The sequence below is a fragment of the Nocardiopsis halophila DSM 44494 genome, assembly GCF_000341245.1.
Taxonomy (GTDB): domain Bacteria; phylum Actinomycetota; class Actinomycetes; order Streptosporangiales; family Streptosporangiaceae; genus Nocardiopsis_A; species Nocardiopsis_A halophila.
The window spans coordinates 1-56,030 of record NZ_ANAD01000061.1; the positions used below are offsets into that span (position 1 = coordinate 1).

Consider the following 56,030-nt stretch of genomic DNA (forward strand, 5'->3'; position numbering starts at 1 on the left):
GCGCCCCTCCAGGGGGGCGCCGGTCTCGGCCAGCCCCCGCACGAGCGGCTCCAGCGCGTCGTCGGGGACGGTCAGCAGCACCAGCCCGCTGGCGGCGACCACCTCGGCCGGCTCCATCACCCGGGCATCGGGCAGCCGCTCGGCCACCCGCCACCGGGACGCCTCGGAGACGGCGGGGGCGGNCGGAGACGGCGGTGGCGGCCGCCACCCGGTGCCCCGCGCGCTCCAGCGCGGCGCCCACCGCCGACCCGACCCGCCCGGGGCCGATGACACCGACGGCGAGCCGGGCCGGGCGGTCCCGCGTGTCCTCGCTTGCGCCCATGGTCGGTCCTCACAACACCTGGCCTGCTCGGTTCCGGTCCCTGGCGGGTACCGGACGCTGTCGGCCAAGCTTACTTCTCCTCCCGGGGCGCCCGGTCGGCGCGCCCCAGCACACGGCGCCGGCGCCGGTCCGAAGCGGACCGGCGCCGGTTCCGCCCCGCGGGGCGCCACTGCGGGGAGGGGGGTCGTCGACCCGCGCACGGCGGGCCCGGGGTCACCCGTTGATGACCATCACCCCGGAGTTCCAGCAGTTGCCGTTGGCCTGTCCCAGGATGGCCGTGGCGTTGCCGCAGCCGTTGGCGCCCACGTTGGCGTCGATGTGGGCGACGTTGCCGCTGACGACCGAGCCGTTGCCGGACGAGCCGCTGTTCACGTCGGCGAAGGCGGGCGCGCCGGCGGCCAGGACGGCGGCGGAGGCGGCGGCGACGGCACCGGCGGCGAGGGTCTTCTTCAGCACTGGCTGTCTCCTTTGCGTGCCGGACGGGGGGATCTCCGGCCGGCGAGAGTGTGGGTACTTCGCTCGAGTCCTGCGCAGGCTCGAGCACCATCTACCCACGAGAACGCCGCGGTTCATAGGCGTCCACCTGCATTCATCACCGTGCGCACCCGTCTCCGGACGCAATGTGAGGCGACTTTTCCGGACTTTCCCCGGCAGTGGCGGTCGGCGATGTGATCCAGGACACATCGGTTCGGGGCGGTTTCACGCCCTCCTACCGGGGCGTTTCGGCTCGAAGAGTTCCGACCCGGTTCCGGTCCGGCGATTCCGCCGGTTTCCGTCGGCGGCCCCGACCGGGCACGGGCCTCAGCCGGACCTCAGGACGGGTCGCTGCGGGTGGCCCAGCGCTCGGGGCCGCCGGCGCGGGTCCGGGCCTCCTGGCCGAGCCGGGACAGCGCGTCCACCGCGCGGCGCGCCTCGGCGGCGTCGCGGCCGGCCGCCCACGCGCGCACCGGCCCCGGCGGGGTGTCCACCGCCACCGTGGCCCGGCCCAGGCGCCGGCCCAGCGGGCCGGCCTCCATCCGCACGCTCTGCAGCCGGGCGTGCGGCACGTACTCGGTGACCGTGCACAGCACCCCGCGCCGGGTGGCGAACAGCCGGTCGTCGAAGCCCATCGCCGGGCCTGCGGGGCGGCGCCCCCGGGCCGGGCGCAGCGGCACCTCGGCCGCGCGCGTGCCCGGGAACACCTCGTCGAGCAGGGCGTAGGCCAGGCCCCGCGGCGCCACCGGGAGCAGCGTCGAGGAGTCCATCTGGCGCTCGCCCACGTACCCGGCAACGTTGGCCTCGACCCGCACCACGCCCAGCGACCGCCACAGCACCGGCTCGACCACGCGCACCGCCTGCACCCGCCCCGGCGGCACCGTCTGCATCCGCGCCTGGAACGCCCCGTAGCGCAGCCGCAGCCCGTCCGGGGAGAGGGAGGCGTAGAAGTCGGTGTAGCGGATGAGCGGCCCGAGGAAGCCCCGCACCAGCCCGAGCAGCAGCGGGACCGCGCCGCCCAGCACCCCCGGCTCCGCGAACGCGAACCCGGCGACCATGAGCAGCATGAACGCCAGGAACGCGGCGAGCACGGGGAGCCGGAAGGCCAGCGCCCCCAGCAGCAGCCCGAACGGCAGCCGGTACAGCGGGCGCTCGGGCGCCTCGGGCGCGTTCCGGGCCAGGCCGGCGGCGTGCGCGAGCAGGGCCGCGCGCAGCCGTTCGGCGCGGGGGCGGGCGAGGTAGCGCAGCCGCACCTCCCCGGTGTCGCCCCCGGCGAGCTCGATCCGCAGCTCGGCCAGGCCGAACACCTGGGCCAGCACCGGCCGGACCACGTCCACCGCCTGCAGCCGGCTCAGCGGCACCTCGCGGGAGAGCCGGCGCACCAGGCCCTCGTGCACCACCAGGTGGTCGCCCCGCAGCTCGAAGCCGCTGTTCCACCAGGACAGCATCGCGTGGGCGGCCGAACCGCAGGCGACCGCCAGCACCGCCAGCGCTGACCAGGCCACCCCGAAGGGCAGCAGCACCGGCCCCAGCACCGCCAGGAAGACCACGGTGGACACGGCGGTGCGGAAGGCCGCCGAGCCCCAGTGCGGGCGCTGCGGCCCGTGCACCACGTCCTCACCGGGGCGCGGCGGCGGCCCGGGCGGGTGCGGGGGCGGTCCAGGGGGGCCGCCCGGGCCGCCGGGGGCGCCGGGCGGCAGGAAGCGGACGTTGCCGCCGCCCCCGAACGGGGACGCCCCGTGGCCGGGCGGCGGAGGCGGAGGCGGGCCGGGCGGCCCGGCGGCCGCGGCCTGCGGCGGGTGCCGCACGTGGTGGGGCGGCCCCGGCGGGGGCGGGGCGGCGTGCGGGGCCGAGGCGTGCGGCGCCCACAGCGGCGCGGGGCGCCCCTGCGGGCCCGCTCCCCCGCCGCGCAGCCGTCCGGGGTCGACCCGCGGGGGCGCCACCTGCTCGACCGCGTTGGTCTCGGTGGGACCGGTGACCTCCCGCAGGGGCCGCGGCTCCGGTCCCGCCGGGCCCTGCGTCGCCCCCGGTCCGCGCGGGGGCCGGGCGTGCTCTTCGGCTTCGGGGTCGCTCACGCGTCACAGTCCCGTCGAGAAGGTCTCGCTGCGCGCGGCCAGCCGGTCGCGCAGCAGCACCGCGTCGTCCAGGCCCAGGCCGGGGATGCGGGTGTCGGCGGTGGTGGCCGCCGTGCGGACGCGCACCGTGGCGATGCCCAGCGCCTGCTCCAGCAGGTCGGCGGTCACGTCCACCACCTGCATGCGCCCGTAGGGGACCACGACGAGCTGGCGGACCGCCGTGCCGTGGGTCAGGTACAGGTCGGTGGGGCCCTCGGCGTAGCCCCAGGACCGGCGGGCCGCCCCGGCGGTGAACCAGGCGGCGGCCAGCGCCAGCAGGGCCGCGGCGGCGGGGACGGCGGCGGCGCCGGGGCCCAGCCACAGCCCGGCGGCCACGGCGCCGACGACCCCGCAGGGCACCGCCACCGCGGCGGCGACCACCCGGCGGTAGGCGTCGAGCGCCGGCAGGACCCGGGTCCACGCCGTGCCCTCGGGCGGGGCGAAGGCCTCCCGCGACCGCTCCCCGGGGGCGTCCGGCGCCCCGCCCGTGCCCTCCGGTTCCGTCGCGCGACCGTCCTCCGCGGCCCCGGGCCGCGGTTCGCGGTGCTCTGAGTCAGACGCGGCGAATTCCACGATTCCAGTCAATCATCCCGGGGCCGCCGCGCGCCGCTGCGCCGTGCGGCGCGGGGCGGACCGGGCGCCGGGCCTCAGCGGCCGACCGCGAAATTGCGCTGCGTGCGCTCGTGCAGGGTGATGCCGACCGACACCGAGACGTTGAGCGATTCGGTGGAACTGAACATCGGAATGGTGACCGTGGCGGCCGCGACGTCCCGGAAGGGGTCGGACGGCCCGCCCTTCTCACTGCCGAAGAGCAGCGCCAGCCGGCCGCGCAGGTCGCCCAGGCCGCGCACCGGGAGGTCGCCGTGGGCGTCCATGACCGCCAGCGACATGTCCTCGGCGCCGCGCACGAAGTCCACCGCCTGCTCCCGGTCGGCCAGCACCACCGGGAGGGAGAAGACGTAGCCCCGGCTGGAGCGCAGCAGCCGCCGGTCGGCGATGGTGGACAGGTCGCTGTCGACCAGGACGATCCCGGCCGCGCCCAGCGCCAGCGAGGTGCGCACGATCGCGCCGATGTTGCCGACGATCTTGACCCCGTCGAGGATCACCACGTCGCCGGAGCGCCGGGCGATGTCGGCGAACTTCGCCGGGCGCGGGACCCGCGCGATCCCGAAGGTCTTGGCCTTGCGCTCGCCCTTGAACAGCTGGTTGACGATCCCGCTCTCCATGAGCCGGGCCGGAACGCCCTCGCGCTCGCACAGTTCCAGGAGCTCGGGCGGGAAGGGGGCGGCGTCGCTGCTGTAGATCTCGATGAACTCGACCCCGGCGGCGATGCTCTGCATGAGGGGTTCCACGTCTTCGATGAGCGTGGTCTTGATATTCGACCGCGAGCCTTTGGTGACATCGGCGATCCGCTGCACGGCGGGGTCGGATTTACTCGCGATCGTTTCCAGGTCGGCCATGCGGCGATCCTACCGTCTCCGGATCACACACGCCCCCTACCAGGGAAGACACCCCGGACTCGACCGCCCCGCGGCCGCCCCGCGAACACTGGGGGCCACATTCCGCGGCGGGAAGAATGCATCGGAAAACAGTTCATGGAATTGTCGGAGAATCCTCTGCACTACCACCCCGACCCGGGAATCGCGCGGAAAGCCCCGGGGCCGCGGGGCCCTGGTCGAGAGCGGCGACGGAACAGCGGGCGCCCCGCTCACGGGCCCCGGCCGGGTCGCGGGTCGACGGAGTGCCAGGGGGAGGGCGGCGACGAGGAGGCGCGGCGGTTCCCCGGTGCCGGCGGTCGGCCGCCGGGCCTCTCGTGGTCCGGGAGCAGCAGCGGCGACGACGGCGCAGCCGGTGCCCCGCTCACTCGCCGCGGCCGGGTACCGGCGCCCCGGCGGTACCGGCGATGAGCAGCAACGACGGCACAGCCGGTTCCCCGCTCACGCCTGCTTGCCGGGCGGCGGGGCCCTTCGGCGCCAGGGGGGACGGCGGCGACGACAAGGCGCGCCGGTTTCCCAGGGTCGCCGGTCGGGCGCAGGGTGGTCGGTGCTCCGGGCGGGGGCGGCGACAGCGGGACGGCCGGTGCCCTGCTCGGGCTGCTGGCCGGGGTCGGCCGGGTGGCCTGCCGCCCTGGAGGGGCCCTACATTTTCGCGTTCCGGGCATACCGGGCACGTGAGGCGGTGGTCGGGTATCGAGAGTGGTGATATCGCCACGCAATGTGCAATTGCGTGGCGATATCACCACTCTCGTTGGAGACCGGGCCCTTCCAGGGCGGTCTCCGGCGGATCAGGCCCGCCGGACATCCCGTTCGCCCGGATCGGAGGGGGTGCGGGACTCGCGCGCGCCCGGAGCGGCCCCGCGGGCCGGGCGGGCGCGCGGTGGCGGCCAGACCAGAACCGGATTCGGTACCCGGCGCCCCTCCTACCGGCCCACCGGCCCCGATTGCGGCACTCTTCGTCACCCCGGGTGACCGGGGGCGGGCCGATGCCGGCGCGGGGCCCGGCGCGGGCGAGCTCCCCGCCCCCTCCTGCTCCGCCCCGGCCTCCCCGATGCGCGGACGAACAAGGGCGATACGGACACCGGGGAACCGAACCCCGTTCTGGTCCGGCCGACATCGCACCCAGGGGCCGCCGTGGGGCGTCGATCAGCGCGCTTCCGCTCGCCCCGCCCCCGTGACGGCGCGTATTCGCCCAATTCAGAAGGGATCTTTGGTCGGAGGGGTGCCCGGCGCGGGCCGGGCGGGTGCGCCGCGGGCGCGGGCGGGCGGCGACCGGGCCCCATCTGGGCACCCGGCCCGGACCACGTGAGGCCCGGCGGCCGACCGGCGGCACCGGGAAACCGCCCCGCCGCCTCGTCGCCGTCGCCTCCCCCTGGCACTCCGCCGACCCGCCGCCCGGCGAGCAGCCGCGAGCAGGGCGCCAGCTGCGCCGTCGCCGCCACCGGTCGTGTCCGCTGGAGTGGTGGAACTTTCGGCCGCGTCCTTGTGAGCGGTGCGACCGCTGCGGCGCGATCGGCGACCCCGCCCCGGGTGCGCGCCCCCTCCTCCCCGTTGATCTCGGGGAAGCCGGGGTAATACCGGCGAGTATTACCCCGACTTCCCCGAGATCAACATGGGTGTCGGTGCGGGCGGCGGGCAGTGCTCCCCCGGGGGCGGCCTGGGGCCCGCAGAGTTCCACCACGCCAGCGGACACGACCCCGCCACCTCCCCCGGACCACCGACCACCCGGCGGCCGACCGGCGGCACCAGGAAACCGCTTCCCCCTGTCGTCGCTGCTCATCTCCCTGCGCCGGAGGTCCCTGGCGCACGGCAGGCAGGCGTGAGCGGGGTACCGGCCGTCCCGTCGTCGCTGCTGTTCCCGGAACCGCGAGAGGCCGGGCACTCGACTGCCAAGGCCGGGGAACCGGCCTGCCTTCCTCGTCGCCGCCCTCCCCCCTGGCACTCCGGCGGCCCGCCGCCCGGCCAGCAGCCGTGAGCGGGGCACCAGCCGTCCCGTCGCCGCCCCCTCCGGGGGCCACCCGCGCACCGTGCACACGAAAGCGTAGATGGAAGGGTCGCCTCGGCCGCCGTCGCCGCTCTGGCTCCAGACACTCCAGCGGCCCGCCGCCCGGCCGGGGCCCGAGAGCGGGGTACCCGCCGGGCCGTGGGCAGCGTCTTCTCCTGGACCGCGATAAGCCCGGCGGGCGACCCGCGGCGCAGGGGAACCGCCCCGCGTCCTCGTCGTCGCCGCTCACCCGGGCTTTCGGTGTCCTGCCCACGTCAGGCGAACCCGGGGGACCGACCTCCGTCGCCGGAGCGTCGTCCCAGGTCCGCCGTGTTCGGAGCCGGCGAGGGGAATCGAACCCCTAACCTATCGCTTACAAGGCGATTGCTCTGCCGATTGAGCTACGCCGGCCGGCGTCGTCGGCGGGGCCGCCGACACCCAGTCGAATGGTACCGGTTCGCGCCTACTGCACGGGCGACCGGCGCCGGGCGACCTCGTAGAGGGCGACCCCCGCGGCGACGGACGCGTTGAGCGACTCCGCCCCGGTGATCGGGATGCCCGCCACCGTGTCGCAAGCCTCCCGCACCAGGCGGGACAGCCCCTTGCCCTCGGAGCCGACCACGACCACCAGCGGGTCCTCCGCCAGCGTGATCGCGTCCAGGCGGACGTCCCCCTCGGCGTCCAGGCCGACCGCGAACAGGCCGTCGCGCTTGTAGCCCTCCAGCGCCCGGGTCAGGTTGACCGCCTGGGCCACCGGAAGCTTCGCCAGCGTCCCCGCCGAGGTCTTCCAGGCCGCCATGGTCACGCCCGCCGCCCGGCGCTCGGGCACGAGCAGGCCGTGCGCCCCGAAGGCCGCCGCCGAGCGCGCGATCGCGCCCAGGTTGTGCGGGTCGGTCACCCCGTCCAGGGCGACGATCAGCGGCGCCTGCCCCGCCGCCCGGGCCCGCTCCACCAGGTCCTCGGGGTCGGCGTAGCGGTAGGGGCGCACCTGCATGGCCAGGCCCTGGTGGGCCGCGCCGGGCAGGCCGTTGCTGTCGCAGCGCCGGTCCAGCTCGGCCCGGGTGACCTCGTGGATCTCCAGCCCCGCGTCCCCGGCCAGCCGGGTCGCCTCGTTCACCCGGGCGTCCGGGTCGAGGCTGTTGGCCACGAACAGGCGCACCGCCGGCATCCCCGCGCGCAGCGCCTCGACCACCGGGTTGCGGCCGATGAGCAGCTCGCCGCCCGGGGCCTGGCGCGGAGCGTCGCCGCCGTCCGGGCGCCCCTGCGGCCCCGGCGCCCCGGACCGCCCGGCGGAGGAGGACTTGGCGGCCCGGGACTTCTGCTTGCCCGAGTACCAGTGCCGCTCCTCCTTGGGCAGGGTGGTCTTCTTGCCTTCGAGCGAGCGCCGGTTCTTGCCCCCGCTGCCCTTGGTGGGGCCCTTCTTGTTCTTCTTCGCCGGCATGGTGGACCGTCTTCTCTGCTCGGTGTCGGGTGTGCTCGTGCGCGGACGCGCCGAGGCTCGGGCCGGTCCCCGGCCGCTCGGGCCGGCGCGCACCGGGCGCCGCGAAGCCCCTGCCGACCTGTGATGATAGGCGCTCCACGCGGGTGCCCCCGCCGCGCCGGCGGGGGCGCCCGAGCATGCCGGGACGCTCAGCCCCGGCGCAGCTCCCAGCGCGGCCCCTGCGGGGTGTCCTCCACCGCCACGCCGGCCTCGGCGAGCCGGTCCCGGATGGCGTCGGCCGCCGCGTAGTCCTTGCGGGCCCGCGCCGCCTGCCGCTGTTCCAGGGCCACCGAGACCAGGGCGTCGACCACCTCGCGCAGCCCCTGCCCCTCGCCGGCGGACCACTGCTGCGACTCCGGGTCCAGGCCCAGCACCCCGAGCATGGCGCGCAGCTCCGCGGCCAGCTCGGCGGCGCGCTCCTTGCGCCCCTCGCCCAGCGCGGTGTTGCCCTCGCGCACGTGCCCGTGGACGACGGCGAGCGCCTGGGCGGTGCCCAGGTCGTCGTCGAGCGCGGAGGCGAAGGGGTCCGGGACGCGCGCGGCCGGCCGCACCGGCCCGGCCAGCTCGGCGGTGCGGGTGAGGAACCCCTCGATGCGCTGGTAGGCGGCGGCCGCCTCGCCCAGCGCCTCCTCGGAGTAGTCCAGAAGCGAGCGGTAGTGCGCCTGGCCCAGGTAGTAGCGCAGCTCCACCGGGCGCACGCGCTGCACCATGTCCTTGATCAGCAGCGAGTTGCCCTGCGACTTGCTCATCTTCTCGCCGCCCACGGTGAGCAGTCCGTTGTGCATCCAGTAGCGGGCGAAGCCGTCGCCCGCCGCCCGGGACTGGGCCAGCTCGTTCTCGTGGTGCGGGAAGACCAGGTCCACCCCGCCGCCGTGGATGTCGAAGGCGGAGCCGAGGTACTTGGTGGCCATCGCCGAGCACTCCAGGTGCCACCCGGGGCGGCCCTCGCCCCACGGCGTCTCCCAGCTGGGCTCGCCCGGCTTGGCGCCCTTCCACAGGGCGAAGTCGCGCGGGTCGCGCTTGGCCGAGTCCGAGTCGGTGTCGCCGGCGCCGAGCATGTGCTCCACGCGCTGGCCCGACAGCGCCCCGTACTCGGGGTGGGAGCGCACGTCGAAGTAGACGTCGCCGGAGCCGTCCTCGGCCGGGTAGGCGTGGCCGCGGTCGATCAGCCGGCGCATCAGCGCGACCATCTCCGGCACGTGGCCGGTCGCCCGCGGCTCCACCGTGGGCGGCAGGCAGCCCAGTGCGTCGTAGGCGGCGGTGAAGGCCCGCTGGTTGCGCTCGCTCACCGCCCACCAGGGCACGCCCTGCTCCTCGGCGACGCGCAGGATCTTGTCGTCGATGTCGGTGACGTTGCGGCACAGCGTGACGCTGTACCCGCGGTAGGTCATCCAGCGCCGCAGGATGTCGAAGGTGACCCCGGAGCGGATGTGCCCGATGTGCGGAGCCGCCTGAACCGTAGCCCCGCACAGGTACAGCGAGGCACACCCCTCGTGCAGGGGGGTGAAATCGCGGACCTGGCGGGCTCGGGTGTCATGGAAGCGCAGACTCACGGTCCCAAGGGTAGCCGCTCCCCGCCCTCCGCCGCGGCCCCTCGGCGCAGTCGGCCCGCCCCGGCCGGACCGCGCGGCGCCCCCCGCGGACGGCGCCGATTTCCCGACGTGCCGGGCCTTTCGGCCACTTTCGGGCGGATCCTCGTGTTCCCCGCCGCCGCTGGGCTAGTCTCTGCCCACGATGGCCGTGAAATCCTCCTCTTCCGCTCCTTCTCCGGCACGGCGGCGCCCCGCGGCCGGCCCCCCTCCCGCGGGCGGGCCGCCCGGCCGGCGCGCTCCGCGCGGTCCGCGCACCGCCGCCATCGGGCTCACCGCCCTGGGCGTGCTGCTGATCGCCGCCTGCGCCGTCGTCCTCTCCTACAACGGCATCTACCAGCTGGCCCTGCAGGGCAACGTGCCCCCGGACCGGGCGCACCTGTACCCCGGCGTCTTCACCCTGCTGCTCCTGCTGGCATTCTGGGCCAGCTTCCTGCTGCGCGCGGCCGCGCGCCCGCAGCGCCTCCAGGTCGACGGGCTGATCCTGCTCCTCATCGTGGCGGCGGCCGGAGCCGCGGCGCTGTCGGCGAGCGAGCAGCGGCTGGTCGGCGCGGTCGCGGTGGTCGTGGCCGCCGTGGCGCCCTGGGTGGCGCTGCTGGTGGCGTTCGTCCTGTTCATCCGGGTGTGGCGGCACCTGAACGGGGAGATGCCCGACCGCCGTGCCCGCCGCGCCGCGCGCCCGGCCTCCGAGGGCGCGGCGCCGGAGGAGTCCGGTCAGGGCCCCGGCGAGGACGGGGAGGACGAGAGGGACGGCGAAGACGGCGGGGAGCGGACGGAGAAGGCGACCGCCCCCGGCCAGGGGGCTTCGGCGGACGCGGACGAGCCGGTCGAGGAGCCGAACGAGAAGCCGGGCGGCGACGGGCCCGCCGGGCCCGAGGCGCCCACTCTGCTCTGGCCGCGCGCGGGCGCGCGCACCGGCACCGGGGCCCCCTCCGCCGAGTCCGCCGCCCTGTCCGGCAACGACGAGGACACCGACCCGGTGGCGGCGGTCCGCGTGCTCCGCGGATCCGAGCCGCGCGGCCGGACCGATGACGACGGAGAGGACGGGGACGACGGGGAGGACCGCGCCGGGGCCGGCGGCCTCGCCGAGGCGGAGCCGCCCGGGGAGGAGCAGGACTCGGAGGAGCCCGACGACGCGTCCGGGCCCGGCGCCTCGGCCCCCGCCGCCTCGCCGACCGCCTCCCTGCGCCCCGAACTGCCCAGGCGCGACCCCGACGCCGGCAACCCGATCAAGCGCGCCGCCGAAGAGCCCCCGGTCCCCGAGGGCGGCGCCCCCGTTCCCGAGCCGCTCCCCGACGACGAGGACAGGGGCGTCCGGGACCGAGCCGTCCCGGACGCGGAGCCCGACCTGGAAGACGTGGCCGGAGCAGACGGTGTCGCCGGTGCGGACGGCCCGGAGGGCGGCCTGGACGGTGCGGGCGGTACGGACGGTGCGGGCAGTGCGCGCGGTGCGGACGAGGGCTTCGTCGACACCCCGCTCCCCGACGACCCCGCCAGTGACGAGGCCGCCGCAGGGCCCACGGACGTCCCGCCGCCGGACGCCGACGGCCGGGTGTTCGGGACGCCGCCGGGCGCCGAGCCGATGCCCAAGCGCCCGATGGTGCTCAAGCCGCGCCGCGCACCGATGAAGGAGTCCCCCGGGGCCGCCGCGGAGCCCCCGGCCGGCCGGGTCCGCAGCGGGCCGACGCCGCCGGACGCCCCCGAGGACGACTGACCCCGCCAGACGGACCGAAAATCGGACGTCGTCGCCGCCCGAATCGTGCCCTCTCGGACACGCAGGGAGATCTCCCCTGACCGGGGACGGCCCACGGCCCCGTTCGGGGCTTCTCCAGGGCCCTGTGCCCCCTGTGCCGGGGGCCGTGCACCGGATGCGCGCACGACGACGAGGGGCGCCCGGGGTCTCCCCCAGGCGCCCCTCGTGTACCCGTCGCGGCGCCGCCGCCGGCCGTCCCGGCCTGCGAGGGCCCTCAGCCCTCCGGCGGCAGGCACAGGGCGGTGGCCACCGCCGCGATGCCCTCACCGCGCCCGGTCAGCCCCAGGCCGTCGGTGGTGGTGGCCGAGACGGTCACCGGTGCGCCCACGGCCTCGGAGAGCACCTTCTGCGCCTCATCGCGGCGCGGCGCGAACTTCGGCCGGTTCCCGACCACCTGCACCGCCACGTTCCCGATTTCGAACCCGGCGGCCCGCACCCGCGCCGCCGCCTCGGTGAGCAGCGCGGGGCCCGAGGCGCCTTTCCAGCGCTCGTCGCCGGTGCCGAACTGCGACCCCAGGTCCCCCAGGCCGCAGGCGGAGAACAGCGCGTCGCAGGCGGCGTGCGCGGCGACGTCGCCGTCGGAGTGGCCGCTGACCCCCGTCTCGCCCGGCCATTCCAGGCCGGCCAGGAACAGAATTCTTCCGGACATGAAAGGGTGGACGTCGGTTCCGACGCCCACCCTCGGCATTCTCATCATGGACGTTTGTCGTTCTCTGTGACCGGAATCAGCTCGTGAGGACTTCGTCGAGAAGGGCCTCGGCCTTATCCTCGTTGGTCTTTTCCGCGAGGGCGAGTTCACTCACCAGAATCTGCCGCGCCTTGGCGAGCATCCGCTTCTCGCCCGCCGAGAGTCCGCGCTCCTTGTCGCGCCGCCACAGGTCCCGGACGACCTCCGCGACCTTGTTCACGTCGCCGGAGGCGAGCTTCTCCACGTTCGCCTTGTACCGGCGGGACCAGTTGGTGGGCTCCTCGGTGTGCGGGGCGCGCAGCACCTCGAAGACCCGGTCCAGACCGTCCTGGCCCACCACGTCGCGAACGCCGACCTCTTCGGCGTTCTCGGCGGGCACGCGTACCGTTAGATCACCCTTGTCGACCCGGAGAACGAGGTAAGTCCTTTCCTCGCCCTTAATGGTTCGCGTCTCGATCGCCTCAATACGAGCAGCCCCATGATGGGGGTAGACAACGGTGTCGCCGACCTTGAAAGCCATGTGACAAGTACCCCTTCCGCTACCACAAGGGTACCACGAATCCGTGACTTAACGTACCTATTCCGTTTACGTCAACGCAGGTCAGCGACGGATTTTAGGTCTTGACAAAGCCATCGGGCGGTGCTCGCGGCGACCCCGTGCGCCCCTGCCCGCACGGGTTCCGGCCGGTCGGGGACGGGGTGGCGGGCCTGTTCGGTCACACCCTGCGACGGGTTGTGGACCGCCTCGTCGACCCCCTTGCGGTCCGCCCGCGCCCTGCACCGCTCGCCCGCCCCAGAAGGGAGGGAACGCCCTGCGTACACGTTCAACGCGCGGCACCCTCCGATCGAAGCCGGATTCCGACGTGATATACGCCACTTTTCTGCGGGGCCGCTCCCGGCCCCGCGTCCGCTCCCCCTCCCGGAGCCCCGTCCGGGGGCGTCAGGCCTCCGGCTCGAAGTCCTTGGGCTTCTCCCCGGTCACCATGTAGACCAGGTTGTCGGCGACGTGCACCGCGTGGTCGCCGAACCGCTCGTAGAACCGGCCGGCGAGGGTGACGTCCATGGTCGACTCCACCCCGTGCTTCCACTCCGGGGACAGGATCCGGCGCAGCAGCTTGCGGCGCAGCTTGTCCATCCTGTCGTCGTCGCCGTCCAGCTCCAGGGCCGATTCCACGTCGCGGTTCTCCACGACCTCGCCGGCCTTGATGACCAGGAGCTCGGCCTGGTGCCCCATCTCCAGCACGGTGGAGCGCAGCTCGGTGGGGATGGCCGAATCGGGGTGGCGGCGCCGGGCGATCTTGGCGATGTGCACCGCGTGGTCGCCCATCCGCTCCAGATCGCCGGACATGTGCAGGGCGGTGATGATGGTCCGCAGGTCGGTGGCCACGGGCTGCTGTCGCGCCATCAGGTCGAAGACGCTCGCCTCGATCTCCTCGTCGAGGCGGTTCAGCTCCTCGTCCCCGGAGATCACCTCCTGGGCCGCGGTCAGGTCGGCGTCGAGCAGGGCCGTGGTCGCCCGTGCGATGGCGTGGCGGGCGAGCCGCGTCATCTCGATGAGGCGGCCGCCGAGGGCGTCCAGTTCCTCGTGGTAGGTGTCGCGCATGGTCTCAATCGTCCCAGCCACTAGTTGAAGGTCACCGTAAGCATCGGTGAATATTCACGAAACCTCGGTTGTAACACATGGTCACACGGGTAAAGAGGCGGTCTGTCCGCTTACGATCGAAGTGTGCAAGGCGAACTCGTGACCGCGATCGCGGCCCTGCTCGGGCTCGCGGTCGGGCTCGGCGCCGGCCTGGCTCTCCCGCTCGGCCGGGGCCGCACGCCCCCGTCCCCCGACCCTCCGCAACCCTCCGACCTCCCGCCCGGGATCGCCGAGGTGCTGGCCGCGCTGCCCTCCTCGGCGGTGGTGCTGGACCCGGCCGACCGGGTGCTGCGCGCCAGCTCCGCCGCGCGCGCCTACGGCATCGTCCGCGGCGAGGAGCTGGTCATCGGCGACCTGCTGGTCCTAGCCCGCCAGGTGCGCCGGGACGGGGTGATCCGGGAGACCGAGATCGAGGTCGCGGTCCGCAAGTTCGGCCCCGACTCCACCTCCTTCGCGGTGCGCGTCGCCCCGCTGGGCGGCACCGGCCTGGTGCTGGTGCTGGCCGAGGACCAGACCGAGCGGCTGCGCGTGGAGGCGGTCCGCCGCGACTTCGTCGCCAACATCAGCCACGAGCTCAAGACCCCGGTGGGCGCGCTCTCCCTGCTGGCCGAGACCATCTCCGACGCCAGCGACGACCCGGAGGCGGTGCGCCGCTTCACCGGGCGCATGCAGCAGGAGGCCGGCCGCCTCACCCACGTCATCCAGGACCTGATCACCCTGTCCCGGATCCAGGGCGCCGAGCCGATGGCCGACCCCGCCGAGGTAGAGGTCGACGCCGTGATCGAGGAGGCCCTGGACACGGTGCGCACCGCCGCCGACGCCAAGCGGATCGAGCTGGTCGCGGGCGGCGCCGGCGGGCTGGAGGTGCTGGGCGACGAGGGGCTGCTCGCCACGGCGCTGCGCAACCTGGTCTCCAACGCGGTGGCCTACAGCCCCAAGCAGACCCGCATCTCGGTCACGGCCGAGGAGACCGAGAGCGCCGTGGAGATCAGCGTCGCCGACCAGGGCATCGGCATCCCCCCGCAGGACCTCGAGCGCATCTTCGAGCGGTTCTACCGGGTGGACGCCGCCCGCAGCAGGGCCACCGGGGGGACCGGCCTGGGCCTGGCCATCGTCAAGCACATCATGACCCACCACCGCGGTGAAGTCACCGTGTGGAGCAAGGAGGGTTCGGGGTCGACGTTCACACTGCGCCTGCCCCGGACCGAGGACGCGGAGCGGGCCCCGGCACACGCCGGATGACCCCGGGCCGCATCGACCCAATGCGATTGGGAGGCAGCGAAAGTGACGCGTGTACTCGTCGTTGAGGACGAGGAATCCTACAGCGATGCCCTGTCGTACATGCTGCGCAAGGAGGGGTTCGAGGTCGCCGTGGCGGAGACCGGGACCGTGGCGCTGGAGCAGTTCGAGCGCAGCGGGGCCGACCTCGTCCTGCTCGACCTCATGCTGCCCGGGCTCCCCGGAACCGAGGTGTGCCGGACGCTGCGCCAGAAGTCCAACGTGCCGGTGATCATGCTGACCGCCAAGGACAGCGAGATCGACAAGGTCGTGGGCCTGGAACTGGGCGCGGACGACTACGTCACCAAGCCCTTCTCCTCCCGGGAGCTGGTGGCCCGGATCCGCGCGGTGCTGCGCCGCCAGGGCGAGGAGGAGCCGGTCGAGCTCGCCGCCCTGGAGGCCGGCCCGGTGCGGATGGACGTGGAGCGGCACGTGGTGACGGTGCGCGGCGACAACGTGCAGCTGCCGCTCAAGGAGTTCGAGCTGCTGGAGGTGCTGCTGCGCAACGCCGGCCGGGTGCTGACCCGGATGCAGCTGATCGACCGGGTCTGGGGCGCCGACTACGTGGGCGACACCAAGACACTGGACGTGCACGTCAAACGGCTGCGCGCGAAGATCGAGACCGACCCGGGCGCCCCCCGGCACATCGTCACCGTGCGCGGTCTGGGCTACAAGTTCGAGCCGGACGCGGACTGACCCGGGCATCCGGGCGGGACGGGCCCGCCCGTCAGACTTCGACGAGCACGGTGAACGGGCCGTCGTTGGTCAGTCCCACCCGCATCCGGGCGCCGAACGCGCCGGTCTCCACGTGCGCGCCCAGGTCGCGGAGCTCCTCGACGACGGCGTCGACGAGCGGCTCCGCGACCGGGCCGGGCGCGGCCGCCTGCCAGGTGGGCCGCCGCCCCTTGCGGGCGTCCCCGTAGAGCGTGAACTGGCTGACGACCAGGACCGGGGCGCCCGCGTCGGAGCACGAGCGCTCGCCCTCCAGGATGCGCAGGTTCCAGATCTTGCGCGCCATCGCGCGCGCCTGCCCGCCGGTGTCGGTGTGGGTCGCCCCCACCAGGGCCAGCAGCCCCTCCCCCGGGACCGCCCCGACCGTGCGCCCCTCGACCTCGACCGACGCCCCGTCGACGCGCTGCAGCACCGCGCGCATCCGCGCTCCTCCCGCTCGCTCCCTAGCCCAGCATCCGGAAGTGGTGGGTGCTGGAGATGACACCGGACAGGGTGAGCACGAAGGACGTGATGGCCTCCGCGAAGTCCTCCACCTGCCACTCCTCGGGGCCTTCGTACCACGGCAGGCGCTTGTTGGCGCTCTGCTCGCCGGCCCCCGCGGCCGCCAGCACGCTCGCCCAGCGGTCCACGTTGTCGAAGATGAGCGCGTAGGGCAGGTAGCGGGAGAACAGCTCCACCCGGCGCTCCTTGGGCACGTGCTCGGCCTCGGCCGTCATCAGGAAGGCGCGGAAGCCCATCGTGTGCGCGAGCACGCTGCTGCCCCGGGCCGTCTTGGCCGGCATGTACTGGGCGCCCAGCGTCATGGCGGCACCGGCGATGACCACCGCCAGGCCGGTGAACGCGGCGTGGGTGAAGGCCGCCAGCACCGCGGTGAGCGCCACCCCGCCCACGGTCACCCCGATCCCGGCGCTGGCCCAGCGGTTCCGGGTGACGTTGGGACGGCGGGAGAACCACTTCAGGCGGACCATGTCGCGGTAGAGCTCGTCGCGGACGGCGCCGAGGCGCTCGCCGAAGCCGTCCCGGCGCAGCCGGGACAGGCGGACCTCGACCCGCCGGTCGAAGATCGCGTCGATGAGCATGCGCTCGTAGGGCAGCAGCTCCTCGTCGGCGGGCGGGACCCGCTTGCTGAGCAGCCAGTCGGCCGAGGCCGGGTGCTCGTGCGGCAGCTCCTCGATCAGGTAGTGGCCGCGCACCGCCAGGTCCACCACGGTGGCGGCCAGGTCGACCACGCCCACCTGCTCGTCCAGCAGCGTGCCGATCTGGCCGGGGTGCACGCCGTCGGGCGGGCGGAAGCGGATGCCGCCGGGCAGCCCGGGGCCGGGCGCCAGCGGGACGTTGTCGGCGGCGCCGGACTCGGTGCGCAGGGCCCGCTCGTCCCGGCCGCGGATGCGCACCAGGGCCGCCAGCCCGCCCAGCAGCCCGATCAGCAGCACCCCGAAGACCGAGCCGGTGACCGGGGTGATGGCGAAGGCCGAGGTCAGCGACCAGGTCCGGTCCAGCACCGGCTCGACCCGCGCGGTGCCGGGCGGGTAGGCGGCCACGATCGACAGCCGCTGCCCGGGCACCATGTTGGCCTGCAGGAAGCGGGCGGTGAGCGCCTCGTGCCCGCCCATGTCCGAGGAGGTGCAGTAGATGGAGCTGCGCGGGTCTCCGGCGGTGCAGGACAGAGCCACCGGCGGCAGCGGCGCGTCCACCTGTACCTGGGTCTCGGTGACCGCCTCGCTGTACCCGGCCACCGGGGTCCACTCGAGCTCCACGCCGTCGGCAGTGCTCTGCAGCGTGCCGCGCACGGTGTAGGTGAGCACGGCCGCCGGCGCGTCGCCGCGCTCGACGACCAGGTCCACGGCGTCGCCGCGCTCCTCAGTGCGCACCTCCAGCTCCCGCCCCGAGGGGTCCTCGGCGCCGGCCCCGGAGACCGGGTAGAGCCGGTCGTGGTCGGCGTCGTAGGGCGCGCGGGCCTGCAGGCTGCGGGTGAACTCCCGGCCGGATCCGGCCCCGAAGTCGAGGGTCTCCTCGGCGTGCACCACGCCCGCCTCGTCGATGCGCAGCCGGATGTCGACGGTGGTCGCGTCGGCCTCGGCCCCCTGGGGGACGGTGTGCGTGTCGGTGGTGTCCCGCTCTTCCTGCCGGTCCCGGCCGGGTACCGGCGCCGCTCCCGCCGGTGCCGCCCCGGACGGCACCGTCCAGGGCAGCACGGCCAGGGCCGCGGCGCACACCGCCGCGGCCGGGCGGGCTCCCCGCCCGCGGAGGCCGGTCTCGGACATCGCCAAGCGAGCTTAGCGGCTCCCCCTCGGGGGTCCGTACCGGCCGACCCTCGGAAACCCGTCATAATCGACGTCGTCGTCGGACGTCGGCGGTCCAGGAGGTGAGACGGCGCATGGCCGGCAGGGGGACGCGCTTCGAACGCGCGGGCCGCAGGAGGGGCGCGGGCCGCAGGACGGGCGCGGGGCCGCGCGTCCTGCTCCCCGAGCGCCCGCCGCGCCCGCCGATGGGCCCGGCGGTGGTCCTGGTGCTGCTCACCGGACTGGGCGCGGTGGGGCTGGCCGGGTTCCTCACCATCTCGGAGGTGGTGGAGCGGCCGGCCGCCGCGGACCCGGTGCGCCCGGCGGCCGCCCAGGAGGCCTCCGCCCCCGGTGCGCAGGGCGCCGGGCCCGTCTCCGCGGCCGGCGACCCGCTCCGGGCGACCGGGGAGATGGCCGAGGTGGAGTGCCCGGCGCCGGAGGTCGACCCGGACGACCAGCGGTCGATGGAGGCGTTCCTGCACGAGATCACCGACTGCCTGGACAAGGCGTGGCAGGAGCAGTTCGCCGCCGGCGACATGGAGTTCGAGCCGCCCAACCGCGTGTTCTGGTACGCCTCCGGGCAGAGCCCCTGCGGCGACTTCCCGGCCGAGGGGACCGCGGCCTTCTACTGCCAGGCGAACAAGGGGCTCTACCTGGGCGTGGAGGACATCGTCGCCTCCTCCCAGGGAAGCGACCGCCCGGAGAGCTACACGTTCATGCTCAGCCACGAGTACGCGCACCACGTGCAGGGCGAGTCCGGGATCCTGGCCCGCTTCCAGGCCGCGCGCGGGTCGGCCTCCGGCGGGGAGCGCGACCTGCTCACCCGCCGCAGCGAGCTGCAGGCCAACTGCCTGGGCGGCACCTTCCTGGGGTCGGTCGAGACCAGCCTTCCGATCGGTGAACGGGAGCGGGCGCATATCCTCGATGACGCCGGGCGCCGGGGCGACTACGACGTGGAGGACCGCACGCACGGCTCCGCCGAGAGCGGCGCCCTGTGGACCGAGCACGGGATGGACCGCAAGGACCCCGCCGCGTGCGACACCTGGAGCGCGGACGAGGGCCTGGTCGACTAGCGGCTGCGAGGAGGAGCGTGGACGTGGGGCAGGGCCGGCGGCGCACCGCGCTCTTCGCGGCCCTGGCCGCGGCGTCGGTGGCGCTCTTCGTGCTGCTGTGGACGGCGGCCGGCGGGTCTTCCGCCCCCGCCCCCGGGGGCGGATCCTCCGCCCCCGACGAGGCCGCCGCGCCCGGCGCGGACTCCCGGGTTCCCGCCGGGCGGGAGGCCCTGGTGGACAACCCGCTCTACGACACGGGGCGGCTGGCCCCGCTGCCCTGTCCTGTGCCCGACCCGGACGTGGAGGACCCGGCGTCCATGGAGCGCTTCCTCGACACGGTGGCCGACTGCCTCGACCAGGCGTGGTCGACCCAGTTCGCCCAGGCGGGGCTGCCCTACGACCCGCCGTCCCGGGTGTTCTGGACCGAGCCCGGCAGCAGCCCCTGCCGCGACTACCCCTCCGAGGCGGGCGCCTTCTACTGCCGCACGAGCCAGAGCGTGTACATCGGCACCGAGGACGTGGTGCGCAAGTGGCAGGGCGAGACCAACGGGGCGGTGTACGCCTCGCTGCTCGCCCACGAGTACGCCCACCACGTGCAGGGCGAGTCCGGCCTGCTGGAGTACTACCACGAGCGGCGCGGACGGGAGTCCGGCCGCAGGGCGCAGAACGCCTGGACGCGCCGGTCCGAGCTGCAGGCCAACTGCCTGGCCGGGGCCTTCCTGGGGTCGGTGGCGGTCTCCTACCCGCTGGAGGAGCGGGACACCGCGGCGGTCCTGGAGGACGCCGAGGCCACCGCCGACCGCCCGGACGGCGCCGAGGAGGACCGCACCCACGGGTCGCAGGCCAACAGCCGCGCGTGGACCGAGCGCGGCCTGGAGGGGCAGTCCCCCGGCTCCTGCAACACCTGGACGGCGGAGCCGGCCCTGGTGCAGTGACCGGAACCGGGCGCGGCGGCCGGTGCCGGCCGCTCCCGTCCCCGCACACCGCCCCGTGCGGCCGGGGGCCGCGTGGGACAATCCGAGCATGCCCGAGGACCGCGCCCGTCCCGCCTGTAACGCATGCGACGCATGCGACGCATGCGACCCCCGTGACGCGAGCGTCGTGGAGCTGAGGATCCACGGGGTCAGCGGCGGGCAGGCCGAGGAGCTGCTGGACGTCGAGCCCGCGGTGCGGGTGGGCGGCGACCGGCTGGCCGGGTTCTTCCGCTGGCGCCGCGCCCCCGACACGCGGACGGTGCCCGGCGTGCCCCGGGAGATCTTCGCCTGGGGCAACCTCACCTCCGGGCGGGCCTCACGTGCGCTGTGGCTGCTCCTGCTCCCCTTCATCCTGGTCAACATCGCCTACTGGATGCGCCCGGCGCCGCCGGAGGAGGGCGCCCCGCCCTCCCGCCTGCACCGCGCCGCCGACCTGGCCTACGGGTCGGCCTCGCGGCTGTTGGCGCTGGGCCTGACGGTGCTCCTGGTGCTGGCCGCGGCCGGCGTCGGCATGGACCTGGTCGGCTGGCAGTGCCCGGCCTACGGGGAGCGCTGCGCCGCGCTGCGACCACTGCTGGGCACGCTCTCGGCCCCCGGCGGGCTGCTGGCCCGCCCCGGGCTGTCGCTGGCGGCCGGCGNCCTGCTGTGGCGGCTGTCCCGGCGCACCACCAGCGTCTACGAGGCGGCCGCCCAGGGCACGGCGCCGACGCCGTCGGCCGCGGCGCCGCTGAGCCGGCCGCACTTCTGGCGCAACAGCATGATCATGGGACGGCTGCGGTCGGTGCACATCGCGGTGGCGGTGGGCGCGGTGGGGCTGGTGGCGGCGGTCCCGGCCGCGCGCTTCGACGCCGCCGCGGGGGCTCCGCCGGTCGGCGCCGGGCTCGTCGGCCTGCTCGGCGCGGTGCTCGCCGGCGCGTCGCTGATGGCCCTGGTGCCCGGCACCGCCCACCGGTGGAACCGCAGCGCCGACCGGGTGTGCGCGCGGCTGCGCGACACCGCCCTGGGCCTGCTCGCCGCCACCGTGCTCTACACCGCCTGGCCGCGGCCGGGGTGGACCGCCCAGGGGCGGCTGCCCGGGTACGCCGACGGGCTGACCGGGCTCCTGGCGGCCCTGGGGCTGCTGGTGCTGGTGCTGTTCGCGGCCGCCGCGGCGCTGTACGCGCGCACCCCGCTCAAGCGGGACACCGCGATGCGCGGCCTGGCCGGGCCGTCGGCGGCCGCGGTCGGGCTGCTGCTGGGCGGGGTGTTCTCCTCGGCGGTGGTCTACCAGAGCGCGGGCTTCCTGGGCGGCTGCCACTACCCCGGCGCCGAGCGGGCCGGATGCGTCCCGCTGGCCACCCCCGCCCCCTACTCCTGGCTGCAGCTGGCCTTCGCCCTGGAGGCGGTGGTCGTGGCGGGCGTCGCGCTGTGGCTGTGGCTGCGGCTGCGCCGGCGCACCGCCGAGGAGGTGTCGGCGGCCGCCGCCCTGGTACGGGCGGCGGCGCGACGCCTACCGGACCCGGATGATCGCCCGAGCGCGGGCGATGGGCCGGATGACCGAGTCGCTGCCGGTGGCGCTGGCGGCGGTGCTCGTGCCCGGCCTGGCCCTGGCCGTGCTGGTGGCCGCCCGCGCGGCCGGGCGGCCGGGCGCCGAGGAGGCGCTGCACGGCGCCGCGGGGGTGCTGGTCACCGCGGGCTCCTGGCTGGGCACGCTGATGCTGGCGGCGCTGTTCGGCGTCGGCTTCAGCGCCTACCGGCGCCGCCCGGTCCGCCAGGCGGTGGGGGTGCTGTGGGACGTGGGGACGTTCTGGCCCCGGGTGGCCCACCCGCTGGCCCCGCCCTCCTACGCCGAGCGGGCGGTGCCGCAGCTGGTGGCGCGGGTGGCCGCGACCGCCGAGGCCGGCCGGGGGGTGGTGCTCTCCGGGCACTCCCAGGGCTCGGTGCTGGCCGCGGCCACGGTCTGGCAGCTCCCGCCGCACGTGCGCCCCTCGGTGGCGCTGGTGACCCACGGCTCCCCGCTGCACCGGCTCTACACCCGCTACTTCCCGGCCTACTTCGGGCCGGCGGCGCTGGCCGACGCGGCCGGGCGGGTGGCCCGGTGGCGGAACCTGTGGCGGGTGACCGACGCGATCGGCGGCCCGGTGCACACCGCCCCCGAGGGCGCCCGGACACTGGAGGACGCCGAGCCGATCCCGGACCCGCGGCGCTACGACATCCCGGCCGGGGAGGCGCTGTACCCGGAGATCCTGGGGCACTCGTTCTACGTGCTGGACCCGGCCTACGCCGACGCGGTCCGGGAGGCGGCGGCGCTGCTCCTACCAGGGACCGTAGGGCCCGCTGCCGCCGCCGCGCCCGATGCCGCGGACGGCGGGGCGCACGTCGAGGATGAAGATGAGCGCGGCGACCAGGGATAGGAAGGTCAAAAAGCCCCCCGTGCCCAGCGCCGCCAGCAGCGACAGCCCGGTTCCCACGCCCAGGATCGCCACCCACAGCGTCTTGGTCTGCTTGTCCATGGCGGTATAGGCCTCGGCCGGCGTGCGCGCGGCCTCGATCAGGGCGTACAGCGTCGTCACGAAGATGGCGATGTAGATGGCCTGGTACAGATAGCCCATCAGAACCATGGGAGTCCCCGCCCGTCCTGGTCGCGTCCTGGTCGTCTCAGGGTAAACGCGGCAGTGGGCCCGATCGTGCCCGGCGCCCGCGGGAGGGGCGCGTCACATGGGCAGGTGCCACAGGGAGACCGTGGTGGCCATGAGCAGGCCGGCCGACCCCAGAACGGCGGCGCTCTGGGCGCGGGTCAGGGCGCGGCCGGGCTGCAGCAGCCGGCGCACCCGGGCCAGCACGTCGGTGTGCTCGGCGGTGGCGGCCAGCGCCCCGGCCGGCGCGGAGGCGCCGCGCTCGCCGAACCGCATCAGCGCGGTGGCCAGCTCGCGGGCGGAGCGCTCGCGGCGGGCCTGGTCGTCGGCGCACATCTCGATCAGCAGCGAGACGGTGCGGTAGTAGGCGCGCATCATCCCCAGCCGGGGGAAGGCGCGCTTGAGCGAGGAGAAGGGCAGCAGCACCAGGTCGTGGCGCTGGCGCAGGTGGGCGTGCTCGTGGGCGATGACCGCGGCCAGCTCGCTGGAGTCCAGCACCTCCAGGGCTCCGGCGCTGATCACCACCTCCGAGCGCAGCACCCCGGGCAGGCAGTAGGCGGCCGCCGCAGGGTGGTCCAGGATGCGCGCCCCGGGCACGCCGGGGTCGTCCCGGCCGACCAGGTGCAGCAGGTCGCGGTGGCGCCGCCGGGTGCGCACCACCTGCACGAAGGAGGCCACCAGGCAGCAGAACAGGAGCAGGGTCAGCCCCAGGGCCAGCAGGATCGCCGCCACCTGGGCCGGGCCGAAGGGGCTGGCCGCGGTGACCGCCAGGTGCAGCCCGTGCTCGGCGGCGTCCCGGGCCACGGCGGCCAGGCCGCCGAAGACGCCGCGGCCGTAGGGGTCCAGGCCGAAGGCGAGCAGCGCCCCGATCGTGGACACCCCCCAGGCCAGCCCCAGGGCCTGCCAGGCGATGACGGCCACATAGGGGCCGCGGAAGGGCCACTGGGCCCGCCGGAGTCGTGCCGCGGCTGCGAAGCAGCCGACCGCGATCGCGGAGAGGAGTGCGGCACTGACCATACGGCTACGTCCTCTGCTCGTCGTTTCCCTCGAGTGCGCGGCGCAGGGCCTCGGCCTCCTCGTCGCTCATCGAGCGCACGAAGGCGGCCAGCGCCGCGTCGCGGTCGCCGGTCTGCCCGAGTGCGTCGAACATCAGCTCCGACACGTAGTTCTCCCGGCTGGCGGCCGGGCGGTAGCGCCACGCCCTGCCCTCCCGGGTCCGGTCCACGACGCCCTTCTTCGCCAAGCGGTCCAGGACCGTCATCACGGTCGTGTGCGCCAGGTCCCGTTCAGCCAGAGCGCGACCGACCTCGCGTACCGTCATGGGCGCGCTCCGCTGCCACAGTACCTCCATCACCGCGCGTTCAAGGTCGCCGAGCCGATTCATACCGCTGAGTCTACGGCGGGTAGTACTACCCCGTGTGGCACCCCCCGGTCAGGCTCGCCTTCCCCTGCGCCGCCGGGCACGCCGGAACCCGTGGCCGGACGCGCCGCCGGGCACCGCCGCGCGGCCCGGCCGATCGGCCCCTCATCCCATGTACCGACATTTCGCCCGGGCCTTGCCGCGCCCTGCCCGCAGTTCGCCGTCTGGGCCCTAGGATCACGGTGTGTTCAGCTCGCTGTCCCGCAGAGCGACCGCGCTCGCGGCCTCCTCACTCGTCGTGGCGACCGCCGCCACGCTCGCCGCCGTGCAGGGCGAGCACGGCCCGGCGCCCGCCCAGGACGCCCGGACCGCGGCCGGCAGCGCCCTGCACGGGCCCGTGCCGGACGGCCCCGCCGTGCACCCGCGCCCGGGGTCGGTGGCCGTGTGCGACGAGCCCGGCACCGACGAGATCGTCCGGGTGCCCGACCCCGCCGCGCCGGAGGAGGGGCGCCCGATCTGGGTGCGCCGCCCGCCCGGCCCGGACAGCGCCGACCTGCCCGTGCTGTACCTGCTGCACGGCTCCACCGGCACCCACACCGACCTCAAGGACGCCGGCATCGGGCCCCGCATGGACGAGCAGATGTGCCGCGCGGGCGTCGAGTTCGTGATCGCCGCCCCGTTCGGCCAGGAGACCGGGGGCGCCGACACCGAGTGGGGCGACGCGGTCGACGACGACTACCGGATCGAGACGTTCGTGACCCGCAAGACCGTCGAGGCGGTCGAGGGCGACCTGCGCCGCCCGCGCGCGCTGCGCGCCATCGGCGGGTTCTCCATGGGCGGCTACGGGGCCGCCGCGCTCCCGCTGCGCCACCCCGGCCTGTACTCCCAGGCCGTCAGCTGGGCCGGGTACTTCAAGGTGGACGACCCCAGCGGGACCTTCGGCGACACCCCCGAGGAGCACGCACCGGACCGGCTCCTGGACGACCCCGAGGTGCAGGACATCCGCTTCATGCTCATCGAGGGGAAGCAGGACCGCACTCCGCTCCAGGAGGGCAGCATCCACGGCGAGGCCGAGCGCTTCGCCGGACTGCTGGAGGAGCGCGACATGGAGGTGGAGACGCTCTTCCCCGAGGGGGCGCACACCTACGACGCCTGGCTGCCCACGTTCCCGCAAGCCGTGGACTTCCTCACAGAAGGATGGACCCGCCGGCCCGCGACCGGGGCCGAGAGCGGGGACTGACCCCCTCGGCGGCCGCACCCTCCGGCCTCCTCTCCCGACCCCGGGTGCACACCCGCCCCCGCACCCTGTCCATGATGGGAACAGCGTGTGGTTGCGCCCTGTTGTGCGGAAGGGCCCGCACCCGCGGGGCACGGCACCTCCGGTGCCGCTGGGAGAAGGGGGACGACAGGACAGTGGAGCCGGACAGACCGGGCGCCGCGGACCGCGCCGACACCGGCGGCCGCCTGCGCGTGGCCATGCTCAGCATGCACACCTCGCCCCTCGACCAGCCCGGAACCGGCGACGCCGGGGGCATGAACGTCTACATCGTGGAGGTCGCCAAGCGCTTGGCCGAGCGCGGCGCCCAGGTGGACGTGTTCACCCGCGCCACCACGCCCGGCCTGCCCCCGGTGGCCGAGCTGGCGCCCGGCGCCGCCGTGCGGCACGTGGCCGCCGGCCCCTACGGCCCCCTCGACAAACTCGATCTGGCCCGCTACCTGTGCCCCTTCACCTTCGGGGTGCTGCGCGCCGAGGCCGGCCAGCCCATGGGCCACTACGACGCGGTGCACGGCCACTACTGGCTCTCCGGCCGCGCCGGGCTGGCCGTGGCCCACCGGTGGGGGGTGCCGCTGGTGCAGTCGATGCACACCCTGGCCCGGGTCAAGAACCGCTCGCTGGCCGCCGGCGACGCCCCCGAGCCGGAGCTGCGGGTGCGCGGCGAGGACCAGCTCGCCCGCTGGTCGGACCTGCTGGTGGCCAACACCGACGACGAGGCCGGCCAGCTCACCGAGTACTACGGGGCCGACCCGCACCGGGTCGCGGTGGTCCCGCCCGGGGTGGACCTGGACGTGTTCACCCCCGGCGACCGGGCCGCCGCGCTGCGCCGTCTGGGCATGCCCGAGGACACCGTGCTGCTGCTGTTCGTCGGGCGGGTGCAGCCCCTCAAGGCCCCCGACGTGCTGCTGCGGGCCGCCGCGCGGCTGCTGGAGCGCGAGCCCGCGCTGCGCCGCCGCCTGGTGGTGGCGGTGGTCGGCGGACTGTCCGGCAGCGGCGCCGCCGAGCCGCGGCGCCTGGCCGACCTGGCCCGCTCACTGGGCATCGCCGACGCGGTGCGGCTGGAGCCGCCGCGCGGCCGGGCCGGGCTGGCCGAGTACTACCGGGCGGCGACCGCCACCGTGGTCCCCTCCTACTCGGAGTCCTTCGGGCTGGTCGCGGTGGAGTCCCAGGCCTGCGGCACGCCGGTGGTGGCCTCCCGGGTGGGCGGGCTGCCCACCGCGGTCGCCGACGGCGCCTCGGGGGTGCTCATCGACGGCCACGACCCCGACGACTACGCGCGGGCGCTGCACACCCTGGTCGAGCGGCCGCGGCTGGGCGCGGCGATGGGCCGGGCCGGCGTGGCGCACGCCGCCGGGCTGAGCTGGTCGGCGACGGCCGAGGGCCTGCTGCGCGCCTACCGCGCGGCCGCCGCGCCGGCGCCCGCGTCCCCCGCCGCCTCCGAGGCGAGGGCCGGATGACCGGCGCGGGCACCCGGACGGGCACCATGGAGGGCATGCAGGACATGGAGGGGACCCACACCCCGCAACGCCGGGCGGCCGAGGCCGTCGACGCGGCGGTGCGCGAGGCCGAGCTGGAATGCGAGCGGCCCCGGCCGGGCGCGTTCCTGGTCACACTGCCGGGCCGGCGCAAACTCAAGACGCTGGTCTGGCTCGACGTGGGCGCGCACAGCCTGCTGGTGAAGTCGTTCTTCTGCCGCCGCCCCGACGAGAACGAGGGCGGCTTCTACCGCTGGCTCCTGGGGCGCAACGAGGACACCTACGGCATGGCGTTCTCCGCCGACGAGGCGGGGGACGTCTACATCACCGGGCGGCTGCCGCTGGCCGCGGTCACCCCCGAGGAGGTCGACCGGCTGCTGGGGTGCGTGCTCACCTACTCCGACGACAACTTCAACACCGCGCTGGAGCTGGGCTTCGCCTCCTCCATCCGCAAGGAGTGGGCCTGGCGGGTCAAGGGCGGGTACAGCCTGCGCAACCTGGAGGCCTTCCGGCACCTGGTCTCCGAGCCCGCCGAGGGCGGGGGCGCGAACGGCGCGGACCCTTCGGGGAGCGCGGTCGAGCGCCCCGGGCCGGCGAGTCGCTAGGCTGACGGCCATGGGCAAGCTGGTTCTGCTGCGACACGGCGAAAGTGTCTGGAATGCCGAAGGACTGTTCACCGGCTGGGTGGACGTCGACCTGTCCCCCGCCGGCGAGGCCGAGGCCCGCAAGGGCGGCGAGCTCCTCGCCGAGGCGGGGATCCGTCCGAAGGCGGTGCACACCTCGGTCCTCAAGCGGGCGATCCGCACCGCGAACATCGCGCTGGACGCCGCCGACCTGCACTGGCTCCCGGTGCACCGCAGCTGGCGGCTCAACGAGCGCCACTACGGCGCCCTCCAGGGCAAGGACAAGGCGCAGACGCGCGAGGAGTACGGCGAGGACCAGTTCATGGTCTGGCGCCGCTCCTACGACACCCCGCCGCCGCCGATCGCCGACGACGACCCCTGCGCGCAGACCGGCGACGCGCGCTACGCCGACCTCCCTCCGGAGCTGATGCCGCGCACCGAGTGCCTGGCCGACGTCGTGGACCGGATGCTGCCGTACTGGTACGACGCGATCGTCCCGGAGCTGGCGGCCGGGGGCACGGTGCTGGTGGCCGCGCACGGCAACTCGCTGCGCGCGCTGGTCAAGCACCTGGACGGGATCTCCGAGGAGGCCATCGCCGGGCTGAACATCCCCACCGGGATCCCGCTGGTCTACGAGCTCGACGACGACTTCACCCCGCGCAAGCGCGGCGGCGAGTACCTCGACCCGGAGGCGGCCAAGGACGCCATCGAGGCCGTCAAGAACCAGGGCAAGTAGGAGCCGGAGGGGCACCGCCGAAACCGCCGTCGGGACCGCCACGGGCCCGCCGCGCACTGCGCGGCGGGCCCGGCTGCGCGGTCTCCGGCAGGGGTGCGGGGGCCGCCCGGCGGGAGATCAGTAGACGAGGGCCTGGGCGCCCTCGGCCAGGGTCTCCTCGACGAAGGTGGGGGCGCCCGCGATGCGCACGCCCGGCCGCAGGTCGTCCTCGGTCAGCTCGCGCCGGGCCGCGCACTGGGTGCAGACCGTCACCGTCCCCGCGGCCAGGACGCCCTCCAGCAGGTCCGCCAAGGGGGCCGCGTGCGGCAGCGCGAAGGCCTCCGCCCGGCCGGGGACGGCGAACCAGGCCGCCTCCCCGGTCAGCCAGAGCGACACCCGCGCCCCTGATGCGGCCGCCGCCGCGGCCACCGTGAAGCCCTGATTGCACCGCTCGGGGGCCTCTTCGCCCGCCGTGACCTTGATCACCATCGTCCGCGTCATGGGGCCACCCTAGCGAGGCGGTCGGACCCGGGCCCGGCCGCCGTCCCCGCCGCCCCGCCGGGTCCGGGCGCCCGGCGCGCAGTAGCATCGGTCGGCCGGGCCGCGGCGGGACCGCGGCAGGGCCCGCGGCGGGCGGCACCCCGCCCACGGAGCGAACGGAGCACGGCCATGCTCATCATCACCAACACCGCGGCGGGCAGCGCGGAGACCGACGTGCTCCGCGCGGCGGCGGCCGAGGAGCTCGACGGGGCCGAGGTCGTCTCCTGCTCGGACCCCCGCGGGCTGGAGGAGGCCCTGGAGGGCGGGCACGGCACCGTCGTGGCCGCCGGCGGCGACGGCAGCCTGCACGCGCTGGCCAACGCCCTGTACCGGCGCGGCGAACTCGCCTCCCGCACGGTCGGGCTCGTGCCCATGGGCACCGGCAACGACTTCGCCCGCACGCTCGGCCTGCCCTTGGAGGTGCCCGCGGCCGTGGCCGCCCTCGCCCGTGCGCGGCCCCGGCCCCTGGACCTCATCGTCGACGACACCGGCGAGGTCACCGTCAACGCGGTGCACCTGGGCGTGGGTGCGGACTCCACCCGGGAGGCGGCGCGCTGGAAGAGGCTGCTCGGGCCGCTGAGCTTCCCGGTGGGCGGCGCCATCGCCGGCGCGGCCGCCCGGGGGTACCGCCTGCGGATCGTGGCCGACGGAGCGGAGGTGGACGGCTCCGGCCACCGGCTGCTGATGGTCGGCCTGGCCAACGGGCGCTTCATCGGCGGGGGCGCGGGGCGCGTCTTTCCCGGCGCCGCGCCCGACAGCGGCGTGATGGACCTCGTGGTCTCCCGCTCCCGGGGCCTGGCCGGACGGGCGCTCCACGCCCTGCGGCTCCGCCGGGGGACCCACCCGACCGAGGCCGAGGTGCACCACCGGCCCGCCCGCACCGTCTCGGTCACCGCCCTGGGGGAACCCTGCTCGGCGAGCGCCGACGGGGAGGTCGCCGAGGGGGTCACGGCCCGCACCTGGCGCGTCCTCCCGGGCGCCTGGACCTTCCTCGTCCCCGAGGAGGACGACCGGGCCGATCCGGCAGCGCGCTCCGAGCGGTAGGAGCGGTCGGAGCGGAGCGCGGGGCCCAGGGCCCGCACCTGGGTGCGGGCCGCCCTCCGATCCGCGCCCTCAGACCACGCCGAGGACCATCAGCAGGCCCGCACAGGCCGAGGCCAGGGTCCCGCCGCCGAGGAGCAGGGCCTGGCGGCGGCTCCGCGCCGCCTCGGGGGCGCCGTCGGCCGAGCCCAGCCGCACGATGCGCACCCGGCCGTCCGGCGGCGCGGCGATCACCGGCCGCCCCTCGCGCAGCTCCACCCGGCCGCTCACCGCCACCGGGGCGCCGGGGGCCAGCAGCCACTCCCGGTACTCGAACTCGATGGTCTCGCCGCGGAAGAGCCCGGAGATGCGCCCCTTGACCCGGGGCAGCAGGTCGTCGGCGGGCGCCTTCACGCCCTTCTCGGGGCGCCCGACCACGCGCTGCAGGGCGAGCTCCACGCCCTCGACGGCGGCGTCGGCCGGATCCACCAGGACCGGCCCCGAGGTCCCCTCCTCGCCCGGGGCGACCAGGGCGAACGGCTCCTCGCTGGTGTAGTCGGCGATGGGGTCGGCGCGGCGCTCGCGCTCCCCGGTCCGCGCGTCGGCCTCCACCGACCAGTAGTGCCGCAGCACCTCGTGCCCGTGCCAGACGCAGGCCAGCCGCGCCAGGGGCGACTCGTCCCGCCCGCCGGGGCCGGCCACCGCCGCCCCGGTGACGGTCACGTCCTCGCCCCGCATCGCCGCCAGCGCGCGCGGGCGGACCCGCTCCAGGCCCCGCTGCTCCGCGTACCGGCGCAGGGCGCGCGCCGCGAGAACGGCCAGAACCGCCGCGGCGGCGATGAGGACCGCACCGATCACCACCATCGTCAGGTCCCCGTCCTCCGCTCGTATCCAGCTGCCGTGCCCCTCTTCTTTACCAGCTCCGGGCGCATCCGGAGGCCCGGAGGCCGCTGTGGGGCGGGCCATAGCGGGCCCCGCGGCGGCGCGCCCGGGTCCGGCATGACCGGGGCACGCCTCCGCCGCCGCTACTCTCGGACATTATGCAGCCGGATCTACACCCCGATCTCGAAAAGCTGTCCTTCCTGATCGGCCGCTGGGAGGGCGTGGGCGTCGCGGGCTACGAGGGCACCGAGGAGTTCCAGTTCGGCCAGCGGGTCGAGTTCTCCTACGAAGGCGGCCCCTTCCTGGCCTACAGCGCCCAGGCCTGGCGGATGAACCCGGACGGCACGCTCGGCGAGTACGTCACCTCCGAGAGCGGCTACTGGCGGGCGCGCCCGCCGGGCACCGAGCGCCCCGAGGGCGCGGGGGAGGACGTGCCGCCCGTCCACGTCGAGGCGCTGATCGCGCACCCGGAGGGCTTCAACGAGGTCTACCTGGGCAACGTGTTCGCCAACCGGGTGGAGATGTCCACCGACGCCGTGCTGCGCACCGAGACCGGCCTGGAGGTCACCGCGGGGCACCGCCTGTACGGGCTGTTCGGCGAGGACCGGGAGATCCTGGGCTACGCCTGGGACATGGCCGCGCAGGGGCACGAGCTGCGCTCGTACATGTCGGCCCAGCTCCGGCGGACGGGTGCGGACGGGAAGGACGGGAAGACCGCGCAGAGCGCCGACGGCGGCGCTCAGGAGGCATGAGAAGGCCCCCGGGGTTCCTCCGCCTGGGGCGGCGGGGCCGGCTGGACAAAGTCCGGCCTCCCGGGGGCCTCGGTGTCCGCTGTGGATTCGCCGGGGCGATCCGTCGTGGAACGACTCGCCCTAGCGGGCGGCCACCTCGCAAGTCCTCAAAGAAACCACTCCAGGACCACCTCCTTTCTTGCGTGGGACCGACACTACGTCCGGGGTTCTCGGCGGGGCAAAGGGTTTTTCTCCGGCCCCTCCCCGGTCGCGTCCGGCCCCTCGCCCGCCCCCTCGACCGGCGTCCCGCGCGCCGCTCCGGAGGTGCCGGGGGCGCCGTAGACTCGGTGACATGTCCCACCGCACCTGGCGGGAAGAGCTCCGCTCCCGCGGCTACCGCGTCACGCCCCAGCGGCAGCTGGTGCTCCAGGCGGTGCGCGAGTTGGAGCACGCCACCCCCGAGGCCATCGGCAACCGCGTGCGCGAGACCGCCGAAGGGCTGAACACCTCGACCGTCTACCGCACCCTGGACCTGCTGGAGCGGGTCGGCCTGGTCACCCATACCCACCTGGGCCACGGCGCGCCGTCCTACCACCTCACCGAGGACGCCGACCACCTGCACATGGTGTGCCGGGGCTGCGGCACCGCCTCCGACGCGCCGCTGGAGCTGGCGGACGGGCTGGTGCGCGGCCTGGCCGAGCGCAGCGGCTTCCGGGCCGACGCCCGGCACCTGACCGTCTACGGGCTGTGCCGCGGGTGCGCGGACGCCGGTCCGGACGCGAACGCATAGGCTCGGGGACATGAGCTCTCCGCTGCTGGCCCGCCCCGGGGCGGTCCCCGCCGAAGCACCCGACGCCGACGTCGCCGCGCACTACGGCGAACCCGTGCAGGAAGGCCGCGCCATGGAGCGCGCGGCGGCCTGGACCGACCGCTCCGACCGGGGCGTGGTGCGGGTGTCGGGGGCCGACCGCCTCACCCTGCTGCACAGCCTCACCAGCCAGGCGATGGAGGGCATGGCCCCGGGAACGGCCTCCGAGGCGCTGCTGATGGACGCCAACGGCCGGATCCGGCACCACATGGCGGTGCTGGAGGACGGCGCGGCGGTGTGGCTGCACACCGAGCCCGGCCAGGCCGCCGAGCTGGCCGCCTTCCTGGACCGGATGCGCTTCATGATGCGGGTGGAGGTCGAGGACCTGACCGGCGAGCGGGCCGTACTCACCGTGACCGGCCCGGACCGGGACGCCGCCCTGGCCGCCGCCGGGGAGGCGGCGCCCGAGGCGTTCGCCGAGGCCCCGGTGCGCCGCGCCGACGAGGAGACCGACCTGCTGCTGCCGCGCCCGGCGCTGTCGGCGGCCGCGCGCGCCCTCACCGGCGGCGGGGCCCGCGCCGCCGGGATGTGGGCCTATGAGGCCGCCCGCATCGCCGCCCACCGCCCGCGCCAGGGGCTGGACACCGACGAGCGCACGATCCCGCACGAGGCCGGATGGGTGGGCACCGCCGTCCACCTGGAGAAGGGCTGCTACCCGGGGCAGGAGACGGTCGCCCGGGTGCACAACCTGGGGCGCCCCCCGCGCCGGCTGGTGATGCTGCACCTGGACGGCACCGCCGAGCGGCTGCCGGCCCGCGGCGCCGCGATCGAGCTGGACGGGCGCGCGGTCGGGGCCGTCGGGTCCTCCGCCCGCCACCACGAGCTGGGGCCCGTCGCGCTGGGCCTGGTCAAGCGCAACGTCCCGGTGGACGCCGAGTTCACCGTGGACGGCATCGCCGCGGGCCAGGAGGTCGTCGTGCCCCCGGACACCGGCGCCAACGCCGACATCAGGCTCCGCCGCTCCCCCCGCTGAGGCCCCGCCGAGCCCCACCGGGTCCCGGCCGGGGGCCGCCGCGGGCGGACCGGTGAACGAATCCGCGGGGGGACGCACCGCGCGGCGCGCGAACGGCCTCACTTTTTTCCCTCCAGGCGTCTTAGCGAAACCTGAACACCGCGGGTCATTGCCCCGTCACCTGTCGCGGGTATACGCATGGGAGCGGGCCCGCCATCGCCGACGGGCCATGACCTGCACAGGCCCACGGAGGCAACGGTGGACGGAATCGCGGCGACCCTGCACCTGATCGCTCTGGCCCTGATCGGCCTGGGCGCCTTTCTGCTGCTGCGGGCGCTCAAGGCCAGACGCCACCGCCTCCGGCTGCAGAACACGCCGTTCCTGACCACACAGGAGCTCAGGGAGCTGACCGACCTGCCGCCCGCGGCGGAGGTGAGCGCCACCGCCGAGCCCGGCCCGGACGGGCCGCTGAGGGCGCCCTACTCCGGGACGCCCTGCGTGTGGTACCGGATCGAGGCGGTGCACCACCACTACCGCTCGAGTGCCGGGGACCGCCTCCAGCCCGACCGGCTGCTGCTGGAGGAGTCCGACGCGGCGTTCCGCCTCCGCGACGGCCGCGGCACCCTGCACTGCGTTCCGGCCGGCGCCGACATCGAAGGGGCCGAGCCGCACTACGACCGGTTCGTGCCCTCCGCGGCGGTGTCCGGGCGCGAGGAGGTGCCCACCCGTCCGCCCGCGCCGACGGCGACGCTGAGCGCCGCCGCCCCGAGCGGCCTCACCCCGGGGGTGGCCTACCGGGAGTGGGCGGTGCTGCCCGGCCAGACCCTGTTCGTGCGCGGGGCGCCGGTCCGCGGCGCGGACGGCGGGGTGCACCTGGCGTCCACCCCGCAGACCCCGCTCACCCTGTCCGCCCGCACCCACCGCGAGCTGCTGCGCGCCGACCGCGGACGGGAGGCGCTGGGCTACACCGTCCTGCCGGCCGCCGTCGCCCTGCTGGCCGGGCTGGTCCTGCTGCTGGAGGTCTGAGGGGCCCGGAGCCGGCGCGGGGGGGCGGCACGACGGCGGGCGCGGGAGCGCCGCGGCGGCTCACCCCAGGGCGGCCGCCAGGCGCTCCTCGTGCAGGCGCTCGCCCCAGGCCGGCGGCAGCGGGGCGAGCTCGCCGCCCACCCGCCAGCTCAGCAGCATGTCGGCCAGGGCGGGGTTGCGCGGCAGGGCGGGGCCGTGCAGGTAGGTGCCGACCACCTGCCCCTGGACGGCGCCCTCGGTGCCGTCGCCGTTGCCGATCCCGGTCGCGGTCGTCGACAGGGGCCGCGCCGAGGGGCCCACCGCGGTGCGGCCCTGGTGGTTCTCGAATCCGGTGATCCGCCCCGCGCCCAGCGCCGGGTCCACGTCGGCGACGATCTCCCCGACCGCGCGGGTCTGCCCCCGTCCGCTGCGCACGTCGAGGATGCCCACCCCCGCCAGCGGGTTGTCGTCGTCGTCGCCGAAGCTCTCGCCGACGATCTGGTAGCCCGCGCATACCGCGAGCACCGCGGCGCCGGCCTCCGCGGCCCGCTTCAGGCCGCCGTCGGCGCGCAGCCGCTGGGCCGCCAGGATCTGCGGCCGGTCCTCGCCGCCGCCGAGCAGGTACACGTCGCCCTGCTCGGGCACCGGGTCGCTGGAGAGCACGTGCACCGTCTCGGTGGGGATGCCCCGCAGCTCGGCGCGGCGCTTGAGGACCAGCACGTTGCCCTGGTCCCCGTAGGTGCTGAGCAGGTCCGGGTAGATCCAGACGATGCGCAGGGCGCTGCTCGTGTCGGTCATGGTCACCTGTCCTCGTCGCGGGGGCCTACTGGACGCGGCCGTAGGCCGCGCGGATCTGCTGGAAGGCCGTGTAGTTGGCGATGACGTCGACCTTGGCCAGGTCGGGGCGCTCGCCCTTGAGGCGGGCGACCACGTCGTCCACCCGGTCGGCCACCTCGAAGGGCACCCCGTCGGTCTCCAGCCGGAGCGCCAGGTCGGTGCGGCGCTCGCCGAGCACGAACACCCGCCTCTCGCGCAGCACCGTGTAGTCCACGTCCCACAGCCAGGAGGTGTCCTTGCCGTCGGGCACCTGGGCGTTGACCGACAGCAGCACCGGCACGTCGGGCGGGCCCAGTACGGCGAACGACTCGAGCCACCCGGCCGGGTTCTTGGCCAGCAGCAGGCGCACCTCGGTGCCGTGGGTGACCACCGAGGTGTAGCGCCCGGCGACCGAGCGGATCTCCCTCAGGCGGGGCAGCGACTGCTTGGGGTGGATGCCGTAGGCGGCCCCGACCGCCATGGCGATGGCCGCGTTGGAGCGGTTGGCATCGCCCGGCAGGTTCAGCTCCATCCGGAAGCGCACCCCGTTGGGGTCGACCACCACGTCGTCGTCGTTGTCCACCGCCCAGCCGGTGTCGGGGCGGGCCAGGCCGCACTCGGGGCACTCCCAGTGCGGGTCGGGGTCGCGCTTGAGGTGGCCGCCGCACTCGGGGCAGCACCAGGAGTCCTCCTTCCAGCGCTGCCCGGCCGAGACCCAGGTGGCGTGCCGCGCGCCCAGGCCCGCCCAGGCGACCAGCGGGTCGTCGGCATTGGCCACCACGTGGGTCTCGCTGGAGCGCAGGGCGTCCCGCCACTTCTTGGCCAGCAGGTTGATCTCCGAGGCCCGGTCCATCTGGTCCCGGCTGAGGTTCATCAGCACGGTGACCGCCGGGTTGGTGGCATTGATCACCTGGGGGAGGTACTTCTCGTCGACCTCCAGCACGCCGTTGCGCGCGTCGGGCTCCTTCGCCAGGGCGGTGATGTGCCCGGTGGGCATGTTGGCGCCCTGCTCGTTGGTGGCGATGGGACCGAGCTCGCGCAGCGCGGCGGCGATCAGCCGCGTGGTGGTGGTCTTGCCGTTGGTCGCGCTGACCAGCGTCAGCCTCCGCCCCCGGGCGAGCTTGCCGAGCAGATCGGGCTCGACCTTGAGCGCGACGCGCCCTCCGATGACCGAGCCGTCGCCGCGGCCGGTGGCCCGGGACAGCGACGCCGCGCTTTTGCCCAGGACGGACGCGAGCTGGGCACGCAAGGGAAGTTCGCTCATGATCCCCACTAGGTTTCCGCTGGGAGCACGGCCCGGGCCGCCGGACGCACCGGCGGCCGCGGGCCTCGGTATCCAAGAGTATTGCCCGCGGCCCTCTGCGTGCTCCACCGGAGTCGGCGCGCTGGCCCCGTGCGGGGGCCGGGCCGCCGCCGGGACGTGCTCCTCTAGCGCCAGTCCAGCCGCTCCGGCGGCGGACCCAGGTTCGGCGGCGGCCCGTCGTCCTCGGCCGGGGGCACCGCGGGCGGCCCCTCCTCGACCGTGGCGAGGGTGGCGGCGGGCAGGGTGAGGATCCCCGGGTTGGCGTCGGCCAGGACCGCGCCGCCCTCTCCCGGGACGAGCATCGCCGTCGGGGGCAGGGTGCGCAGGCCGTGCACGTCGGCGCGGACGGTGCGGGGGGCGTCCTCGGCGTCCACCGGGGCCGCCTGCGCCGTGGCCCGCCCCCAGACCGAGGCCGCGCGCAGGTGGCGCTCCAGGTCCAGCGGGGCCACCGGCGCCGCCGGGCCGACCGCGCGCACCGCGGTGGGCACCGTGGCCGCCCGGGCGGGGTCCTGCCCGTGGTCGGCGTAGCTGTCGGCCACGGTCCCGCTCAGCGCCTCCCCGACCACCTCGGTCAGCCGGTGCAGGCGCACCTGCGGCACCTCGCCGAACCATTCCGCCAGCCGCGCCGCGGGGCGGGGGCCGGGCTGGCGCATCACCACGGGCATCCGCCCCGGGCCGGAGAGCCGCGCCATCGCCTCGTCCCCGGCCTCCGGGAAGAACAGCACCAGGCCGGCGCCGGCGCGCCCGGCCGCCTCCTCCAGCCGGTCCAGCTCGGCGGCGGGCACCGCGTCGGCGCCGCACACCGCCACCGCGCCGCTCCAGGGGGCGCCAGCGCCGCCCTCCCCGCGCTCCAGCAGACGGCACAGGCCCGCCACCGCGTAGGCCCCGTAGGCGCGGGCCGCCACCTCCCCGGCGGCGCGGTCCGTGGCCACCACGCTCACCTGAGCGGGCGGCTCCTCCCCGTCCCCGGCGCGCGATCCCACCCCCTCGAAGGGCGCCAGGTGGCGCTCCAGCTCCCAGGCGCGGTCGGCGGTGGACCGGTCGGTGCCGCAGGCCGCGCGCACGGCGGCCCGCTGCCCCTCCTCCAGCAGGGCCAGCGCCGGGTCGTCGCGCGCCTCGTCGCCCTCGGGCGCGGCCACCGCGCGCAGCGCGGCCACCACCGCGTCGGTCCCCGCCCGGGGGCCGAGCACCCCCAGCACCGCCTCCAGCAACCGCCGGTCGCGCTCGGCGTCGGACTTGGGGTCGCAGGCGGCGGCCACCGCGGCCAGGGTGCGCGCCCGCTCCCCGGAGCGCAGGCCGGTGCCCAGGGTGAGCAGCGGCAGGTCGGCGGGGAGCACCCGCACCCGTGTCCGCGCCCCGCAGCGCCGGGCCAGCGCCACCAGGTCCCCGGCCACCGCGCGGCCGGACAGGTCGACCACGGCCAGGTCCCCGCCGTCGGACAGCCGCGCCGTGCCCAGTCCGGTGAGCAGCGCCGACCACCCGGCGCCGGTGCCCCCGGCCACCGCGACGGTGCGCACCCCCTCGGGCACCTTGAGCGCGTACCAGCGCGGCTGGGCCTCGAAGGCGCGGCGGCGGGTCCGCCACTCGGCGTACAGGCGCGCGTGCTCCTCCTGGCTCCGGCGCAGGTCGCCCTCTGCCGCGCGGCGGCGCTCCTCCAGCCGTGCCCGCTCGCCGGCCAGCCGCTCGGCCACCACGGCGCGGCTCTGCAGCAGCGCCACGGCCACGGGGACGGCCACCGTCAGGCAGGCCAGCACCGCGGCGAAGGCCAGCAGGCCGGGCAGCACCCGCAGCGGCCACAGGGCCAGGGCCAGTGCGGCCAGGGCGCCCAGCGCGCACAGGGCCGCCAGCAGCGGGCGGTTGGTGCGGGCCTCGGAGCCGCGCTCGGCGGCCACCCATTCGGGGCTGAGCTCGGCGCGGTCGGCGGGGACGGGTCTGCGGGGCGCGGGGCCGGGATCGGGGACGAGCGCCTCGTGGCGCCAGCCGATGCGCACCGTCCGCTGCCGGGGGGCTCCTCGGACCACCGCCGCACCTCCTGGGGGGACCACAGCGCGTGTGGGGAAATGCTGTCAGGACCGGGACGAGTTGTCACGACCTTGGCGGAAATACCGCCTGAGGCCCCGGGAAGGCGGGACCTGGGGCCCGTACCTCCACAACCGGAGACGAACCGGGGACAAAGCGGGGACGGACCGGGGGTCCCGCGGCGGGGCGCCGGCGGGCTCAGAGGTTGAGCAGCGCGATGCCGACGGCGACGACCGCGGCCGAGACCGCCTTCACCCGGCCCAGGCCCTCCCGGAAGACCACGGCGGCGATCACCGCGCCGAAGATGATGCTCGTCTCCCGCAGGGCGGCGACGGCCGCCAGGTTCCCCATGGTCTGGGCCCACAGCACCAGCCCGTAGGCGGCCGTCGACATCAGCCCGCCCAGGGCGCCGACCCGCCACACCGGGCGCAGCTGCGCGGGCAGCGCGCCCCGGCGCAGGACCGCGGCGGCCAGCAGGAACCACGGCCCCTCCAGCACCATCAGCCAGGCCAGGTAGGCGAGCGGGTCGCCGGAGGCGCGCACCCCCACCCCGTCGACGACGGTGTAGGCGGCGATCATCGCGCCGGTGAGCAGGGCTGCGCCCAGCGCGGGCAGCTGCGCGCGGCCGGGCACCCCGGCGGCGAACACCAGCGCGGTCAGACCGGCCGAGACCACCAGGACCCCGGCCAGGTGCACCGGGGTCAGGGTCTCGCCGACGAGCACGGCCGCGCCGACCGCCACCAGCCACGGGGAGGTCCCCCGGGCCAGGGGGTAGACCTGCCCGAAGTCGCCCAGGCGGTAGGAGAGCATGAGGAACCCCATGTAGCCGACGTGCAGCAGCGCCGACAGGCCCAGGGCGGGCCACGAGGCGGGGTGGGGGACCCCGGCGAAGACGGCGGTAGCCGCCCCGGCGACGGTGCCGGCGGCGCCGATGAGCGCGAAGCCGATCAGGCGGTCGGTGACGGCGTGGGCGATGGCGTTCCACGCCGCGTGGAGGAGGGCGGCGGTGAGGACGGCGATGAAGGCGATGCTGCTCATGGGATCGCCGTCACCCTAGCGTCTCTGCATACCGTCCTATGATCCGGCTGGCTCTGTTCACGAGTCCTGACAGCGTTCCCGCCGCCGACGGCACCTGCCGGAGCGGCAGGGCCGTGGCGAGGGGTTGCGAAAGCGCTGCGAGGCGCGGGACGTTCGCGTGCCTTTCTCGGCGGCGCCGCTGTCGCTGTCGGCGCAGCCGCAGGCGACCGGGAGGGCCGTGGTCCGGCCGGAACTCATCGGCACCGCGCCGCAGCGGGCCGTCTGAGCGCTGCGGGAACCCGCGGACAGGTGCCCTCACTTCTCGGTCGGCATACTCGATCCGGCCCGGGTCGGCCGGGCGCCCCGTTCGGCGCCCCCGCGCACACGCCGGAGGCGGGGCACCGTTCGGTGCCCCGCCTCCGGGCGCTCCGGCGAGGGGACCGGCGTCCGCGCGTGCCCGCCCTCTCGCCGGGCCGCTCAGGCCCGTCCCTGCTCAGGCCGGTCCCTGCTCAGGCCTCGACGCGCAGCTCCACGCGCCGGCCCACCCGGGCCTCGACCGCGTACTCGGCGGAGAAGCCCTGGGAGGCCAGGACCTTCACCTTCCAGTCGCCGTCGGCCGCGAAGAAGCGGAAGGTGCCCTCCTCGCCGGTGGCCACCTCGCCCACGAAGTCGCCGTCACCGCTGAGGAGGCGCGCGTAGGCGCCGCTGAGCGGCGCTCCCCCGCGCGTGACCACCCCTTCGATGACCGCCTGGTCCTGCGCCTCGCCGTCGGCGATGGCGACCCCGCCGACCGGGGCGCCGCATCCGTCCGCGCTCACTTGGCCTCCCCCAGCTCCACCGGGACGCCCACCAGGGAGCCGTACTCGGTCCAGGAGCCGTCGTAGTTCTTCACGTTGTCCAGGCCCAGCAGCTCGTGCAGGGCGAACCAGGTGTGCGAGGAGCGCTCGCCGATCCTGCAGTAGGCGATGATGTCGGAGTCCAGGTCCACCCCGGCCTCCGTGTACAGCTCGCGCAGCTCCTCGTCGGACTTGAAGGTGCCGTCCTCGTTGGCGGTCTTGGCCCACGGGATGTTGCGGGCGGTGGGGATGTGCCCCGGGCGCTGCGAGGTCTCCTGCGGCAGGTGCGCGGGGGCCAGCAGCTTGCCGGTGAACTCGTCGGGCGAGCGCACGTCCACCAGCGCCTTGGTGCCGATGGCCTCGACGACCTCGTCGCGGAAGGCCCGGATGGAGGCGTCCTGCTCCTGGGCGGTGTAGGAGGTCTTCGGACGCTCGGGCACCTCCTCGACCAGCTCACGGGACTCCAGCTCCCACTTCTTGCGGCCGCCGTCGAGCAGCTTGACGCTCCGGTGCCCGTAGAGGCGGAAGTACCAGTAGGCGTAGGCCGCGAACCAGTTGTTGTTCCCGCCGTACAGCACCACGGTGTCGTCCTCGGCGATGCCGCGCTCGCTCAGCAGCCGCTCGAAGCCGGTCTTGTCGACGAAGTCCCGGCGGACCGGGTCCTGGAGGTCCTGCTTCCAGTCGATCTTGATCGCGTTGCGGATGTGGCCCTTGTCGTAGGCCGAGGTGTCCTCGTCGACCTCGACGAGGACCACCTTCGGGTCGTCCAGGTGAGCCTCCACCCAGTCGGCGTCCACCAGGACGTCGGAGCGGCTCATGGGGAACCTCCATAGGTCGGAATCGTGCAGCGGCGGTGAGAGGGGTGCGCGCACGGCGCCCCGGCCGGCCGGGGCCGGTCGGCGGTCGGGGTCGCGGGTTCTGCGGGGGACGGCTGCGCTCGGCGCCGTCCGTCCCTGCCGTGGAGCCGCATGGGTGATGCTCCCTGTCGCGTGAGCGGCGCCGGAGGGCGAGGCGGGACGTACGCGCGGCGTCGGCGGTACCGGGCGCCCGGACGGACCCGTCTGCGGGTCGGGGGCGCGGCCGTGGACCGCTCTACAGGGAAGGCAGACAGAGCGCGGCGGCGACGTGGCAGTAGTCGACCGCCCGCCGCTTCGTCAAAAACGCGCCTGCCAAGGATTCCACGCCACTGATCGTACGGGGCGGCCCACCGCGTTGTCACGCGTGGCCGGTGTCACAGTCTCCGCCCCGGTGCGCCCGCGCGCCTTCTCAGGAAGGGCCTCCGTCCAGCAGGACCGCGCCCAGTGCGGCGATGGCGTCGGCCTTGCGGGGCATCCCGGCGGCGCGGCGGCGGATCCGCCCATCGGCGTCGAGCACCAGCACGGTGGGCGTGGAGGCGATCTCCAGCCGGCGCACCAGCCCCAGGTGCGACTCGGCGTCCACGTCCACGGCCGCGACCCCGGGCACCATCGCGGCCACCTCGGCCAGGATGCGCCGGGTCGCCGCGCAGGGCCGGCAGAAGGCCGAGGAGAACTGCACCAGCGTGGCCCGCTCCCCCAGGGCCGCGCCCAGCTCGTCCGCGCCCAGCACCGGCGCGTCGGCGTCCACGGTCAGCCCTGGGCCCCGCCGCCGACCAGCTGCACGTCGGTGGCCTCGGCGGTGACCTCGACGCCGTTGGGCAGCGCCTCGATGCCCTTGATCTGCAGCCCGAAGGGCAGGCGCGGAATCGTGACGGTGGCGGTGAGCCGCTGGGCGACCTGGTCGCCCAGGTCCAGACCGGCCTCGCCGATCTGGACGTCGCGCGGGCTCAGGGTCACGGTCTCGCCCTCGGCGGAGATGTCCAGCCCCGCCGAGACCGGGGTGCTGAACCCGCCCATGGACAGGTCGCCGGCCATCCGCGGCTCGCCGTCCTCGGTCTCGATGACGATGCCCTCGGGCAGCCGCTGCTGCAGCTCGCTGTAGGGGAGCATGACCCGGGCGTCGGCGCTCTCGGCGACCGCGCTGGGCTCGCTCATCAGGGCCGACAGCGGGGCGTGCACGTCGCGGGCGGTCATGTCGACCCGCTCCAGCTGCACGTCGTTGACGACCATCGCGCCGGTGACGATGGAGATCTCGGAGTAGGTCCCGCCGACCGCCTGGGTCAGGAACGGGAAGCCGCCGATGGCCACCTCGGGCTCGGAGGACATCTCGTACTGGGCGCCGACCCGCTTGGCGATCTCGCTCTGCGCGGCCGAGTGCAGGCCGCGGTCGGCGACCGCGAGCAGGATCAGCAGGAATACGAGGAAGACGAGGAATTTGCGCATCGGGGGCTTCCAGCACGCTCCGTAGGTGTCGGCGTCGCCGCGGGCCGGGGCGGCCCGGCCGGCGGCGGGCCCGCCTGAACGCGGGCCGTATACCGCAAGGAAGGGTACTTCACGCCCGGCGTTCCCGCGTCGGCGGCCTCACCTCGGCATCAGCATCCCGGCCAGGTGGTCCGAGGCCGAGGCCCCCGCCAGGGAGAGCTCGATGACGTTGGTCGCGGTGACGCTGTGGCCCGAGCGGCGGGCGAACTCGCGCACGTGCGGCTGCTGCTCGTGCTCCTCCTGCGCCAGCTCGTCGCGGTAGATGGCGTAGACGATGCGCTGCAGCGGAGCACTGGGCACGGTGTGGCAGGCGAAGAGCAGGGTGTCGGGCTCGCGGCGGGCCACCTCCTCCACCACCGCCTCGGCGAGGTCGTCGAAGTCGTCGGCGCGCCCCTCGGCCAGGGTGTAAATGGTGATGACGCCGCGCAGCCGGGACGGGCGCCCGCCGGCGCGGCCGTGCTCGGGCCCCTCGCCGTAGCCGCGGTCGTAGCCGTCGTCGTAACCGTCGTCGTAGTCGTAGTCGTCCTGCGGTTCGGCCTTGCGGCGCCGTCCGAACACGGCCTCGTCCTCCCCGTCGTCCTCCAGGGCCCCGTGGTCGTCTGGGCCCCCCTCGTCCTCGCGCCGTCCGCGGCCCCCGCCGCGGCGGCGTCCGCCCCTGCGGCGCCCCTGCGGCTCCTCGGGCTCCTTCTGCGCCCGCATGAACGCCGCCCACAGCGCCGCCAGCGCGCCGAGCATCAGCACCTGGCCGAAGACCCCCAGGCCCAGCCGGGCCACGGCGACCTCCAGCCCCACGGCCAGCGCGGCCATCCCCACCACCGGGAGCCGGTGGCCGGCGGCGCGCCCGCGCAGGGCGGCCACGGCGCCCCCGGCGAGCGCGAGGGCCGCGAAGGCGTGCACCGCCCCCAGGGCGACGCCGGGGATCAGGTCGTAGTGCTCCCCCTGCGGGGGGTAGCCGGAGCCGAAGCCGGACCGCACCGGGTCCAGCGCGAGCACCACCCCCGGGACCACCGCCAGGGTGGTGACCGCCAGGCGGGCGGCGAACCGGGCGCGCGCGGAGGCCACCGCGTACTCGAGGGCCCCCCAGGCGGCCAGCAGGGGGCCGAACAGCCCGGCGCCGATCTGCCAGATGCGGAACGTGAGCCCGGAGAACCCGAGCAGCGCACCGGGGAACGCGGCGCTCAGCGCCACCGCCAGGGCCAGGGCCGACCCCGCGAGCACCTTCGCGTAGGTCCCGCCCTCGCGCTGGGCGCGCGCGATGAGCGCCGCGGTGACACTCCAGGCCACCAGTGCGCAGACGAATGCCAGTCCTACCTCGACCATCCCGCCAATGATGCTGCACGATCGGGACCGAACGGGAATCGGACCGTTCCCCGCCAGGTGGGGACGGGTCCCGAAGGCCCAGTCCGGGGCGCCGCACATCCCCGATCCGGTACCCATTGTGAGTTGCGTCACGCCGGGCGCGGCCGGCGCCCGCACGCCCCGGCCTCCGGCCGCGGGGCCATAGGGTCGACGCCATGAGAGGCCGGGACACAGGGCGGCGCCGCGCGGCCTTCTTCGACGTGGACAACACCGTCATGCGCGGCGCGTCCATCTACCACTTCGCGCGCGGCCTGGCCGCCCGCGACCTGTTCACCACACGCGACCTGCTCCGGTTCGCCTGGGGGCAGACGGTCTTCCGGGTCGGCGGCAGCGAGCGCCCCGACCACATCAACGCCGCGCGCGAGGCCGCGCTGGCCTTCGTCGCCGGCCACCGCGTGGACGACCTCGTGGAGCTGTGCGAGGAGATCTACGACGAGTCGATGTCCGGCCGCGTCTGGGAGGGCGCCCTGCGGCTGGTCCGCCGCCACCTGGAGGCCGGGGAACGGGTGTGGCTGGTCACCGCCACCCCGGTGGAGCTGGCCGACATCATCGGCCGCCGCCTGGGCCTGGACGGCGCGCTGGGCACCGTCGCCGAGACGGTCGACGGGGTCTATACCGGGCGCCTGATCGGGGACCTGCTGCACGGCCCGGCCAAGGCCGCGGCGGTGCGCGAGCTCGCCGCCCGCGAGGAGCTGGACCTGGCGGACTGCTCGGCCTACAGCGACTCCTGCAACGACCTTCCGCTGCTGTCGGCGGTGGGCCGCCCCAACGCGGTCAACCCCGACGACGCGCTGCGCCGGCGGGCGCTGGCCGCCGGGTGGCCGGTGCACGACTTCCGCCGGCACCGCGCCGCGCTGCGCGTGGGCGTCCCCGCCGCCGCGGCCGGCGCGCTGGCCGGGGGCCTGGCCGTGGGCGCCCTGCGCCGCACCCGGCGGCGCCCCTGACCCCCGGGCGGTGTCTCAGTGACCGTCGGATATGCGGGTGGCCGCACGGTCCGCCGGCGGGGACGGCCTCGGCCATGGTCCCGGAGTCGTCGGCCGACCGCTCGTAGCCGCGGGCGGCCATGTCGATCCCGGTTGAGAGCACTCGCCGACGTCCTCCGGCGGCGCCCGGAGGACGCACGGCGCGGTTCCGGCGGAGACGCCCTGTCCTCCCACCGGCGGGCCCGGTGGTCGCCCGGCGGAGCCGAACGACTCCCCGGGCGCCGCTCAGGCGGCGGCCAGGAAGCTCTCGAACGCCTCCTGCGAGGAGTAGGAGGGGCTCCAGCCGATGGCGCGCTCCAGTTTGGTGGGGTCGAGCACGCGGTCGCAGCACAGCAGCCGCAGCTGCTCGGGCGAGTAGTCCAGCTCCCCCCGGCGGGAGAGGCCGCGCAGCACCTTCAGGCCGCGCTCGGGCAGGGCGAAGCGGTGCCGCCCCACGCGGCGCAGGCACTGCGAGAGCGGCAGCGATCCGGGGGCGGCGACGTTGAACACCCCGTCGGGGCCGTCCCCGCCGGGGCCGGCGAGCGCCATCCGGCGCACCGCCTCCACCCCGTCGTCCTGGTGGATGAACTGCATGCGGGGGTCGTAGCCGCGCACGGTGGGCACCACCCGCAGCCCGAAGTACCGGGTCAGCGGGGACTCCACCGAGGGGCCGATGAAGCTGGCGAAGCGCAGCACCGCCACCGACAGGTCGGGGCGGCGCCGGCACAGCGCGGCGGTGTGCCGCTCGACCTCGGCGGCGTCCTGGGCGTAGGCCGAGCGCGGCACCTCCCGCGCACCCGCGTCCTCGGTGCAGGGCGCGCCCGGGTGCGCCTCGCCGTAGACGGCGGCGCTGGAGCGCACCACCAGCCGCCGGACCGCGTCCGAGCGCTGGCAGGCGTCGAGCAGCTGCAGGGTGCCCAGGACGTTGCCGCCGCCGGCCGCGCCGGTACGGCGGCCGCCCGAGGGGGCCTCGGCGAAGCCCAGGTGCACCACCGTGTCGGCGCCGCTCTCGCGGACCACCTCGCCCACGCTCTGGTCGTGCAGGCGCACGGCGGCGAACTCGGCGCCGCCCAGGCTCCGCCCCGGCGGCGCCGAGTCCATGGCCACCACCCGGGACACGCCCGGGTCGGCGCTCAGGGCCTCGGCGGCCCGGGCCCCCACGTACCGGGCGGCCCCGGTGACGATCACGACGCGGCTCATCGAGGCACGCCTCCACAGATCGGGATCACACTGTCCTCCGCTCCGCCGGGGCCGCGGCCCCGGCGACGGACTGCGGTGCGCCTACTTCTTGTTGCGGCGCGCGACGCGCGTGCGCTTGAGCAGCTTGCGGTGCTTCTTCTTGGCCATCCGCTTGCGGCGCTTCTTGATGACGGAACCCATGCGATCACCTTCTCGCAGAAGACATCGGGACACGACGCACCCGGGACCGCGCCGAGGGACGGCGCGCGGATCCGTCGGGAGAGTGCGGCGGCGCGCACCGCGCGACGGCGGCGGTGCCGCACCCGATCAGCCAGCCTACCCGGTCCGGTTCCGCCGCACGCACACGCGCCTGGTCAGGCGCCGGGGACCTGGGGCCCTTCGCCGTAGAGCCCGGCGGCGGGCTCGGTGTAGCCCACGCTCACCAGCCGCTGGTCCTCGAAGGTCAGCGATGTCACGCTGGCCAGGTTGCACTGGCGCCGGTCGGGGCGGTGCCACAACCGCCGTCGCTCGGCGGCGCGGCGGGCCGTCCAGATCGGCAGCTGGTGGCTGACGCACACGGCCTCGCGCCCCCAGGCCTCCTTGCGCACCGCCTTGATCACCGCGACCATCCGGTCGGCGATCTCCCGGTAGGACTCCCCCCAGGAGGGCCGGAAGGGGTTGTACAGGTGGCGCAGCACCGCGGGGTCGGTGCGCAGCGACCGCGCGCTGACCCGCCGCCCCTCCAGCCGGTTGCCCGACTCGATCAGCCGCGCGTCCAGGCGCACGTCCAGCCCGGTCCGCTCGGCCAGCGGCGCCGCGGTCTCCTGGGCGCGCTCCAGCGGGGAGGAGTACACCGCGGCGACGTCGCGGCCCTCGAACCACCCGGCCGCCAGATCGGCCATCCGGGAGCCGGTCGCGCTGAGGTGGAAGTCCGGCAGGCGGCCGTAGAGGATCCGGTCGGGGTTGTCCACCTCTCCGTGTCTGAGCAGGTGGACGACGGTGGTCGCGGTCATCGGGCGTCGCATTCCCTTCGGTCGGCAGGAGACGGGCGGGCGGGGCGCCGCCGTGAACAGGGTAGACGCCCCGCCCCCGGCGCACGGCCGCCGGTCAGGCGCGCGCCGCGGCCTCGGCGGCCCGGGGCAGCGCCGCCAGCACCCGCTCCACGGCCTCCTCGTCGTGGGCGGCGGAGAAGAACCAGGCCTCGAACGCCGCCGGGGGCAGGTGCACGCCCTGCTCCAGCATGGCGTGGAAGAACGCCGCGAAGGCGCCCAGGTCCTGGGCGCGGGCCGCATCGAAGTCGGTGACCTCGGCGTCGGTGAAGAAGACGGTGAACAGGTTGCCGCCGCGCTGCACCCGGTGCGGAACCCCGGCCTCGGTCAGCGCCCGGTCGGCGGCGTCGGCGACCTGCGCGCTCACCCGGTCGATGTGCGCATAGACCTCGTCGGTGGCGTTGCGCAGGGTGGCCAGGCCGGCCGCGGTGGCCAGCGGGTTCCCGGACAGGGTGCCCGCCTGGTAGACGGGGCCGGAGGGGGCCAGCTGCTCCATCAGGTCGGCGCGCCCGCCGAAGGCCGCGGCCGGCAGGCCGCCGCCCATGACCTTGCCGAAGGTCACCAGGTCAGGGCGGACCCCTTCGAGCCCGTACCAGCCCGAGGCCGACACCCGGAACCCGGTGAGCACCTCGTCCAGCACCAGCAGGGCGCCGTGCCGCTCGGTGATCTCGCGCAGGCGCGCGTTGAAGCCGTCGCGCGGGGGCACCACGCCCATGTTGGCCGGGCAGGCCTCGGCGATCACGCAGGCGATGTCCCCGCCCGACTCGGCGAAGACCCGCTCCACGGCCTCGGGGTCGTTGTAGGGCAGCACGATGGTGTCGGCGGCACTGGCGCCGGTCACCCCCGGCGAGTCGGGCAGGGCGAAGGTGGCCACCCCCGACCCGGCCGAGGCGAGCAGCGCGTCGACGTGCCCGTGGTAGTTGCCCGCGAACTTGACCACCTTGCTGCGGCCGGTGGCCCCGCGCGCCAGGCGGATCGCCGACATGGTGGCCTCGGTGCCGGAGTTGACCAGGCGCACCCGCTCCACGGGCGCCCGGGCGGCGATCTCCTCGGCCAGCTCCACCTCGCCCTCGCTCGGGGCGCCGAAGGAGGTGCCCTTGGCGGTGGCCTCGTTCAGCGCCTCGACCACGGCGGGGTGGGTGTGCCCGAGGAGCAGCGGCCCCCACGAGCAGATGAGGTCGACGTAGGTGTTGCCGTCGACGTCGGTCAGGTAGGGGCCCCGCCCCGAGGCCATGAAGGGCGGGGTGCCGCCCACGGCGCCGAAGGCGCGCACGGGCGAGTTCACCGCGCCGGGGACCACGGCGCAGGCGCGTCGGAACAGCTCAGCGGATGTCTCATGTGTAGCCACAGCCCCAGTGTGGCACCGGTGCACCGGTCCCGCGGACCGGCCCGGGGACCGGCCCGGGGACCGGCCCGCGGGCCGCACGGGCGCGCCCCGCCCGAGCGGCGCGGGCGCGGCACGGATACCTTTCTCCCGACGCCGTCCGATCGTGCGGCGGCGTCCGATTCCCGGTGCCACCGAGCTGCTGGCACGGCCGATCCACCCGAGGGAGCGAGGGGACCATGACCGAGGTGTACGCCACCGCCGACCTGATCGACGCGCACGGGGACGCCCTGCAGAGCTGCGAGACCCAGTTCCGGTCCTACGGCGGCCGCACGGCCTTCCACGGGCCCATCGCCACGATCGCGTGCCACGAGGACAACGCCCTGGTCAAGGAGCAGCTCAACCAGCCCGGCGAGGGCTGGGTGCTGGTGGTGGACGGCGGCGGGTCGCTGCGCACCGCCCTGATGGGGGACATGATCGCCCGCGCGGCGGCCGACAACGGCTGGGCGGGCGTGGTGATCTTCGGCGCGGTGCGCGACACAGCCGAGCTGGCCGGGCTGGACCTGGGCGTCAAGGCGCTGGGCTCCAACCCGCGCAAGTCGGCCAAGACGGGGGCCGGGCGCCTGGACGTGCCGGTCGCCTTCGGCAACACCGTCTTCGCCCCGGAGGCCTGGCTCTACGCCGACGCCGACGGCATCCTCGTCGCCGAGGAGCGGGTCGAGGCCTGAGGAGCGGGCGGGGACGCGGGCGGCGCCCCGACGGCGGGCGCCCGGTCCGGGACCCTAGGGGGTGTTCCTTGGATCAGGCCCTAGACGAACTCCTCGCAGGCGTCCGCCAAGACGTCCAGGACGGCGATCGGGTCGGGCAGGCCGGGCCCCTCCTGCGGGCTGCGGATCCAGGCGGTGCGGCCGCCCCCCGGCATGAGGGAGGGCGCCGCCGGCACATAGCTGTTGCGGCAGTGCCAGCGCAGGCCGGGCGTGTCCTCCAGGGTCTCGGGCACGCAGTCCAGATGGCACGACCACCACTCGTCCTCGTCCGAGGGCGAGCGGGTGGCCACGAAGAACAGGTACCGGCGGGCGTCCACCGCCGCGACCGGCCCGGGGGCCGCCCCGGCGCGGTCCATCCGGGCCATGGCCATGACCCCCGCCTGCGCCGGGACGTCGAACACGTCGAAGACCCGCCCGGTCGGCAGGATGACGTTGGACTCGGGCTGGGCCGTCCACCAGCGGTCCACGACGGCCGCGTCGGTGGTGGCCTCCACCGCCCAGGCGGCCGAGACGGGGTGGGCCGCCGGGTCGGGGCAGCCCAGGCGGTCGCAGCCGCAGGCACGCCCGCCCATCGTCGACGGCGCCGCCCCGCGGCACACCGGCCAGCCCATCGCCGCGTAGGCCAGGGCCGCCTCCCGCATCCCGCCGTCCGGTCCGCCGCGCCGGCCGTGCCTGCGCCGCCGCCGGTTGAGTACGTCCGCCATCGCTCGGCCTCCCCGCTCGTCGTCTCCTGCCGGAGCGGGGTGCTCGCCTGGTGCCCCGTCCCGGTCCCGTCCCGGCCCCGGGTCACCTCAGCATTCGCGCGGCCTCCGTCGCCCAGTAGGTGAGGATCTGCGCGGCCCCCGCCCTGCGGAGGCCGGTCAGCGTCTCCAGCACCGCGCGGTCGCGGTCCAGCCACCCCTTCTCGGCCGCGGCCTCCACCATGGCGTACTCGCCGGAGACCTGGTAGGCCGAGACGGGCACCAGACACTCCCGGGCCACCTTCGCGATGATGTCCAGGTAGGCCAGGCCCGGTTTGACCATCACCATGTCGGCGCCCTCGGCCACGTCCAGCGCCACCTCGCGCAGGGCCTCGTCGGCGTTGGCCGGGTCCTGCTGGTAGCCGGAGCGGTCGCCGAACCGCGGCGCCCCCTCGGCCGCGTCGCGGAAGGGGCCGTAGAACGCCGAGGAGTACTTGGCCGCGTAGGCCAGGATCGGCACCTGGGTGTAGCCGGCGCCGTCCAGGGCCGCGCGGATCGCCGCCACCTGGCCGTCCATCATCCCGCTGGGGGCCACCACCTGCACCCCGGCCGCGGCCTGGGCGACCGCGATGGAGGCGTAGCGCTCCAGGGTGGCGTCGTTGTCCACCTCGCCGGTGGGGGTGAGCAGCCCGCAGTGCCCGTGCGCGGTGTACTCGTCCAGGCACAGGTCGGCCATCACCACCAGGGCGTCGCCCACGTCGGAGTCCAGGTCGCGCAGGGTGCGCTGGACCACGCCGCCGGGGTCGTCGGCGGCCGAGCCGCGCTCGTCCTTGTACTGCGGGATGCCGAACACCATCAGCCCGCCCACGCCGGCCTCCGCGGCCTCCTGGGCGGCCTTGCGCACGCTGTCCCGGGTGTGCTGGACCACCCCGGGCATCGACACGACCGGGTTGGGCTCGTCGATGCCCTCCTTGACGAACACCGGAAGGATGAGCTCCTCCGGGCGCGGCCGGGTCTGGGCCACCAGCCGGCGCAGCGCCGGGGTGCGGCGCAGCCGGCGCGGTCGGGCGGCGGGAAAGCGGGCGTTCATCGGCGTGGTCCCCCTCGGCGGGCGGTGCTGCGGCGGTGCGGACCGGTCACACGGATCACAGGGTCTTGCGGCGGCGGCCGCGCCGCTTCTGGCTCGGTTTGAGCGCCGGCTTGCCGGCCTCCCGCGCCTCGGTCCGCTGCCTGGAACCGTACTCCGAAAGCGCGGCCGCCAGGGCCGAAACCGACGTGGTCGGCGCCACAACGTCCACGCGCAGGCCGTACTCCTCGGCGGTCTTGGCGGTCTCCGGGCCGATCACCGCGATCACCGTGGTGTTGTGCGGCTTGCCGGCGATGCCCACCAGGTTGCGCACCGTGGAGGAGGAGGTGAACAGCACCGCGTCGAACGCGCCGCCCTTGATCGCCTCGCGCACCGGGGCGGGCGGCGGGGCGGCCCGCACGGTGCGGTAGGCGGTCACGTCGTCCACCTCCCAGCCCAGGTCGGCCAGGCCGGCCGAGAGGGTCTCGGTGGCGATGTCGGCGCGCGGCAGCAGCACCCGCTCGATCGGGTCCAGCTCGGCGTCGTAGGGCGGCCAGACCTCCACCAGGCCGGCGCCGGACTGGCGGTCCGGCGGCGGGGCCAGGTCGGGCTGGATGCCGAACTCACGCAGCCGGGCGGCGGTCTGCTCGCCCACGGCGGCCACCTTGACCCCGGCGAACGCCCGCGCGTCCAGCCCGTACTCCTCGAACTTCTCGCGCACCGCGCGCACCGCGTTGACCGAGGTGAAGGCGACCCACTGGTAGCGGCCGGTGACCAGGCCGCGCACGGCCCGCTCCATCTGCTGCGGGGTGCGCGGGGGCTCCACCGAGATGGTGGGCACCTCCTCGGGCACCGCGCCGTAGCCGCGCAGCTGCTCCGACAGGCTCGCCGCCTGCTCCTTGGTGCGCGGCACCAGCACCCGCCAGCCGAACAGCGGGCGGGTCTCGTACCAGGACAGCTCGGGCTGGCGGGCCACGCCGGGCCCCATCATGAACAGCGCCGGAGCGGTGGCGTGGTGGCCCTTGGCGTCGAACGACTTCAGGTCGGCGACCAGCCGGGACAGGGTGGAGACCACGGTGGTCTGCTCGGTGGTGCCGCCCATCCGGGTGACCGCCACCGGGGTGGAGCCGGGGTGGCCGCCGGCGACCAGGGTCTTGCACAGCCGGTCGAACCCGGGGCCGGCGGAGCGGTCGGACTCGGGGGCGTCGGGGAACATCACGGCCAGCGACACGTCGGAGCGCCCGGCCAGCTCGGAGGCGACGCGCTCCCAGTCCACCGAGGCGTCCTTGCCGTTGACCACCCGCACCTCGCCGGTGCCGCGCGGCATCATCGGGACACCGGCGAAGGCGGGGACCGCGGTGACCGAGGAGAGCCCGGGCACCAGCTCGAACTCCACCCCGGCCGCCCGGCAGGCCTCGGCCAGCCCGTCGGCGCGGCAGCCGAACACCGGGTCGCCGCTGTAGAGCCGCACCACCCGGGCGCCCTGCCCGGCCCGGCGCACGGCCTCCTCGTCGGCGTCGCCGCCGCACTCCTCGGCGGGGACGAACTCCACGTCCTCGCGGCAGTGGGCGAGCAGCGCCTCGCGGTGCTTGGCCAGCTCCGGCCCCGGCTCGCGCAGCCCGAACACCACGTCGGCCTCGGCGAGCACCTGGGCCCCGCGCAGCGTGAGCAGCCCCGCGTCCCCGGGGCCCGCGCCCACGGCGGCCACCGGCCCGGGGGCGGCGGCGCTCGCGTCGGTCTGCGGCTCAGGCGGATTCATCGTGCGCACGCTCCTCGTGGTCTCATGCTCCGGCGCCCGGTCCGGCGTCGCCGCCCCCGATCTGCCCCGGGTCGGCGACGATCCGGTCGGCCCCGTCGGCGATCATCGAGCGGGCCAGCTCGCGCCCCAGGTCGGCGGCGGCCTTGACCGACGCGGGGTCCACGTCCAGCTCGGCGGTGCGCTCGGCGCGCACCTGCTGGACGCCGTCGGTGGAGGCGACCGCGGCCCGAAGGCGCAGCAGCCCCCCCTCGAACCGGGCGTAGGCGCCCACCGGTGCGGCGCAGCCCGCCTCCAGTTCGGCCAGCACGGTCCGCTCGGCGGTGACCGCCAGCCGGGTGGCGGTGTGGTCGACGGCCGACAGGTAGGCCAGGTCGGCCGCGGCCCGGTCGGCCCGGCATTCCACGGCCAGGGCCCCCTGTCCCGGGGCGGGCAGCACCCGCTCGGGGTCGAGGACGTCGGTGACCGCGTCGGTGCGGCCCACCCGCACCAGCCCGGCGTAGGCCAGCACCACCGCGTCCACCTCCCCGGAGCCCACCTTGCCCAGGCGGGTCTCGGCGTTGCCGCGGATCGGCACGTAGTCCAGGTCGGGGCGGTGCGCGGCGAGCTGGGCGACGCGCCGCGGCGAGCCGGTGCCCACCCGGGCCCCGGCCGGAAGGTCGTCCAGGGCCAGCCCGTCGCGGGCGCACAGCGCGTCGCGCGGGTCGTCCCGCTCGGTGACCGCGGCCAGCACCAGCCCCTCGGCGGGGGCGGTGGGCAGGTCCTTCAGGGAGTGCACGGCGAAGTCCGCGCCGCCCTCCAGAAGGGCGTCGCGCAGCGCGCTGACGAACACCCCGGTGCCGCCCAGCTGGGTCAGGTGGGCGCGGGTGACGTCGCCGAAGCTGGTGATCAGCTCCAGCTCCACCGGCACCCCGGTGCGCTCGGTGACGGCGTCGGCCACCAGCCGGGACTGGGTGGTGGCCATGGTGCTGCGCCGGGTGCCCAGCCGGGCGGTGCCCGACCGCGGGGCGTCCTGGGTGCTCACGCGTCCTCCCCTGAGACGGGCTCGGGCCGGCGCACGGCGTCCGGGGCGTCCGGGTCGAGCCCGAACAGCTCGCGCAGCGCGTCCCCGTAGGCGTCGCCGCCCGGACGGGCGGCCAGCTCCTTGACCCGCACCGTCGGCTGGTGCATCAGTTTGTCCACCACCCGGCGCATGGCCCGGGTGATCTCCTCGCGCTCGCGCTCGCCCAGGTCGGGCAGGCGCCCCTGGAGCCGGGCCAGCTCACCCTCGAGGACGTCGTTGGCCTTGGCGCGCAGCGCCACCACGGTCGGGGCCACCAGGTCGGCGCGGCGCACCGCCTCGTACTCGGCGGCCTCCTCCTCGACGATCCGCCGCACCAGGGGCACGGCGCCGGTGCCGGCCTCGGCGCCGGGCGCGCCCTCGGCGGCCGCGCGGCGCAGGTCCTCGATGTCCACCAGCTCGGCGCCGGACAGGTCGCGGACGCGCTCGTCGACGTCGCGGGGCAGCGCCAGGTCCAGGAAGACCACCGGCCGGGTGCGGTGCGGGGCCGCCTCCAGGGCGGCGCGCACGTCCTCGGCGGTGAGCACCAGGCCCTGGGCGCCGGTGCAGGAGACGACCAGGTCGGCCTCGGCGACCGCGGAGGCGGCCCGGTCGAAGGGCACGGCGCGGCCGGCCATCGGCTCGTAGGCCTCGGTCAGGCACTCGGCCAGCCGCTCGGCGCGCTCGGCGGTGCGGTTGGCGACCGTCACCGAGGTGGCGCCCTGGCGGGCGACGGTGTTGGCGGCCAGGGCGCTCATCGATCCGGCGCCCAGCACCAGCGCCCGCACGCCGGTCAGCGCCTGGGGCTCGGGCAGGGCGGCGTCGGCCTCGTCGGCGGCCGGGCCGCCGGCGCCGGCCGGGCAGGCGGCGGGGGCGGCAGGGGCGGCGGAGACGGGCCCCGCCGAGCCGGGGCGCAGCCGCTCCAGGGCCACCTCCAGGCCCAGCGTGACCATGTCGGCGCCGGCCTGGTCGAGGTGGGTCTCGGTGTGCGCGCGCTTGCCGACCCGCAGGGCGCGCTGGCCCAGGTCGTTGAGGACGCGGCCCAGGGTGCCGCCGTGCTGGGCGTCCTTGAGCGCGTTGCGCACCTGGCCGAGGATCTGGCCTTCGCCGACGACCATCGAGTCCAGGCCGCAGACCACGGAGAACAGGTGCTGGACGGCGCGTTCCTCGTAGTGCACGTAGGCGTGCTCGGTGAGCTCGGCCAGGGACACGCCGGTGCGCTCGGACAGCAGGGAGGTGATGGCGTTCAGGGCCGGGTGGAAGCGGTCCACCTCGGCGTAGACCTCGGTGCGGTTGCAGGTGGAGACCATCAGCACCTCGGCCACCGCCGGGGAGGCCGCCATCTCCGACATGAGTTTGAGGCGCTCTTCACCGCTCAGCGCGGCGCGCTCCAGCAGCGCCACGGGCGAGCTCCGGTGACTCAGCCCAACGGCGAGGACACTCATCTGCACTCCAATGCGGCGATCGCGGTGGCGGTCGCTCTCACGTCTTCTCCGTCGCGTCGATCCACCCCGCCTCGGGGGGCGCCTGCCCGTCGGCCTTCCGCTGCTCGTGGAAGGCCAGGATCTGCAGTTCGATGGACAGATCGACCTTACGCACATCGACGGCCGGAGGCACACTGAGGACGACCGGCGCGAAGTTCAGCACACTGGTGACCCCGGCCTTCACGAAGCGGTCGCACACCCCCTGCGCCGACACGGCCGGCGTGGCGATCACTCCGATGGAGACGTCCTCGGAACCGACAACGTCCTCCAGTGTGTCAATATGCCGTACCACCAGCCCGGCGACCTCGTCGCCCACGACCCGCCCGTCGGCGTCGAACAGGGCGGCGATGCGGAAGCCGCGGGTGCCGAAGCCCCCGTAGTTGGCCAGTGCGCGGCCGAGGTTGCCCACCCCGGCGATGGCCACCGTCCAGTCCTGGGTGAGACCAAGCTCACGGGAGATCTGGTAGACGAGGTAGTCGACGTCGTAGCCGACGCCGCGGGTGCCGTAGGAGCCCAGGTGGGACAGGTCCTTGCGGAGTTTGGCCGAGTTGACCCCCGCGATCGCGGCCAGGTCCTCCGAGGAGACGGTGAGGGTGCCCCGCTCGGCCATGCCCTGGAGGGCGCGCAGGTAGACCGGGAGCCGGGCGACCGTCGCCTCGGGGATGCCCCTGTCCTTGGGGCGGGGTGATCGGGGGGTCACGGGCGTGCGCTCCTGATCGGCGGTGGTCGGGTGGTGGGTCCGTGCCGTCATGTCCCGGACGGCCCCCCGCCAGCGCGCGCGACGCGCCGCGGGGACCCCTGCGGCGGCGGATTCTCGCCCCTCAGATTACGCCCTTGTGAAAGTACGCACAAAGTAGGGGCCGGTTGCGCCACCGCCCCTGCTAGGCGCCGGTGAGCGCGGCGCGCAGGCGCTTCTCCGAGACCCGCCAGAAATCGTGCGGCGCCCCGTCGACGAAGGTGACCGGGATCCGCTCCCAGTACTCCTCGCGCTCCTCGGGCGGGCAGTCCTCCAGGTCGCGCACCTCGTACCCGGTGCCCAGGTCCTCGGCGACCCGGCGGATCACCTCCAGCGCCTCCGCGCACAGGTGGCAGCCGGACCTGCCGAGCATGCTG

The 56,030-nt window shown here is 75.6% G+C and carries 54 protein-coding genes, 1 tRNA gene and 1 pseudogene (1 of these 56 running past the window's edge); 17 read left to right on the forward strand and 39 right to left on the reverse strand.

The features are described from left to right. From D450_RS32305 to cysS, 8 genes and pseudogenes are all read right to left on the reverse strand, one after another. Nucleotides 1–322, reverse strand: a pseudogene (locus tag D450_RS32305) (NAD(P)-binding domain-containing protein); the annotation flags it as partial. Nucleotides 323–535: 213 nt separating this feature from the next. Further along, complete coding sequence (locus D450_RS0107905) at nt 536–778, reverse strand: hypothetical protein (RefSeq protein ID WP_017538132.1); 243 nt, start codon at nt 776–778, stop codon at nt 536–538. Between the two features lie 356 nt (nt 779–1,134). Then, nucleotides 1,135–2,871, reverse strand: coding sequence for a PH domain-containing protein (locus tag D450_RS0107910; RefSeq protein ID WP_017538133.1), 1,737 nt, complete (start codon nt 2,869–2,871; stop codon nt 1,135–1,137). 3 nt (nt 2,872–2,874) lie between these two features. Further along, nucleotides 2,875–3,483 (reverse strand): PH domain-containing protein, encoded by a 609-nt coding sequence (locus tag D450_RS0107915; RefSeq protein ID WP_017538134.1) that lies wholly within the window; start codon nt 3,481–3,483, stop codon nt 2,875–2,877. A gap of 74 nt (nt 3,484–3,557) precedes the next feature. Further along, a complete protein-coding gene (gene nshR / locus D450_RS0107920; RefSeq protein WP_017538135.1) occupies nt 3,558–4,370 on the reverse strand; it encodes an NshR/TsnR family 23S rRNA methyltransferase in 813 nt (270 codons plus the stop codon). A 2,358-nt stretch (nt 4,371–6,728) separates the two neighbouring features. Then, nucleotides 6,729–6,801 (reverse strand) — tRNA-Thr (locus tag D450_RS0107925). A 52-nt stretch (nt 6,802–6,853) separates the two neighbouring features. After that, nucleotides 6,854–7,831: a 23S rRNA (guanosine(2251)-2'-O)-methyltransferase RlmB gene (gene rlmB, locus D450_RS0107930; RefSeq protein WP_017538136.1), complete on the reverse strand. Its 978-nt coding sequence runs from the start codon at nt 7,829–7,831 to the stop codon at nt 6,854–6,856. Nucleotides 7,832–8,019: 188 nt separating this feature from the next. After that, a complete protein-coding gene (cysS, locus tag D450_RS0107935) occupies nt 8,020–9,423 on the reverse strand; it encodes a cysteine--tRNA ligase (protein WP_017538137.1) in 1,404 nt (467 codons plus the stop codon). Nucleotides 9,424–9,604: 181 nt separating this feature from the next. On the opposite strand from cysS, the gene D450_RS0107940 reads away from it, so the two are divergent. Then, nucleotides 9,605–11,173 carry a DUF2637 domain-containing protein gene (locus tag D450_RS0107940; RefSeq protein ID WP_083932577.1) on the forward strand — a complete coding sequence of 523 codons (1,569 nt, stop codon included), beginning with the start codon at nt 9,605–9,607 and terminating at the stop codon, nt 11,171–11,173. A 253-nt stretch (nt 11,174–11,426) separates the two neighbouring features. Here D450_RS0107940 and ispF read toward each other — a convergent pair whose 3' ends face one another. From ispF to phoU, 3 genes are all read right to left on the reverse strand, one after another. Then, nucleotides 11,427–11,900: a 2-C-methyl-D-erythritol 2,4-cyclodiphosphate synthase gene (ispF, locus tag D450_RS0107945; RefSeq protein WP_193374783.1), complete on the reverse strand. Its 474-nt coding sequence runs from the start codon at nt 11,898–11,900 to the stop codon at nt 11,427–11,429. Nucleotides 11,901–11,937: 37 nt separating this feature from the next. After that, nucleotides 11,938–12,420 carry a CarD family transcriptional regulator gene (locus D450_RS0107950; RefSeq protein ID WP_026124387.1) on the reverse strand — a complete coding sequence of 161 codons (483 nt, stop codon included), beginning with the start codon at nt 12,418–12,420 and terminating at the stop codon, nt 11,938–11,940. Between the two features lie 420 nt (nt 12,421–12,840). Beyond that, complete coding sequence (gene phoU, locus D450_RS0107955) at nt 12,841–13,503, reverse strand: phosphate signaling complex protein PhoU (protein WP_017538140.1); 663 nt, start codon at nt 13,501–13,503, stop codon at nt 12,841–12,843. 123 nt (nt 13,504–13,626) lie between these two features. Between phoU and D450_RS0107960 the strand changes: the two genes are divergently transcribed. Both D450_RS0107960 and D450_RS0107965 read left to right on the forward strand, forming a co-directional pair. After that, entirely contained in the window at nt 13,627–14,784 is a 1,158-nt protein-coding gene (locus D450_RS0107960) for a sensor histidine kinase (RefSeq protein ID WP_026128435.1), read from the forward strand. A gap of 42 nt (nt 14,785–14,826) precedes the next feature. After that, nucleotides 14,827–15,516, forward strand: coding sequence for a response regulator transcription factor (locus D450_RS0107965; RefSeq protein WP_026128436.1), 690 nt, complete (start codon nt 14,827–14,829; stop codon nt 15,514–15,516). 31 nt (nt 15,517–15,547) lie between these two features. On the opposite strand, the gene dtd is transcribed toward D450_RS0107965, so the two are convergent. Both dtd and D450_RS0107975 read right to left on the reverse strand, forming a co-directional pair. Continuing rightward, nucleotides 15,548–15,973, reverse strand: coding sequence for a D-aminoacyl-tRNA deacylase (gene dtd, locus D450_RS0107970; protein ID WP_017538143.1), 426 nt, complete (start codon nt 15,971–15,973; stop codon nt 15,548–15,550). 22 nt (nt 15,974–15,995) lie between these two features. Then, a complete protein-coding gene (locus tag D450_RS0107975; protein WP_017538144.1) occupies nt 15,996–17,816 on the reverse strand; it encodes a DUF2207 domain-containing protein in 1,821 nt (606 codons plus the stop codon). Between the two features lie 113 nt (nt 17,817–17,929). Between D450_RS0107975 and D450_RS0107980 the strand changes: the two genes are divergently transcribed. Beyond that, the gene (locus D450_RS0107980) at nt 17,930–18,907 is read left to right on the forward strand and encodes a neutral zinc metallopeptidase (protein WP_017538145.1); all 978 of its coding nucleotides are present in this window, start codon (nt 17,930–17,932) and stop codon (nt 18,905–18,907) included. Nucleotides 18,908–18,924: 17 nt separating this feature from the next. Next, nucleotides 18,925–19,821 (forward strand): neutral zinc metallopeptidase, encoded by an 897-nt coding sequence (locus D450_RS0107985; protein ID WP_017538146.1) that lies wholly within the window; start codon nt 18,925–18,927, stop codon nt 19,819–19,821. 714 nt (nt 19,822–20,535) lie between these two features. On the opposite strand, the gene D450_RS35570 is transcribed toward D450_RS0107985, so the two are convergent. Next, entirely contained in the window at nt 20,536–20,856 is a 321-nt protein-coding gene (locus tag D450_RS35570) for a hypothetical protein (RefSeq protein ID WP_017538147.1), read from the reverse strand. A gap of 506 nt (nt 20,857–21,362) precedes the next feature. Between D450_RS35570 and D450_RS35575 the strand changes: the two genes are divergently transcribed. After that, nucleotides 21,363–22,253 carry a hypothetical protein gene (locus tag D450_RS35575; protein WP_394296817.1) on the forward strand — a complete coding sequence of 297 codons (891 nt, stop codon included), beginning with the start codon at nt 21,363–21,365 and terminating at the stop codon, nt 22,251–22,253. Here D450_RS35575 and D450_RS0107995 read toward each other — a convergent pair. From D450_RS0107995 to D450_RS0108005, 3 genes are all read right to left on the reverse strand, one after another. Beyond that, nucleotides 22,155–22,460 (reverse strand): DUF2516 family protein, encoded by a 306-nt coding sequence (locus D450_RS0107995; RefSeq protein WP_017538149.1) that lies wholly within the window; start codon nt 22,458–22,460, stop codon nt 22,155–22,157. The genes D450_RS35575 and D450_RS0107995 overlap by 99 nt on opposite strands. Before the next feature lie 93 nt (nt 22,461–22,553). Then, nucleotides 22,554–23,492 (reverse strand): M56 family metallopeptidase, encoded by a 939-nt coding sequence (locus D450_RS0108000; RefSeq protein ID WP_017538150.1) that lies wholly within the window; start codon nt 23,490–23,492, stop codon nt 22,554–22,556. 4 nt (nt 23,493–23,496) lie between these two features. Then, a complete protein-coding gene (locus tag D450_RS0108005; RefSeq protein ID WP_083932578.1) occupies nt 23,497–23,859 on the reverse strand; it encodes a BlaI/MecI/CopY family transcriptional regulator in 363 nt (120 codons plus the stop codon). A gap of 220 nt (nt 23,860–24,079) precedes the next feature. On the opposite strand from D450_RS0108005, the gene D450_RS0108010 reads away from it, so the two are divergent. The 4 genes from D450_RS0108010 to D450_RS0108025 all read left to right on the forward strand — a co-directional run bounded on the left by D450_RS0108010 (nt 24,080) and on the right by D450_RS0108025 (nt 27,945). Further along, nucleotides 24,080–25,075, forward strand: a complete 996-nt coding sequence (locus D450_RS0108010; protein WP_017538152.1) for an alpha/beta hydrolase — start codon at nt 24,080–24,082, stop codon at nt 25,073–25,075. Between the two features lie 173 nt (nt 25,076–25,248). Beyond that, entirely contained in the window at nt 25,249–26,568 is a 1,320-nt protein-coding gene (gene mshA, locus D450_RS0108015; protein ID WP_017538153.1) for a D-inositol-3-phosphate glycosyltransferase, read from the forward strand. Continuing rightward, nucleotides 26,565–27,191, forward strand: a complete 627-nt coding sequence (locus tag D450_RS0108020) for a YbjN domain-containing protein (protein WP_017538154.1) — start codon at nt 26,565–26,567, stop codon at nt 27,189–27,191. Before mshA ends, D450_RS0108020 begins: the two co-directional genes overlap by 4 nt. A gap of 10 nt (nt 27,192–27,201) precedes the next feature. Next, nucleotides 27,202–27,945 (forward strand): phosphoglyceromutase, encoded by a 744-nt coding sequence (locus D450_RS0108025; protein WP_017538155.1) that lies wholly within the window; start codon nt 27,202–27,204, stop codon nt 27,943–27,945. 117 nt (nt 27,946–28,062) lie between these two features. Here D450_RS0108025 and D450_RS0108030 read toward each other — a convergent pair whose 3' ends face one another. Next, entirely contained in the window at nt 28,063–28,425 is a 363-nt protein-coding gene (locus tag D450_RS0108030; RefSeq protein ID WP_026128437.1) for a DsrE family protein, read from the reverse strand. Between the two features lie 168 nt (nt 28,426–28,593). Here D450_RS0108030 and D450_RS29710 point away from each other — a divergent pair, with 168 nt between their 5' ends. Continuing rightward, nucleotides 28,594–29,508 carry a diacylglycerol/lipid kinase family protein gene (locus tag D450_RS29710; protein ID WP_017538157.1) on the forward strand — a complete coding sequence of 305 codons (915 nt, stop codon included), beginning with the start codon at nt 28,594–28,596 and terminating at the stop codon, nt 29,506–29,508. A gap of 69 nt (nt 29,509–29,577) precedes the next feature. Here the strand turns inward: D450_RS29710 and D450_RS0108040 are convergent, their stop codons facing one another. Further along, nucleotides 29,578–30,348, reverse strand: a complete 771-nt coding sequence (locus D450_RS0108040; protein WP_017538158.1) for a GIDE domain-containing protein — start codon at nt 30,346–30,348, stop codon at nt 29,578–29,580. A 176-nt stretch (nt 30,349–30,524) separates the two neighbouring features. On the opposite strand from D450_RS0108040, the gene D450_RS0108045 reads away from it, so the two are divergent. The 4 genes from D450_RS0108045 (at nt 30,525) to D450_RS0108060 (ending at nt 33,943) form a co-directional block, all read left to right on the forward strand. After that, nucleotides 30,525–31,118 carry a nitrobindin family protein gene (locus D450_RS0108045; RefSeq protein WP_017538159.1) on the forward strand — a complete coding sequence of 198 codons (594 nt, stop codon included), beginning with the start codon at nt 30,525–30,527 and terminating at the stop codon, nt 31,116–31,118. 331 nt (nt 31,119–31,449) lie between these two features. Continuing rightward, a complete protein-coding gene (locus D450_RS0108050; RefSeq protein WP_017538160.1) occupies nt 31,450–31,887 on the forward strand; it encodes a Fur family transcriptional regulator in 438 nt (145 codons plus the stop codon). Nucleotides 31,888–31,897: 10 nt separating this feature from the next. Further along, nucleotides 31,898–32,938: a CAF17-like 4Fe-4S cluster assembly/insertion protein YgfZ gene (ygfZ, locus tag D450_RS0108055; RefSeq protein ID WP_017538161.1), complete on the forward strand. Its 1,041-nt coding sequence runs from the start codon at nt 31,898–31,900 to the stop codon at nt 32,936–32,938. A gap of 237 nt (nt 32,939–33,175) precedes the next feature. Then, complete coding sequence (locus D450_RS0108060) at nt 33,176–33,943, forward strand: GIDE domain-containing protein (RefSeq protein ID WP_017538162.1); 768 nt, start codon at nt 33,176–33,178, stop codon at nt 33,941–33,943. 60 nt (nt 33,944–34,003) lie between these two features. Here the strand turns inward: D450_RS0108060 and D450_RS0108065 are convergent, their stop codons facing one another. The 9 genes from D450_RS0108065 to D450_RS0108110 form a co-directional block, all read right to left on the reverse strand. After that, on the reverse strand, nt 34,004–34,720 hold the full coding sequence (locus tag D450_RS0108065) for a type 1 glutamine amidotransferase (RefSeq protein ID WP_017538163.1): 717 nt from the start codon (nt 34,718–34,720) through the stop codon (nt 34,004–34,006). A 25-nt stretch (nt 34,721–34,745) separates the two neighbouring features. Further along, complete coding sequence (locus D450_RS0108070; protein WP_026124382.1) at nt 34,746–36,002, reverse strand: MurT ligase domain-containing protein; 1,257 nt, start codon at nt 36,000–36,002, stop codon at nt 34,746–34,748. A gap of 164 nt (nt 36,003–36,166) precedes the next feature. Beyond that, on the reverse strand, nt 36,167–38,032 hold the full coding sequence (locus tag D450_RS0108075) for a hypothetical protein (RefSeq protein ID WP_017538165.1): 1,866 nt from the start codon (nt 38,030–38,032) through the stop codon (nt 36,167–36,169). A 226-nt stretch (nt 38,033–38,258) separates the two neighbouring features. Next, nucleotides 38,259–39,098 carry a DMT family transporter gene (locus D450_RS0108080; protein WP_017538166.1) on the reverse strand — a complete coding sequence of 280 codons (840 nt, stop codon included), beginning with the start codon at nt 39,096–39,098 and terminating at the stop codon, nt 38,259–38,261. Nucleotides 39,099–39,586: 488 nt separating this feature from the next. After that, on the reverse strand, nt 39,587–39,895 hold the full coding sequence (locus D450_RS0108090) for a DUF1416 domain-containing protein (protein ID WP_017538168.1): 309 nt from the start codon (nt 39,893–39,895) through the stop codon (nt 39,587–39,589). Then, nucleotides 39,892–40,731, reverse strand: a complete 840-nt coding sequence (locus D450_RS0108095; protein ID WP_017538169.1) for a sulfurtransferase — start codon at nt 40,729–40,731, stop codon at nt 39,892–39,894. Before D450_RS0108095 ends, D450_RS0108090 begins: the two co-directional genes overlap by 4 nt. 448 nt (nt 40,732–41,179) lie before the next feature. Further along, nucleotides 41,180–41,518: a TlpA family protein disulfide reductase gene (locus tag D450_RS0108100; protein WP_017538170.1), complete on the reverse strand. Its 339-nt coding sequence runs from the start codon at nt 41,516–41,518 to the stop codon at nt 41,180–41,182. 2 nt (nt 41,519–41,520) lie between these two features. Further along, on the reverse strand, nt 41,521–42,213 hold the full coding sequence (locus D450_RS0108105) for an LmeA family phospholipid-binding protein (protein ID WP_017538171.1): 693 nt from the start codon (nt 42,211–42,213) through the stop codon (nt 41,521–41,523). Nucleotides 42,214–42,351: 138 nt separating this feature from the next. Then, nucleotides 42,352–43,572, reverse strand: coding sequence for a putative quinol monooxygenase (locus D450_RS0108110; protein ID WP_017538172.1), 1,221 nt, complete (start codon nt 43,570–43,572; stop codon nt 42,352–42,354). Nucleotides 43,573–43,766: 194 nt separating this feature from the next. Here D450_RS0108110 and D450_RS0108115 point away from each other — a divergent pair, with 194 nt between their 5' ends. After that, nucleotides 43,767–44,555 (forward strand): HAD family hydrolase, encoded by a 789-nt coding sequence (locus D450_RS0108115; RefSeq protein ID WP_017538173.1) that lies wholly within the window; start codon nt 43,767–43,769, stop codon nt 44,553–44,555. 264 nt (nt 44,556–44,819) lie between these two features. On the opposite strand, the gene D450_RS0108120 is transcribed toward D450_RS0108115, so the two are convergent. The 4 genes from D450_RS0108120 to hemL form a co-directional block, all read right to left on the reverse strand. Then, a complete protein-coding gene (locus D450_RS0108120; protein WP_017538174.1) occupies nt 44,820–45,773 on the reverse strand; it encodes an NAD-dependent epimerase/dehydratase family protein in 954 nt (317 codons plus the stop codon). 81 nt (nt 45,774–45,854) lie between these two features. Further along, a complete protein-coding gene (locus D450_RS32320; RefSeq protein ID WP_013155353.1) occupies nt 45,855–45,953 on the reverse strand; it encodes a 30S ribosomal protein bS22 in 99 nt (32 codons plus the stop codon). Between the two features lie 173 nt (nt 45,954–46,126). Beyond that, complete coding sequence (locus D450_RS0108130) at nt 46,127–46,765, reverse strand: histidine phosphatase family protein (protein WP_017538175.1); 639 nt, start codon at nt 46,763–46,765, stop codon at nt 46,127–46,129. A 94-nt stretch (nt 46,766–46,859) separates the two neighbouring features. Beyond that, nucleotides 46,860–48,149 carry a glutamate-1-semialdehyde 2,1-aminomutase gene (gene hemL / locus D450_RS0108135; RefSeq protein WP_051063559.1) on the reverse strand — a complete coding sequence of 430 codons (1,290 nt, stop codon included), beginning with the start codon at nt 48,147–48,149 and terminating at the stop codon, nt 46,860–46,862. A 215-nt stretch (nt 48,150–48,364) separates the two neighbouring features. Between hemL and rraA the strand changes: the two genes are divergently transcribed. Then, on the forward strand, nt 48,365–48,853 hold the full coding sequence (gene rraA, locus D450_RS0108140; RefSeq protein ID WP_017538177.1) for a ribonuclease E activity regulator RraA: 489 nt from the start codon (nt 48,365–48,367) through the stop codon (nt 48,851–48,853). A gap of 80 nt (nt 48,854–48,933) precedes the next feature. Here rraA and D450_RS0108145 read toward each other — a convergent pair whose 3' ends face one another. The 7 genes from D450_RS0108145 to D450_RS0108175 all read right to left on the reverse strand — a co-directional run. Next, on the reverse strand, nt 48,934–49,596 hold the full coding sequence (locus D450_RS0108145; RefSeq protein ID WP_017538178.1) for a bifunctional DNA primase/polymerase: 663 nt from the start codon (nt 49,594–49,596) through the stop codon (nt 48,934–48,936). A gap of 82 nt (nt 49,597–49,678) precedes the next feature. Then, the gene (gene hemB, locus D450_RS0108150; RefSeq protein ID WP_017538179.1) at nt 49,679–50,662 is read right to left on the reverse strand and encodes a porphobilinogen synthase; all 984 of its coding nucleotides are present in this window, start codon (nt 50,660–50,662) and stop codon (nt 49,679–49,681) included. Nucleotides 50,663–50,717: 55 nt separating this feature from the next. Beyond that, complete coding sequence (locus tag D450_RS0108155) at nt 50,718–52,397, reverse strand: bifunctional uroporphyrinogen-III C-methyltransferase/uroporphyrinogen-III synthase (protein WP_017538180.1); 1,680 nt, start codon at nt 52,395–52,397, stop codon at nt 50,718–50,720. Nucleotides 52,398–52,419: 22 nt separating this feature from the next. Continuing rightward, complete coding sequence (hemC, locus tag D450_RS0108160) at nt 52,420–53,418, reverse strand: hydroxymethylbilane synthase (protein ID WP_017538181.1); 999 nt, start codon at nt 53,416–53,418, stop codon at nt 52,420–52,422. Beyond that, a complete protein-coding gene (locus D450_RS0108165) occupies nt 53,415–54,878 on the reverse strand; it encodes a glutamyl-tRNA reductase (protein WP_026128438.1) in 1,464 nt (487 codons plus the stop codon). Before D450_RS0108165 ends, hemC begins: the two co-directional genes overlap by 4 nt. Before the next feature lie 37 nt (nt 54,879–54,915). After that, a complete protein-coding gene (locus tag D450_RS0108170) occupies nt 54,916–55,617 on the reverse strand; it encodes a redox-sensing transcriptional repressor Rex (protein WP_017538183.1) in 702 nt (233 codons plus the stop codon). Nucleotides 55,618–55,798: 181 nt separating this feature from the next. Next, on the reverse strand, nt 55,799–56,030 hold the 3' portion of the coding sequence (locus D450_RS0108175; protein WP_017538184.1) for a glutaredoxin family protein. Its footprint extends 32 nt past the window's final position; only the last 232 of its 264 coding nucleotides appear in the window; the start codon falls outside the window, past its right edge; it ends in the stop codon at nt 55,799–55,801.

Coding starts and splice junctions, on each gene's coding strand:
- D450_RS0108070 (WP_026124382.1), bottom strand. CDS start 36,002: ATGAGCGAACTTCCCTTGCGTGCCCAGCTCGCGTCCGTCCTGGGCAAA.
- hemB (WP_017538179.1), bottom strand. CDS start 50,662: ATGAACGCCCGCTTTCCCGCCGCCCGACCGCGCCGGCTGCGCCGCACC.
- D450_RS0108120 (WP_017538174.1), bottom strand. CDS start 45,773: ATGAGCCGCGTCGTGATCGTCACCGGGGCCGCCCGGTACGTGGGGGCC.
- D450_RS0107940 (WP_083932577.1), top strand. CDS start 9,605: ATGGCCGTGAAATCCTCCTCTTCCGCTCCTTCTCCGGCACGGCGGCGC.
- D450_RS0107980 (WP_017538145.1), top strand. CDS start 17,930: ATGGCCGGCAGGGGGACGCGCTTCGAACGCGCGGGCCGCAGGAGGGGC.
- D450_RS0108030 (WP_026128437.1), bottom strand. CDS start 28,425: ATGACGCGGACGATGGTGATCAAGGTCACGGCGGGCGAAGAGGCCCCC.
- rraA (WP_017538177.1), top strand. CDS start 48,365: ATGACCGAGGTGTACGCCACCGCCGACCTGATCGACGCGCACGGGGAC.
- D450_RS32320 (WP_013155353.1), bottom strand. CDS start 45,953: ATGGGTTCCGTCATCAAGAAGCGCCGCAAGCGGATGGCCAAGAAGAAG.
- rlmB (WP_017538136.1), bottom strand. CDS start 7,831: ATGCCGGCGAAGAAGAACAAGAAGGGCCCCACCAAGGGCAGCGGGGGC.
- D450_RS0108050 (WP_017538160.1), top strand. CDS start 31,450: ATGTCCCACCGCACCTGGCGGGAAGAGCTCCGCTCCCGCGGCTACCGC.
- D450_RS0108045 (WP_017538159.1), top strand. CDS start 30,525: ATGCAGCCGGATCTACACCCCGATCTCGAAAAGCTGTCCTTCCTGATC.
- D450_RS0108165 (WP_026128438.1), bottom strand. CDS start 54,878: ATGAGTGTCCTCGCCGTTGGGCTGAGTCACCGGAGCTCGCCCGTGGCG.
- D450_RS0108130 (WP_017538175.1), bottom strand. CDS start 46,765: ATGACCGCGACCACCGTCGTCCACCTGCTCAGACACGGAGAGGTGGAC.
- D450_RS0108025 (WP_017538155.1), top strand. CDS start 27,202: ATGGGCAAGCTGGTTCTGCTGCGACACGGCGAAAGTGTCTGGAATGCC.
- D450_RS0107995 (WP_017538149.1), bottom strand. CDS start 22,460: ATGGTTCTGATGGGCTATCTGTACCAGGCCATCTACATCGCCATCTTC.
- D450_RS0108155 (WP_017538180.1), bottom strand. CDS start 52,397: ATGAATCCGCCTGAGCCGCAGACCGACGCGAGCGCCGCCGCCCCCGGG.
- D450_RS0108040 (WP_017538158.1), bottom strand. CDS start 30,348: ATGGTGGTGATCGGTGCGGTCCTCATCGCCGCCGCGGCGGTTCTGGCC.
- D450_RS0107975 (WP_017538144.1), bottom strand. CDS start 17,816: ATGTCCGAGACCGGCCTCCGCGGGCGGGGAGCCCGCCCGGCCGCGGCG.
- nshR (WP_017538135.1), bottom strand. CDS start 4,370: ATGGCCGACCTGGAAACGATCGCGAGTAAATCCGACCCCGCCGTGCAG.
- dtd (WP_017538143.1), bottom strand. CDS start 15,973: ATGCGCGCGGTGCTGCAGCGCGTCGACGGGGCGTCGGTCGAGGTCGAG.
- D450_RS0108145 (WP_017538178.1), bottom strand. CDS start 49,596: ATGGCGGACGTACTCAACCGGCGGCGGCGCAGGCACGGCCGGCGCGGC.
- ygfZ (WP_017538161.1), top strand. CDS start 31,898: ATGAGCTCTCCGCTGCTGGCCCGCCCCGGGGCGGTCCCCGCCGAAGCA.
- D450_RS0108020 (WP_017538154.1), top strand. CDS start 26,565: ATGACCGGCGCGGGCACCCGGACGGGCACCATGGAGGGCATGCAGGAC.
- D450_RS0108065 (WP_017538163.1), bottom strand. CDS start 34,720: ATGACCGACACGAGCAGCGCCCTGCGCATCGTCTGGATCTACCCGGAC.
- D450_RS0108110 (WP_017538172.1), bottom strand. CDS start 43,572: ATGGTCGAGGTAGGACTGGCATTCGTCTGCGCACTGGTGGCCTGGAGT.
- D450_RS0108000 (WP_017538150.1), bottom strand. CDS start 23,492: ATGGTCAGTGCCGCACTCCTCTCCGCGATCGCGGTCGGCTGCTTCGCA.
- D450_RS0108095 (WP_017538169.1), bottom strand. CDS start 40,731: ATGAGCCGCTCCGACGTCCTGGTGGACGCCGACTGGGTGGAGGCTCAC.
- D450_RS0108105 (WP_017538171.1), bottom strand. CDS start 42,213: ATGCGCAAATTCCTCGTCTTCCTCGTATTCCTGCTGATCCTGCTCGCG.
- D450_RS0108115 (WP_017538173.1), top strand. CDS start 43,767: ATGAGAGGCCGGGACACAGGGCGGCGCCGCGCGGCCTTCTTCGACGTG.
- D450_RS35575 (WP_394296817.1), top strand. CDS start 21,363: ATGATCGCCCGAGCGCGGGCGATGGGCCGGATGACCGAGTCGCTGCCG.
- D450_RS0108005 (WP_083932578.1), bottom strand. CDS start 23,859: ATGAATCGGCTCGGCGACCTTGAACGCGCGGTGATGGAGGTACTGTGG.
- D450_RS0107950 (WP_026124387.1), bottom strand. CDS start 12,420: ATGGCTTTCAAGGTCGGCGACACCGTTGTCTACCCCCATCATGGGGCT.
- D450_RS0108080 (WP_017538166.1), bottom strand. CDS start 39,098: ATGAGCAGCATCGCCTTCATCGCCGTCCTCACCGCCGCCCTCCTCCAC.
- phoU (WP_017538140.1), bottom strand. CDS start 13,503: ATGCGCGACACCTACCACGAGGAACTGGACGCCCTCGGCGGCCGCCTC.
- D450_RS29710 (WP_017538157.1), top strand. CDS start 28,594: ATGCTCATCATCACCAACACCGCGGCGGGCAGCGCGGAGACCGACGTG.
- ispF (WP_193374783.1), bottom strand. CDS start 11,900: ATGCCGAGGGTGGGCGTCGGAACCGACGTCCACCCTTTCATGTCCGGA.